This window comes from Roseimaritima sediminicola, from assembly GCF_009618275.1.
GTDB lineage: Bacteria > Planctomycetota > Planctomycetia > Pirellulales > Pirellulaceae > Roseimaritima > Roseimaritima sediminicola.
The window spans coordinates 115,343-171,011 of the sequence record NZ_WIAD01000007.1 but is presented as its reverse complement, the minus strand read 5'-3'; the positions used below and the strand labels follow the sequence as shown (position 1 = coordinate 171,011).

The following is a 55,669-nucleotide window of genomic DNA, read 5'->3' as shown; positions in this document are numbered from 1 at the left end:
ATCAGTGGTCTAGGCTTCCAGCCTGTGAAGGCCATCCATCCCAATCTCGCCCCTCCGGCACCGAGCGACGGCGAGGTTCCCTGTGGACGCGCGTAAGCACCGGCTGATCGGCGTCACGAGGAAGAAAACTTGCTAGCGCCAGCTTAAGCGGTGATAATCAATCCACAAATGAAACGACGCCGCGGTGAGAACAAGTCCCAAGCGGTGAGAAGCAAGTAACTCGAACGGGACTGGTTCTCACTGCACAAGCCGGAGAACACCCCGAAAACACGTGTTCTCACCCCGTCCGTAAGGTAAGAAACAGGTTCCCCGACTGAAACTCGCGATGCTCCACACACTTCCTGTCGGCTTCGACCATCACGCGCATGCGAATGGCAGAACGGCGTTTGCAGCATGGGCACACGCCGAAGGCAACACGGACATTTCCTGCGAACCGGTTTTTCGGTACGGCCGCGCATTCGCCGATGGGATCGAACAGTTGCGTGCTGTATTCGCCACCCAAGACTGTATTTTTCTCAACAATGTAGTCGGTCATTCTTCGGCTCTGAAGTGCTCACTCCCTTGTAGTTCCGATGATACGTTGGCGTTGACCTACAACGGTCTTGAATCGCTAATTGCCGATCCGAAGATCGTTGGCCACCTTGTCGATGACACGCTTGTCGCTGACGCTTTATGCCCGATTACAGGCTGGTTTGTGATCTGCGGCGAGGGATCGTTCGACGATTCGCCAGCGGAAGCGGGACTCACTCCTGAGGAATTGATTTACCCCTCCTTATCGCGCAATGACACTGAAGGCGTTTACATCTGCCGACTTACTGACGCCAAGGCCTATGCAACAAATCGGATTGGCATCGACTTTCTGGCATACTTCGTCAACCCGACGGTCAGCCTCGACTTCCCGCTTATCGCCGACCGATACCGACGCGACAGGCTCAAAGAGTATTTCTTGCGAACCGATGTGACATTCGGTACTCTTGGCGACTGCCATATGGATGACGACATTGCGGTTTCGTATCGCTCGGCTGTATTCCGCTTTCCTGACACGCAACGCTTTTTCATTCGGTAGGGCGAACACGGCGGGAAACCACCGGAAGCACCGAAGTCGTCGAAAGCGACTTTTGGCAACGGTGACTTTTCCGCTCCGACTCGGTGATCTCAACCGTTCTGGCACAGACAATCAATCATCGTGCTCGTGCTCAATGAAATGGTGCTCGTGCTCGTAATCGAAATGGGGCTGACTTGACCGAACCAATCTTTGGCCACGATCGACTCGACGTTTATCGTCTCTCAATCGAATACGTTTCGGCAGCGTTTGACGTATCGGAATCATTGAGCGGTTTGCATCGCCACCCTCGCGACCAATGGCTCCGTGCCGCTCAATCGATTCCACTGAACATCGCCGAAGGCAACGGCAAACGAAGCCTGAAGGATCGAGCCCGATTTTTCGACATCGCACGAGGTAGTGCGTTTGAATGTGCCGCGATCCAAGATGTGCTGGTAGCGTCAGGTGGATTGGATTACGCGTACAGCCGTTAGGTGAAGTTGAAGCTCAAACGAATCGTCTCGATGCTGACTCGTATGGCAATGAAGTTTGACGGCGTCGGCGAATCGTCGGTAGACTATGCCGTGGCGATCGATTACGAGCACGAGCACCGCGATGCTGAGCACGAGCACGAACGAGAGCCAGAACCAAGCCGTGCACGTGCGGACGGCTTGCGCGGTTTTGCCAATGGAAAATCAATCGTCCGTCACAGGTGACGGCAACCGTTCTGCCAATGAGTCTGTTTGCATGCGGTTCAGTATTGCTTCGCTCCTTGCACTCACCGCGTTTGCGGCGTTCGGATGCTATGCAGTTCTAAACCCCAGTTTTGTGTTTGCCGACGCGATTGAGTTCCTGCTCAATACCACCTGTGCGATTGGATTCGTGATCGCAGCACGTTCACGCGGCGTCCTGCGAAGCGGCGCACTGTCCTATTCCGTCTTCACGCTGATCGGATCTCATTTAGGGACAAGTCCCGAGTCCTTTGCAAACTGGATTGCCGAAGTGACGCTCTCCAAAGCTTCACCCCGGCAGCAGATGCATGTCTGGGTCGTGGGGAAGACTCTGAATAACTTTCTTGCAGTATTCGGTGGGGTAATCGCTGCTGCCGCGTCGCCAGCACTGACGCATCGCCGACCGTCAGCAGATGCGGCCAGAGGAGAGCGATCCGGCGGTGCTCGAACTGCACAGGTTTTTTTGGTTTCACTGGCGATGGCGGGTTATCTTGGAATTGCGTGCTATTCCGTGCTTTTTCCAAGCTTTCTTGTGGCAGACCTACTTGAACTGTTGCTGAATATCGGCTGCGCTTCGTCGATTCTCATCGCATTTCATTGCTCCGGCAGAACCCAGGCTGCCGCGATAGGATTTGCAGCGTTCACATTTGTTTTCTCCTGGATCGGCACCTGCCCAGATCTGATCGCAGAATGGATTGCGATAAATATTTCAAGGCACGACGGCATTCCATCGTACTCAACCCACAAATGGGTCATTATCAAAACGATTAACCATGTTTTCGCGATTTGCCTTGGGTGGACCGCTGCCGCGATGTCACTAGCTTTCTCCCAATCCATAGGGCCCGTTATTGAACGTGAGGCAGAACCATAATATGCATTGCAACGGCGTGGCAGCCACGGCAGTGGCGACATGTGGTAGCCCTGGGTGCCAACCCAGGGAACGGACAATCAATCGCTCTGCGATTCCGACCTAGGTCGTCTCGGCACTTGAAACCCGTCCGAGGCACAGCAATTCCGCGCCTAGCAGTCTAGAATTACCCGCGGCATGGCATCTAGCGACTTGGGCTACTCCGCTTACAACGAAGTTATTCCCGAACGGTTCCTTGATGCCCGGTTACGGCAGGCGTTCTTGCTGTCAGGCGAATCAAGGAATGACCACGCCTGAACCAATACCCGAAATGGTCGCCTTCTACGAGCAACGCACCGCGGAGCACATCGAACGGTTCTCTAACCTTTGTCTCTGCCGTTGGGCGACAGCTAGTCAAGAATGGCGTCCTCCACATCTCTTCCTAACTCCATCTTCCTACCTGTCCATGGCGAGCAGATGGTAGGATAATGGAGGTAGGCTTATTAACGTAGTGAATTTATGCTCTGCGAGCTCGTTGTTGCTCGGTTCCGTTCCGGCCGGTATCCTGGAGTCGAACCAGATCGGCAGGGTTGTCAAAACGCCCGCTAATCCGCTCATCTCACAAAAACCATGTATTGAACCAGAGTTGCGGAGCTGACGTTACAGCATGGTCAATCTTAAGCGGCAACCTGGTTCGCACCGACGCTATCCCGATCAAGCTTGAAAAGAGATATTAATGAGAACTGGTCCACTCGGCTCGCTGCTGCTGACCACAACGTTGTTATTGACGACTAGCGTCTGCTCCGGAAATGATGCTCAAAGTAACGGCCGGGCTGAGGCCGCCTTGCCCAAAGTGCTGATCATAGGCGACTCAGTTTCCAACGGATTCACTCCTCATGTTGCGGCTCAGTTGGAAGGCAAGGCAGTTGTTCAGCACAACAAAGGAAACGCCAAACACACGGGCGTAGGGTTGGAGCAGCTAGATGCATGGATTGGAAAAACCCAATGGGATGTTATCCACTTCAATTGGGGCCTATGGGATCTCTGTTATCGTCATCCGAAATCGAAAGTGCAAGGAAACCGAGATAAGGTAAATGGAACCCTCACTACAACGATAGAAGATTACGAGGAAAACCTCGAGCGGCTCGTCTCCCGCCTTAAGAGAACCGACGCTCAACTAATCTGGGCAACTACTACCGTTGTTCCGGATGGGGAAGCCGGGCGTATAAAGGGCGACGATGTCAAGTACAACGAGGCGGCTGCGAGAGTCATGGAACGGCACGGCATCGTTACCAACGATCTCCATGCGCTTACCAAATCCTTTGACGCCGACCTGTTTGCGAGACCAGGCGATGTTCACTATACCCAGGAGGGTTACAAAAGAATTGGGCAGCAGGTCACCGACAGTATTCTGAAGGCCCTTGGTGTCGCGGGTAAAGGTAGGAAGTGAAAAACACAGTCGTTGCACTTCAGATTGGAATTCACGACGCGGGATAATCATGGGTTGCACACGGAGCCGCGCGTCGCGCCTTTGTTGAAATCAATCCTGTTCGCCGCGGTCCGGTGAACTCGGCCGTCATTGCTGCTAAGCACGTCGGCATAAATCTTTCGGTGAAACCCCGCGACAACACCCTCCCGCGCAGCGGGAGGGTCGGGCTCTTAGGCCCGGGGAGGGCCTTACGGAAACCCTCTCCGGGCCTAAGAGCCCGACTCTCCCAGAGGGAGAGTAAAGCCGAATTAAATGTTGCGACGTGCTTAGCGATCGTGTGGTGCGATCGTTGCGGGTGGCCGGCTGTCGGTAGCGTCAAGCGGTTCCTATTCGCGAATGGTCGCGAATAGGCGATTACCGGTTCGGCTTTGGCGGGTTCTTTTGCTCGGACCTGTTTTTCGGTATCCGCTCCGGTTCGTTCGGCGCTGCCCTGTCGCGCCGGTACCTGCTTGGCCTCCGTGCCTTTGTGAACTTTGTGAGAACTCGTCATCCTGCAGACTTGCATGTTTATTCATCGTCGGCCGCGATAGAATGCAGCGTTCAGGGGCGTCCCGGACTGGAACCTCGGTGTGACAGTAGCCAACAATCGCATGTGAGTACAGGTGGTTCGTTTGTCGGTCTGCTGGTTTGTCTTGTGTTCGTGCCACGCTGCAAACGGCGGGTCACCGGTCAGTCAATTTATTAGAAAACGCATTGCTTATCTGAGCCGTTTGGGTGATAGCCCCGGTTCTGCGGTGAGGAAACCGAGGCTATCGCCTAAACGGCTCACTAAATCGACAGCCCATTCCGAGGCAGGGCTTCGCCGGGGGGAAGGGCTTGGGTTCGGTGTACAACGAAGGGCGAGACCACTACGTGCTCGGAAACGTCGTCGACGTCACGACGCGGACCGAGCCGGGCTTCTCCTCGAATCTGCCGCTAGTCTCGGTCTGAACACCGGGTTGGGTGAAATGGATATCTGATAAGCCGCTGCGAAAACCCTGCGGGAATGGGGCGGGTCGGCGATAGGGCCCGAGGCTAGCGCGAGCGGCTCAGGTTTTCAGACTGGGCCTAGTCACGGCGGATAAACTTCTGCGCACGCTTGCCGATAATGTCACCGACGTAGATATTGCCCTTGGAATCAAGCGCCAGAGCGTGCAGCCAGTTCACTTCGCCCGGCTGCTCCTTGCCGTCGGCTCCTTTGGGGATCGTCCACAACTGCAGCAACTTTCCCTTCGTGGTGAACTTCATCAGCACTTGGTCTTTGGGAGGGCAACTCAGAGGTGCGCCGGGATAGTCGGGATCCTCGCGCCACGGCATCGGCGAGGCACCGCAAACCCAGATGTGATCTTCCGGCGTGACCCAAAAACCCCAAGGGACGATGATGTTGTCCCAGCTATCGACCAGCTTGCCCGCTTGGTTGTAGATCATCACTCGGGCGTTGTTGCGGTCGGCGACGTAGAGCTGGCCGGCCGAGTCGATGGCGATGGCGTGCGGAAGCGAAAACTGCAGCGGGCCAGTGCCCAGGCTGCCCCAGGCCTTCACGAAGTTGCCGTCCTTGTCGCAGTGAACGATGCGATTGTTGCCGTAGCCGTCGGCGATGAAGATGTCGCCGTTGGCGGCGATCGCCATGTCGGTCGGTTTGTCGAAGTGCGTTTCGTCATCGCCGGGAACGCCCGGTGTGCCGATCGTCTGCAGTACTTTGCCCTCGGGGCTGAACTTGCGAACCACGTGCAAGCCGATGTCGGCCACCCAGATATTCCCGTCATCATCAATCTTTAAATGATGCGCCGTGGCGATGCTGTCCTCGCCCCAGGATCGGACCAGTTCGCCGGCGGGCGTGTAGACCTGGATCGGTGGCGTCGAACGCGTGAACACATAGATTTGATCCTTTGCGTCGACCGCGATTCCGGGCACGTCTCCCGACTGGAATTCATCCGGCTGTTGAGGCCAGTTCGGATCGACTTCATACCACGGCGCCATGTTCACACGCGGGTAGTCGGGGCTCTTGCCCGGGTCGAGTTCGTTCATGCTCTTTTGCGCCTGCGCGACAGGAGAGATGCCGCCCGTCAGGATGAGCAGCAGGATGGCTCGAAGCTTTTTCATGATGTAAGGCTCGTTGTTGATTGGCTGTTCCAGGATTACAAGGCGGACGAGCAAATTGGAAACCCTTCGTCCGGACCGCTTGCCACTAAAGTGTAGCGAATCCCAATGCGGCAATGGGCGGGCAAGGTGTCTGGTCTTCGCGACGCAAGAGAAGGACGCCAGAGCGTGAGTGATCCTGGACGTGACGACGGCGTTACCGGCCAGCGGTCCCGGCTAGCGAGGGAACGCTCGAAACCAAACATATTCCGCTGCGGTGGCGTCGAGCTCGATTTGAAGCTCCTTGATGACCGGTCCTCCGGGAATCGGCTTTCGTGCGGCGTTCGGCTCGCCGGAATGCTGCAGCACTCGAACGATCTTCAGTCGTGGTTCTTGCGAGGCCGCAATTTCGGCTTCGAACGCGACGGGCAGCCCCCGAAACAGACTCAGGCTTCGATAGGCGTTTGCGTTTTCCTTGTCTCGCTCGAGCATTTGCAACGGCTTGGCGATGTCTGTTCTCCAGCTGATCCGATACGATCCGTCGGACTGTGGGTCGAGTGGAAGTGGCAACGGATGGGATAGAGGCTGATCGCCCGTGTCTCGGAAACTTGTTCGCACATCGCGCGTCTGTTCTCCGGCGTCGAGCAAACGCCAAAGATGGCTCGTTCCGTCGATGATTCGCATTCGCCACTTGGTTAAATCTGCGTTCGGCGGAGTCTTGGGAAGTCGAATTCCCACGTCCTTGGGACGGCTCGCGTCCCAGCGAAGTTCGACGACGGGTTTCGCTGCGCTGGCGGATTCAACGTCCGCTTGCAGCAAGATGCTGTAGGCCGATTCCCCTGGATCTGCTTGCGTCGAACCCGCTTTCTGCTCGCGCGGTACGTCTATCCGCTTCCAACCCGCGAACTCTATCGTCTGATCCCCCAGCACCTTTTGGTTGCCAACGAAAAACTCGGGAACGATGGTCAGTACGGGCTTGCGGGATTCGGAGGCCGGCCGAATAAATGTCCATGCGTACTGTTGGCTTTGCCTGGTGCGGTAGCGAAGTCCGTCGCGCAGACCCATTCCGTCATAGCTTTGCAGATGCTCGAAGCCGACGAAGGGAGAAGGCGGGGGGTAGGTTTGGTCCGCTCGGTCGATCCAAAGTCGATAGCCCAGGTGGCTGACCCATTCGTCACTCTGACCGTTGAAGTAGCTGCCCGACTCAAATTTCGTTCGTGGGGTGTAAGATTTGCCGGACAGATGCAGCATGGATGTTGCACCGCCGCGCATGATGAACGGCGGGTTTAATCCGCTGGCCCTCTGCCAGCCATTGGGCATCCATTCTCGTCCCATCGACCGAGCGATAACGGTCTGACCATCGACGAACACCCTGAAACGAAACCCTTCATCGGGATGGTCAGCGGAATGCAGCGTGATGCGATGTCTGCCGGCCGTCAGCGGTATCTTCTCGAAGTCTTGTGGCATTCCCGCCTTGGACACGGTTGCCACGCAGAAGCGAAGTTCAAAGGCTTTGCGTTCCGGGACATGAACTTCCCATGATTTCAGATCCTTCGCCACCGGAGGATACGCGACGCACTGAAGGCGGTCGGGGTCGGCAATTTCTAAACGACTGGACAGCGCCAGCAGATCGTTTCGTCGCTGAGTGAGACGGGCGTTTGTCTCGAAGGCCAGCAGCACAGCCGTCCAAACGGCGATGATCGCCGTCAGCGCCAGGATGTGCCACAGCGAGAACCTGAAACGCGCTCTGCCGTTCGGTGAACCGGTGGTCATTGTCGCTGTCCCTCTGCAAGTGAAGAAGCTTGAAAGCCGTCGGGCGTGCGGCCTCGACGAAGCTGTTCAAATTCGGGATCGAGCTTCCTGGGACATACGACCACAATGCCACCCGCATACGTCGTGATGGATTGCCCGTTGATCTCTTTCACTTCCGCGGTGTTCGGATCGTACGCTTTCAAGATTGGCAGAATCGTGGATTGATCGAACGACTGGGCGGGGCCACCAGGGCTTGCCAATGTTTCGACCACCAGATTTTCACTGTCGAGGTCGACGTTCCACGTCCCTGAAACGCTCGATCCACCAAAGGAATAGAAGCACACCAGCCTGTCGTCTTGCCGCCGCAAACTGATCGTCAGCAGCTCGTGATAGGGTTCGGGACGCGGGGACGAACGGCTCGAACCGAAACCGCCTTGGAAGTACATGCCCGACTCGGAAACGCGTCCCCCGCCTCGCATGGTTTGGAAGTCATATCCTGGCGGTAGATAGCAGCGGAACTGCCAGAGCAGGTCGACGTGCGGAGCCACCTCGGGCGGAACGATCGGCTCCTCGATAGCCACGATGTAAATCGCATCCACGTCGTCGATCTCCATCCGTCCCAGTTCGGCTTCCAGCCGCAAGACGTCCTCCCGCAACTCGCGATTGTCGCGCGTCCAGATGATCAAGGTCACGATTCCGCAAAGAAGCAAAAGACCAACGAAGAGTCGCGGAAGTCGCTGCAGGAGGGTTGACGTTTTCAACGATATCGAGCTCGTCAGGAGAAGATTGACCGGAGGGAGCCGAGCAGGAACTCATGGTAACGCAAGGCACATGGTCATGCAGGGAAAGACGGGCGGCAACGCCACAGCGGATCCGGCCGAGCGTCCCGATTTCTGCGGGAAATTCCGTCGCTGGAACTGCGCCGGATTGCTTATTCTTTCTGGCTGGTTAGCCTTTGGGGGTGGCATCGGTGCCCAGTTGTAGTTATTTGCGTTGTTGCTTTCTTTGCATTTGTCGTTCCTCTCAAAAACCTCTGCGAACCATGATCTCTCGTATTCTTGTCACCGGCGGCGCCGGATTTCTGGGATCGCATCTGTGCGAACGGTTGGTCGATCAAGGCCATGACGTGATCTGTTTGGATAACTTTTTCACCAGTCAGAAACGCAATGTATCGCATCTGCTGGACCGGCCGAATTTCGAGCTGATCCGCCACGACATCACGCTGCCGATCTTCTTGGAAGTGGATCAGATCTACAATTTGGCCTGCCCGGCCGCACCGGGGCATTATCAGTTCAACCCCATCAAGACGATGAAGACGTCGGTGATGGGGATCATCAACATGCTGGGCATCGCCAAACGCTGTGGGGCACGGCTGGTGCAGGCCAGCACCAGCGAAGTCTACGGCGACCCCGACGTGCATCCCCAGCCGGAATCCTATCGCGGCAATGTTAATCCGATCGGACCACGGGCCTGCTACGACGAAGGCAAACGCGCCGCCGAAACGCTGTGCATGGACTACGTTCGCAGCAATAACGTCGATGTTCGCGTGGTGCGAATCTTCAACACCTACGGCCCTCGGATGCATCCCTACGACGGCCGCGTGGTTTCAAACTTCATTCGTCAGGCTTTGTGGAATGAACCGATCACGATCTTTGGCGACGGTTCGCAGACTCGCTCGTTCTGTTATCGCGACGATCTGGTCGAAGCGATCATCCGCATGATGAACGCTCCGCCCGGCTTCCACGGTCCGGTCAATATCGGCAATCAAAGCGAGTTCACGATTCGCGAGCTGGCCGAACTGGTGCTCGAACAGGTCGGAGGCGAATCCGAACTGATTCAAAAACCACTGCCCAAGGACGATCCTACGCGTCGCCAGCCCGATATCAGCTTGGCTATGAAAAACCTGGACTGGAAACCCACGACGCCGCTGGCCGAGGGGCTGGCCAAAACCATCGAATGGTTCCGCTCGATCGATCTGAGCGACTACAAACCGCCGACGCCGAATTACAGCTGAATCCACGGCTGAATCGTTTACCCGAACCAACCGTGCAGCCACCAGCGGTCGGTGCCCAGTTGTCGGTAGATCCACAACCAGGGACCGGTTTCGATTTCGATGCGATAATAATCGCGACGGATCGAAGGGCCCTGCCACCAGCCGGTTTCGATGCGTTCCGGTCCCCAAGCTCGCACGGTGCGCTGGGCGGCCGGCCAGCGCGGCAAGCGAATCTGTTGGGGCCAGCCCTCGACGTGCAGCTCGACCGCTTCGATGGGTTCGGGCTGGGACAGCAAGTCCAGCGGCCGGCGCAGCGGCACATCGAGTGCCGACCGGTAAACTCCATTGTCGCCGGCCCGTTTGCCGTCCCGCGGCGCTTTGCGGCGGCGTGACGTGTTGCTTTCGCCGCCCACCGCACGGCTGCCTCTGCGACGGTTCCGTGATTGCAGCCGGCCGGTCAACGGCACGGTTTTGTAAGCTCGTTCGGGCAAGGGGTCCTTGCTGGGCCGAAGCCCCAGGACGCGATCGGCGCCCAACCGGTTGCTGAGGTTGTCGATCAACTGGGCAAAGCGTTTCTGGTCGGCTGCGCCCGCGCCGGTTTCTCCCAACAGACTCTGCTGGATCGCTTGCAACGGGCCGGTCAACGGAGCGGCCAGGACGATCCGATGCACCGCAGACGGCAAGCGTTGTTGTTCAAACACGTTGTGCAACAACCCCGTCAGGTGGGCGGCGTCGGCGGTGGGAGCAAACAATCCGACCCGCAGGTGTCGCGAGGGAGCCTGTACCAAATCCAACCGACAGGCCAGCCGCAGGACGCCGTGTTGTCGGCGACTGAGTTGCTGAGCCAGGCGTTCTACCAAGCCCTGCAGACGATGCTTCAGCAGGTCTGTTGCGTTGGTGGGATATTCCAGATCGGTGGTTGCGACGTCTTCGGGGGCCGCGTGATGAACCGGTAGGGTTTGGTCCACAGTGCCCAGCGCCTGGTCGATCCGCGTCAAGACTTGCGGTCCCAACCGAGAGGTCAACCCGCTGCGCGGCAGTTGCAGCAGTTCGTCGACGGTGGCGATGCCCAGACGATGGAGCTTTTCGGCCGCCGGCACCGGCAACCGCAGGCAAGCGACCGGCAGCGTCGCGAGCGCCGCCTGCGTCTCTGCGGCGGGAACCTGCCAAACACGACAGGAACCGTGCCGCATGGCGGACGATTCCGGGCCGTAATGCGCAAACGCCCAAGCGGCGCCGACACTCGAACAGAGGGCCAACCGCGCGGACAAGCCGTGACGCCGGAGGACGGTTGTCGCTTGATGCAGCAGTTGGGCTTCGTCGCCAAACCAACGCCCCAGCCCCGTTACGTCCAACAACAGCGCGTCGGGTTGGTGCAGGTGTTGTCCCGCCCAACGAGCTTTCTCCAGCGGTTCCAGGGCGACCAGCGGGCTGATCTCCAGCGACAGCGTCTCGGCCAAGTCGCGCAGCGCCGTCAGGTCCGCCGCCGGGTCGTGCGCAGCGATCACCGGTCCTGTGTCTCCACGCCGCTCTGTGGCCCCGCGCATCGGCGTGGCCCCGGGCATCGGCGTGGCCCCGGGCATCGGCGTGGCCCCGCTGCTCTGCAACAACGTGCGGGCTTCGACCAGCGGCATGGCAGGTCGCACACCGCGCCGTACCGCGGCGGCCGAAGCCGCGACGACGGTGCGGCCACGACGCGGATCGGTATGCCACAGCACGACTTCGGTTTCAGGCGGATGCTCGGGTTTGCTGGGCGGCCGGTTGGCGGGCGGCCGGTTGGCGGACTGGCGCGAGTTTTCCCGAGCCGCGGCTTGCCACCGCTGGACGGGCCAATTGGGCAGCCAGATGCACAGCCGCCGCGGCGCTGGTGTTGTGGGCGGCGGGCCGGGGGACCGAGGTGTTGGAACGGTGGGCGGGCACATCGATGATTCCGTGTTCGGTAATGGCAAACGTGACCGAGCGGTCGATTCGGCCGCCGCGACAGCGCGTCAGGGTGGCGCGGAGCGTGCGGCCGCGAGAGGCTCGACCCGCCGGCGCTTCGCCCTGAACTCGCCAGCGGATCGCTGCGAAGCTGGGCTGGTTCATGACGCTGGCCGGCCGCACCAACATTGCCAACGTGTTGCCGGTTTCCGCAGCCAATTGAAAACGCCGCGCGTCGCGATCATCCAGCGACGCCCCCACCGGACTCCAAACGGCCGCCACGGCCGGACAACGCAACGCTTGGTCGATGGCCCACACCTGATCCTGGTGATCCGCCGGGCGAACCCACACGATGCGGTCCATCGGCACGCCCAGCCCCAGGGCCGCCGGCGGATAAAACGTGCCGCTGGCATCGACGACGACCAACCAGCCCGGGCAAGCACGAAGCGCTTGGGCCGCCGCCAACATCGACAACAATCTCGCGCCTCCGCCCGCGCAGGTGGCCACCCACTCGACCATCGAACCGGCCGGAAACCCGTCCCGCGGCAACAAACGGTCCATCGAACGAACGCCGCTGGAGACGGGCGCGAACGGTTCGTCGTGGTTCTCCCCTCGGCCGCTTTCCAGATTCCCCAGCTGCTTGCGCAAACGGTCCAGTACGCCGGCGCTAGACGACTCGGAGAGAGGCCGCTGCGTGTTCGGTCGCGCGGCGGGCGTCTCCGTAGTAGACGGGCTCGAACCGCACGCTTCCGAGGCCGGCGACGGCGAAGAAGCCGGCGCGGGGGAAGCCTTCGCCATGGGGCCCGATCGCGGCCCGGCCACCTGGTGCGGGTCGAGTACCGCCGCGGGAGCGGTATCCCAAAAGGCTAGTTGTGTCGTCATCGTTGCTCCTATCCATCGGCGAGCTAAAAGAGCGTCTGTGTACGTATGTATCGTACAAAGTCCATGCTAGCATTGCACTGCATTTCGTGCATCTGGAAAAGAAATTAGGCGCGGAGCCTGACACGTGCGGTCAAAACCGGAGCGGGGCGGCAAAGATCGACTCGATTTGCGGCCTTTTTAAAGATCGGGCGGGCAAGCGCAGACGATCGCCAGTTGCGAAGCGGGCCAGCGCAGACGATTGCCAGTTGCGAAGAAACGACCGTCGATAGCCTGAGATGCAAATCCCAGGTCGACGATACCCCACCCCATTGAAAGTCGCGAAGCGACGGCGGGTGGCTTGAAACCACCTGCCGTCGCTTCGCGACTTTAAACCTATTTTTGGGGCCTCCTACCTCGGATTGGCATCCGAGGCTATCGACTGCCATCGCTTCGCGATTCAGCCCCCGATCGCCCGGGCAGACGACGAATTGCTAGAAGCGCTCGATGGTCAATCCGAGCGTTCTTGATTCCAGCGCTGGACCGCTTCGACAATTCCCGCCGCCGAGATGCCTTCGTTGTCGAGCAGTTTTTCCGGAGCGCCACTCAGCGGGCGTTTGCGGACGGCCAGACAGCGGACCGGCGTCGGGTGGTCCGACAGGCTGGTCAGGACCGCTTCGCCGATGCCGCCTTCGGGATAGTGGTCTTCGACCGTGAAGACGACCTGCGTCTGGTCGGCAGCTTGGCGAACGGTGGCATGATCCAACGGTTTGATGCTGTACAGGTCGATCACGCGCGCGGCGATGCCTTGCTGGGCAAGACGCTCCTGGGCGTCCAAACATTCGTGCAGGGTGATGCCCGCACCGATCAGGGTGACCTGGTCGTCGTCGCTGCGCCGCAGGATCTTGCTGCCACCGATCGAAAAGGATTCGTCGCTTTCGTAGAGGACCGGCGTATCGCCGCGAGTGGTCCGCAGGTAGGCGATGCCTTCGTAGGCGGCCATTTCGTCGGCAAGTTTTTCGGTGGAAACCGCATCGCAGGGATACAGGACCGCCGCGTCCTGGAGCGTGCGAAACATGGCGATGTCTTCGAGTCCCATCTGAGACGGTCCGTCCTGGCCGATCGAGACGCCGCAGTGTGAGCCGACGAACTTGATCGCGGCTTCCGAGTGCGGAGCCATGCGAATTTGGTCGAAAGCTCGCGTCAAGAAAGCTGCGAAGGTGGAAACGAAGGGGATTTTGCCCCGCAGCGCCATCCCGGTTGCCGCGCCGACCATGTTCTGTTCGGCGATAAACATTTCGAAGAACCGTCCCGGGTGGGCTTCCTGGAAACGCTGGGCGCGCGTCGAATTGCTGACTTCGGCGTCCAAGGAAACCAGCTGAGGGTACTTGGCGGCCAAATGCAGCAGGGCGTTGCCGTAAGCGTCCCGCGTCGCGACCTCGTCGCCCAGCGAGTACCCGGGCGATTCAGCCTTCATCGATCGTGGTGGATCGGGCTGGTACACGATCGGGGCAGCAAACTGGCCGCGAATGTCTTCGTTGGCTTCGCCCCAGCGGTCCAGCGCACCTTCGACCAGTTCGTCCTCGACGGGTTTGCCGTGATGCCCGCCTTCGTCTTCCAGTTCGGGGATCCCCTTGCCCTTGATGGTGTGGGCAATCAGCATGATCGGCTGGCCGGGATACTGTTCCGACGCATTCATTTGTTCGTAGGCGTGCAGGACCTGATCGTGATCGTGACCGTCTTCGATGAGAATGCATCGCCATCCGAACGGTTCGATCCGGCGACGATAGGCTTCCAGGTCGTGCCCGTACATCGTCGGCCCCCGCTGGCCCAGTCGATTGACATCCAGGATGCCGACCAGGTTGTCCAGTTTGTAATGGGTGGCCAACTGGATCGCTTCCCACTGCGATCCTTCGGTCATCTCGCTATCGCCCAACAGCACAAAGCTTCGGCTGGGCGAATGGTCCAAATAGCGTGCGGTCATCGCCATGCCCAATCCGATCGATAGGCCTTGGCCGAGCGATCCGGTGGCGGCCTCGGTGTGCGAGAAACGCGATGTCGGATGTCCTTCCAGTCGGCTGCCGAACTCGCGGTAACTCTGCAAATCCCCTGGCGGGATCTCGCCGGCGGCAGCCCACAGGGCATAGAACAGCGGCGAAGCATGGCCCTTGGAAAAGATCAAACGATCGTTGGCAGGGTTTTGCGGTTGCTGGACATCAAAGCGAAAATGTCCGGCGAACAACAAGTCGACCATCAGTTCGACCGCCGACAACGACGACGTGGGGTGTCCGGAGGCTGCACCGGAGGTGGTGCGTACGATCCAGCGTCGAATTTGATTCGACAAGGCTTGCAGGTGAGAAGTATCGGTATGCGTTTCGGTCGACATGGAGAACTCCGAGTGTTGGATGGCCCGAGGATGACCTGAGGTTTAGGCGAGGTGTTTGCGAATCCGGTCGTCCAGCTTGCTCTGGTCCGCAGCGAAGGTCGCCAGTCCGGCCCGCGTCATCAGGCTGTCGATGGCCAGGTCACGGCGTTGGATACGCGATTGCCAGCGCTGGTGCTGGGGGATTTTGCCATCGTCGGCAATGGTTCGCAGTTCCGCCTCGGCCAACACCGGGAACAGGTCTTCGATTTCGTGGTCGTTCGCCAACTGCTGCAGTTCGGTCGCATTTGCCGGCGGCATCAGGATGGCTTTTTGCACGAACGTGCGTTCGGTTTTGCTGACCGCCCACAGTTTTTCAATCCGCACCGTGCTCGGATCGACACTGTCATGCAGGGTGACTTGTGGTTCTTCGTTCAACTGGGACTGCCAGGGCTGCTGCAATTGCCGCTCGGCTTGCTGGGCAACATCCGCGGGCATGGTGATCACGTCGACACCCGCCAGGGCTGGCAACTGGGAGGGATCGCGGAGACTGGCGGCGATCTGTTGGGTGTCGGTCGTCGGCAGTCCGCGGGTGAACGTCGCGACCTCGCTTTGGCTGGCCAACGTCGCCTTTTCGCCGACCATTTTGCCGTCGCCCAGTTCGTTGTCGGCGACGTACGAATTCAGCCTGCCGAGAAAGACATTGACGAAGGACGGCCGCGCCAGGGCGGTCACCACATAGTTCTGCCGGGCACTGAAACCCAGCGTGCAATTGACGCGGATGTTCTCGTCGCGCAGCTGTCGGATCGCAATGATGCCGGCGGGCGTGAATGGAACTTTGACGATGAAGTGTTCGGGACAGATCTGATGGCAGCGCCGGGCAAAGGCCAACGTGGCTTCTCCGTCATCGGCCACATCGGTGTGCAGTTCGACGCTGACATCACAGCCGAATCGCTCGACCAGCCGCAGGGCGTGCCGCACATTTAAGATAAATGCGATCTCGCGAACGCGCGCCTCTTCGGGCAGATCGGCGACCAATTCGGCGGCGCGGGGTACCAGGTCGTCGTAGGTGCCGTTTTGGACTTCCTTGTTCAGCAGCGAGTTGTTGGTGGTCAGGCCGCTGAACTGCTGGCACCACAGCGATTCGATGTCTTGGATGTCGCCGCTGTCGAGCCACAGGGCGGTGGGGGTGCGATTGAGCTTTTTCCAAACATCGCTGGATTTGGGTTCAGGCCGCGATGCCTCCAAATCGATCCCGTCGTGAACGAACGCGGCGATGCGATCGGACGGGGCAGACTGCGGCTCGATGACCGCGAGAGAGGAGTGGGACGTGGCGTGACTCATGGGAACGTTTGCCTCACTTGGGTTTTGAAGCTTTTAAAGCTTTTAAAGCTCTCGAAGCTTTCGAATAATCAGTGATTTTCAAAAGCAAAACGCTGCAAAGTTCACGCCAAGTTGGCCGGCAGGGGGCTTCCCAGATCGAAAGCCAGGGCTGGGGTAAGATTTTCCGGCGGGCGCAAGGTTTTGTGGCGGGCGATGGATCATCCGCGTCGCCAGCCTCGAGCTGGCGCCGCGTTGTCTTTGTGAGGCGGCACCCTGGAAACCGTGCCACGAGAGCAACGCTTGCATTGGCAGGCGGCGGTTGGTCGCTGATCAACCGCAACTGAGGTATTCTGGATGCAAATGCCCCAGCCGTCTGAAAAGTGCACCGCCGCCCCCGTCGCCTGCTAACCCCGTTTGGGCCCCGTTATGCTGCAGAAAATAAAACTCGTCCTCGTGCTTCTGATCCTGGTGCTGCTGGTATTGTTCGGGTTGCTGAACCGCGACCCGACCAGTGTCGATCTGGTTTTCGTCAGTTTTACGCTATCCACGACGTTGCTGGTGTTCGTTACCGCAGCTTGCGGGTTTCTGGCCGGTTCGCTGACGACCGGCTTGTGGCTGCACAAACGCGCTCGCCGCGCCAAGACCAAGGCGTAGCGAGCCCGCGGCGGCGACCGGCTCACTCGGCATCCGCCGCAGCCGTTTGATTCTCCGGCACGATCTCGAAACGGGTGTGCGGCGTGGAAGATTTGCGAACGAGCATCGCCGGTCGCTGGGCGAATGCCTGAAACTGCTGTTCGGCTTCCTGTGCGTCGTAGGCCCCCGCGTGCAGGAACAGCAAGTACCGCAGCTCCAGCGGTTGGTCTTCGCGGACCAGGATGTCTTCGTGGTAGCACGGCGACGCACACAGCCAGCCATCGGAGCGGACGTGCCACGCGTTGGGAAACCCGACGTTGTTCGGGTGGTCGAAGTAGGTGATCCCCTCCTGCACCCAGCGACGTTGCTCGGGCGGTCCGGCGGCACTGGCGCCGCTGTAGTCGACCCAGCGATGCGGTTTGCCGAAAATCGCCGGTTCGCCCTGGCTGCCGTCGTCGGCGGTCAGGGTACCGCGGCCGAAGGCGGCGGACAGCGATTTGCTGACGCGAACCGCCAACAGGCCGTAATTCGTTTTCTGCAAGGTCACCTGTTCGCGGCCCTCGGCCGGGCGGAACGTGGTTTGAATTTCCAGCAGCGCCTGGTCGTTCTCCAGCGGTGTCCAGCGAGTGATCAACTGCTGCTCCATCAGCCGTGTGCCCTCTGGGTCGAACCATCCCAAGCGAACGGCAAAGGCGGCGTGGTCGTCGCAGTCCTCCAGGGCCAGCCATTGGTCTTGGCGCACGGCCGTGCCTCCGTGTTCGGACCAAAAATTAAATCCGTCCACTTTGTTGTGCGCGAACCAGATCGAGCGATGGTGATCGTGGTCCGGTGCACCGGGGTGACCCATGCGCGTCAGCGATGTTCCGCTGGGTCCGATCACCGGATAGAAAAACGGCCGCGGAAAGCTCGGCGCGAAATGCCATTTCAATCGATTCACTCCATCCACGTCCAAAACGAAGTCGTGGGCGTCGCCGGGCCGGACTACGCAGCGCGGCGGCGAATCCGACTCTGGAGATGGTTCGGCGGCCGGGGCGGATGCCGGAAGGATCAGGCCGATCGCGAGCGCGACCAGCCAGCCAAATCGCAACCGGTCAGTGGGAAACGATCGCAACCGGTCGGCGGGAAACGCAGTCAAGAAACGAACGGGGAAGGCGGGGCGGTGAGTCATAGGTGAAGGCCGAGGTGCGAGGGAAACAGGTGGTAGCGGAAGCCGGCGAGCGGGATCCACAGGCGGGATCGCTCGCTGCCATGATATAATCCTCGCCCCCGTCCGGGGGAAATCTGGCCGGGGACAATCATGCGGAACGGGCAGTTTTATCGACCGATAGACTCCTGCCGCCCCGCCAATCGACCTGTTTTTCGGGATCCTGGATTCATGAAGTTGATTTCGGTTCGCTGCAACCACTGTGGAGCTCCCCTGGAGGTCCCGCCCACGGCACGTTTTGTGACCTGCGGGTTCTGTGATGCGCAATTGGTCGTCCACCACAGTGGCAGCGCCCATTCGACCGAGCTGTTGGAAGAGATTAAGGCGACGACCGACGGTTTGGTCGAGCAGGTCGAGCAGCTGAAGCACAGAGAGGAAGTGGAACAGTTGGACCGGCAGTGGGAGATCACGCAGCGGGAGTTGCAGGTTCATGGCAAGGACGGTCGCGTCTCGGTGCCGTCCAAAGGCGGCGCTATTTTCGGCACCGTCATCGCAACCGTCTTTGGATTTGTTTGGATGCTGTTTGCCGGCAGTATTGTCGCGCGAGGAATGCGGATGGGGCTGCCCTCGGCGGCGGCCCTGTTTCCCTTGTTTGGATTAGTGTTTATCGTCATCGGGATTGCCGGCGGGCTTTTGCACTACTCGAAAGCTCAGCGCTACGAGCAAGCCAAGGCTCAGTACCAACGACGTCGCCGAGCGGCCTTGGGACTGGAGGACCCGCGGCGTATTCCTACAAACGAAGTGCGATGAACGACATTCCCACGGCCGTCTTTCTTTCGGGCGGCGGCAGAACGCTGGCCAATTTGATTCAGGCTCGCCAACAGCAAGGCTTGCCCGTCGATTTTCGCTTGGTGATCAGCAGCAAAGCGTCGGCCGGTGGCATCCAGATCGCTCGCGATGCCGGGATCGAAACGCGCGTCGTCCGGCGGGCGGACTCGCCGGATGATCAGGCGTATCAAGAAGCGATGTTCGGACCCTGTCGCGAGGTCGGTGCGAAGCTGGTCCTGATGGCCGGCTACCTCAAGCACGTCTTGATTCCCGACGACTACCACGGCCGCGTACTGAATATCCATCCCTCGCTGATCCCCGCATTCTGCGGCGCGGGAATGTACGGGGCTCGCGTGCATCAAGCGGCGATCGACAAGGGCGTGAAAGTCAGCGGATGCACGGTACATCTGGTGGATAATCACTACGACAATGGTCCGATCATCGTGCAGCGGACCTGTGCGGTGTTGCCCGACGATACGGCCGAGACGCTGGCCGCTCGGGTTTTCGAACAGGAATGCCTCGCCTTTCCCGAAGCCATCCGCGAGCTGGTCGGCCGCTGGCCAAAGTAGCTCGGCTGGCCAAAGTAGCTCGGCTGGCCAAAGTAGCTCGGCTGGCCAAAGTAGCTCGGCTGTCCCAGCCGAGAAAACCCTGCTCGCGAAAACCCTGCTCGCGAAAACCCTCTTCGCTCGATCGCGAAGCGAGCGTACGGAAAGCCGCCGGCTGGTGCTCGAGGCTGTGAAGCAAAACAAAGGCCAGAGCTCTTGAGCGGCGAGCGCGATGGTTGCTTCTGTCTCGGCGGGGACAGCCGAGCTACTATGGTGCTTAGGCTCGGGCGGCTTGGCGGGGGCCGCGGGCCAGCAGGATCGCTCGCCGCCGAGCGACGATCTCATAGCGGCTGATCACACGCTGGGCCAAGTCGCCGATGTGCTGGAGCTCGCCACGCTGGGGATCGTACAGCGGCAAGCTGCCGCCCAGCTGCGGCAGGGGCGTCGACGCGGTGACTGCGGACGGATCGCACGCAGCGGACGATTCCGCAGCCGGCTCGGCAATTCGCTCAGGCCGCCGAGCACGTTCTGCAGCGACGCGGCGACAGGCTGCCGGAGCTCGACGGGCCGTGGGAGCTCGACGGGCCGTGGGCGAACCGCCGGAGGAGAGCCGCGGAGCACGATCGGCGGTGGCGGCGTAGGGGACAGACGAGCTGGGTGCTTCGAACAGCATTAACTGAGTCATCGTCGATCTTCTCGGCTGCATCGTCGGCCAGGAGTCGTTCCGGCCAGCGATCGGATGTGGATGGGGTGGTTCCATGTAAGACGCTCGCGTCTCACTGCCGGTAATCATCGCGACGGGCCGGACACGTTAGGTCACAGCCGAAAGGAAAAGTTCTGGGGGGCCCGGAAGCGGCGGGATTGATGGGCTCCAGCGGTCCAAAGTCTGGCGACTTCGGTTACGTGGCGGTCCAAAGTCTGGCGACTTCGGATACGGGGGCGACCGGTGGGGCGGATAACTGGCACAACCGTTACGGAACCCCTGTTGCTTTTATTTTTGGGCATCAGAGCTTGCCCAACCGATTCTTATTTGTGTGATCAACGGGTCTGAAAGGCGTCCAGACCGGTCCTCCCCGTATAAGTGAATCGAGGTTGTCAATGTCGGAATCGATCCTTGCGAACGAAGCTCCTGATCTGCCGGATCTGGAAGCCGCAGAGCTGGCCGAAGCGCGTCGTCAGTTGCGAGCCTCGCGGACTCGCAGTGGAGCCCAGTCGCCACTGGAGACCTACCTTCGCGAGATCAACGAGACGGCATTGCTGACGGCCGACGAGGAGCTGGAGCTGGCCGGAGCGATCGCCCAGGGCGACGTCGAGGCTCGGGACCGGATGGTTCGCGCCAACCTCCGCTTGGTGGTCAACATCGCTCGGGGCTACACCGGCAAGGGGCTGGGGCTGCAGGATTTGATCGAAGAGGGCAACCTGGGACTGTTGCGGGCGGTCGAAGGTTTCGACCCCACGATGGGCACCCGCTTCAGCACCTATGCCAGTTACTGGATCAAGCAGTCGATCAAACGGGCGTTGATCAACAGTGCCAAGACGATCCGTATCCCGGCCTACATGGTCGAACTGCTGAGCAAATGGCGGCGGGCGACGGCTCGCCTGACCGAGGAGCTGGGGCGGACGCCGACGCACGAGGAGACGGCGCGGATGCTGGGACTGCCCAAGAAGAAGCTGCCGATCATCAAGAAAGCCATCCGCATCAATAACAGCACGCCGCAGAGCGACCAAACCGATTCCGGCTGGTCGCTGGGCGAGATGGTGATGGATGAACGGCTGAAGAGTCCCGACGAGGAGCTGTTGGATCACGACATCCTCCGCCACGCCATGGACCTGCTGGATGACCTGGAGGAACGCGAGGCGACCGTGCTGAAGCTGCGGTTCGGCTTGGACGGGGACGAGCCGCATACGCTGAAGGAGATCGGGGCCAAGCTGGGCTTGACCCGCGAACGCGTGCGTCAGATCGAAACCGAAGCCCTCCGCCGCTTGGCCGACGGTCTGATGGACCCCCGCGAACGCCTGTTCGGGTAGGCTTTTTTTGCGGCCGCCGAGAGCACCTGCCGGCGCCGATAGACTCGTTTGCCACCCACCCTCCCTGTTGGACTTGTCTCTGGGCCACTCCCTCCCTGGCCCGTTGAGCGATTGCCGCCCGAAGCTGCGTCGCCCCGTCGAGCCTGCTGCTGCGACCGCCGATCGGGGCGGCCGCTGCATGCTCGACCGGCGCGTCGGCCGCAGCCACCGGCGTCGGTGATTGCCGACAAGTCCTCCGAGGCAGACGAGTCTATCGGCCGGCTAAAACGCGTGCCCGGCGAAGGTTTCGCCAGCGAGGGGCCAGCCGAACCGCCACCGGGCAGGCTGCAGCGCAACCGGGGGAAGCTGCCGCAATAAATCCGGTTGTGTGGGGTTTTCCCTGCCATAACTTGTCGTCTTCCGCGGCCTGGCCGTGTGCCGTTACTTGAACTGCGGTCCTATTCCGCCTAAAACTTGCACCTGGAAATGCGCCGCCGGGCGGTTCCACCAAACGTCCTCCCTCCCCTCCTTTCCACCCCTTTGCTTACTCTGCGGGAATTGCCACATGGATATTGCTCTTGATGAAGGGCTGGTCAAAGGTGACAGCGTTGCCTCCTTGCTCGATTCGGCGCTGGACGCCGGGGGCGGTCTGCTCCGACTGACCCCGACTTGGGTCCCCCGGTCGTTCCTGCATCCGGGACGGCGTATCAAGTTGCATCCGGGCGACTACTACCGTTTTGGAGCGGACCGAGGCGGGATCGACGAGCGTTGGTTCGGCAGCACGACCGAAGCGGCCAACGAGGGACGCGTCTGGCACGAAGGCCTCAGCTTCTGCTTGTTCGAGGGCAAGAAGTTCCTCTTGAAGGACGCCGTCGAAGAAGCCGGTGAGCGGTTGATCGGCTCGGCCATCTTCAACAAGTACAACCGCTGGCCGGTGTATTCCAAGTTCTTCGATAACATGGGGCCGATCCCCCATCACATGCACCAGTCCTTCGAAGACGCGGAACTGGTCGGTCAAGAAGGCAAGCCGGAGAGCTACTACTTTCCGCCCCAGCTGAACAACGTCGACAACAACTTTGCGTACACGTTCATGGGACTGGAACCGGGAACGAGCAAAGAGGACGTGCGTCGTTGCCTGGAAAACTGGAACGCCGGCGATAACGGGATTCTGGATCTTTCGCGTGCCTATCGGCTCAAACGCGGGACCGGATGGTTGATCCCGCCGGGCGTCCTGCACGCTCCGGGCAGCCTCTGCACCTACGAACCGCAGTGGGGCAGCGACGTGTTCGGCATGTACCAGTCGATCGTCGAAGGCCGTTACGTGCCCTGGTCGCTGTTGGTCAAAGATATGCCCGAAGAGAAACACGACGACCTGGACTTCATCGTCGGCCAGCTGGACTGGGAGCGCAACGTCGACACGCACTTCAAACAGTCCAACTACCTCGAGCCGGTGCGGGACGACGCGGCCAGCGGCGACGATTATGAAGATCTCTGGATCGTGTACGGCACGGTCGACGGCAGTCAGCTGTTCAGCGCTAAAGAGTTGACGATCCAGCCGGGGGCCAGTTGCACGCTGAACGATCCCGGCGCCAGCAGCTGGATCACCGTGCAGGGCAAAGGTCGCATGGGATCGTTGGACCTGCAGACCCCCGCGATGATCCGCTTTGGCGAAAACACCGAAGACGAGGTATTCATCAGTCACGAAGCGGCGACCGCCGGCGTGAAAATCGTGAACACCGGCTCCGAGCCGTTGGTGGGTCTGCGATACTTCGGGCCCGAAGTCCACGGCAACAACATCCCCAAAGCCGGAAGTTAAGCGTCCCGCGAGGCCGCCTCTTCCTGCCGTGTGGTTGAGCCTGCCAGCGTTGCTTGCTCAGCCGCCGACTTTTTTTTCGCCGACCTTTTTTTCGCCGAGTAGTCATGAACAACTATCCCAAACTTCACAACGCAGCCTGGCCCGGCGTCGTCGGCAAGGGCGGCGAAGGCAACGACCCGGTCATCGATCTGGATACCATGCTGGACCTGACCGCAGCGGCCGAAGTCAATGGTCGCCGGTTCGATGGCGTGGACATCTTTTTGTCCGAGCCGCACATTTCGATCGACGCCACCGATCACGAACTGGAACAGGTTGCCGAGCGGATCAAGAGCCGCAACCTGGTCGTCGGCAGCGTCGTTGCCCCGGTTTGGGAACCGACCGGTGGCGGGCCGGCCATGGGATCGCCCGATGAGGTCAGCGCCTTTCTGACCCAGGTCCGCAAGGCTTGCCAGATCGGCCAGAAACTGCGGCAGTTGGGCGTGCGTCCCTACGGCGTCGTCCGGCTGGACAGCGCGTCGTCGGTCGAGCAGTGGGTCAAGGACCCCGACAACAACCAGTCGAAGATCGCCGACACGTTCAAAGCCGCCGCGGACATCGCCGAAGAGTACGACGAGCGTCTCGCCGCCGAAGGTGAGATCTGCTGGGGCGGAATGCACTCCTGGCGAAAGATGGTCGACCTGCTCGAGCGCGTCGGACACCCCGAACGCTTTGGTTTCCAGGCCGACATGGCGCACACGCTGTTGTACCTGATGGGTTACAACGCGCCCGAGGACGCTCTCTTGCCGCAGGATTTTGACTGGCAGGACACCGAGCGGAAGAACAAGGCGCTGAAAGAGCTGACCCATGCCCTGCGGCCCTGGACGATCGATTTCCACGTGGCTCAGAACGACGCCAGCGTGCACGGCACCGGCAGCCACGACAAGACCGGCCGCCACTGCTTGCCCGACGACCCGGGCGGCAAACTGGACATCGTCCACGACGCCGGTTACTGGTTGCGTGACGAGCACGGGGATGTGCTGAAAACGATCCAGCACATCTGCTGGGATGGATGCATGTTCCCCAACGACGTGATGATGAAACAGGACACCTGGAACAAGATCCTTTCGGCCATGTTGGACGTTCAAGCGGCCCATGGTTGGCAAGCCTGATCCCGCGTTCGACAGCCCCCCTACTCCCGCGAGGAAGACAACCAATGAAACCACTGAATATCGGCATGATCGGCTACGGGTTCATGGGCAAGGCCCACACCAACGCCTATTCCCAAGCCAACCACTTTTTCGATTGCCAGTACCAGCCGGTGCTGAAAGCCCTGTGCGCACGCAACAAGGACAAAGCCCAACAGTTTGCGGACACCTGGGGGTACGAGTCGATCGAGACGGATTGGCGCGAACTGCTCAAGCGTGACGATATCGATGCGGTCGATATCTGTGTGCCCAATAACCTGCACAAAGAGATCGCGATCGCCGCTGCCAAGGCTGGCAAGATGATCCTGTGCGAAAAACCGCTGGCCATGGACACCGCCGAAGGCGAGGAAATGTGCAAGGCGGTCGAAGACGCCGGCGTGGCCAACATGGTCTGGTACAACTACCGCCGCGTGCCCGCGGTGACGCTGGCCAAGAAGTTGATCGACGAAGGCCGCCTGGGCCAGATCTTCCATTACCGGGCGAACTTCTTGCAGGACTGGACGATCAACGCCGACGTGCCCCAGGGCGGCGCGGCCACCTGGCGTCTGGATGCCGAAGCGGCCGGCAGCGGCGTGACCGGCGACTTGCTGGCGCACTGCATCGATACCGCTCTGTGGCTCAATGGTGGCATCACCGACGTTTCGGCCGTGACCGAAACCTTCGTCAAAGAGCGGACGCATGCCGAGACCGGCGAAAAGCAACCGGTCAAGATCGACGACGCCTGCAGTTTCCTGTGTCACTTCGAAAACGGCTCGCTGGGGCTGTTCGAATCGACCCGCTACGCTCGCGGTCACAAGGCCCTGTACACGCTGGAAGTCAACGGCGAACACGCTTCGCTGCGTTGGGACCTGCACGACCTGCACCGCCTGGAGTACTTTGATCACGCCGACGACAGCGTGGTCCGCGGCTGGCGCAGCATCCACGTTTCTGACGGCGACCAGCCCTACATGGGCAACTGGTGGGTGCCGGGACTGCAGATCGGCTACGAGCACAGCTTCATCCACCAGGTGGCGGACTTTTTGAAGTCGCTGGAAGGCGGCGAGCCGGCGCGGCCGAATTTCCGGGACGCCCTGGAAACCCAGAAGGTTTGCGACGCCGTGTTGGCCAGTGCCGCGGAGCGTTCCTGGAAGAACGTATGAGAACGCTTGCGCTGAATCACGTGGCGCTGCACGTCGCCGATGTGCCGCGCAGCGAGGCGTTCTATCGCGATGTGTTGCAGTTGACCGCGATGCCGCGTCCGGACTTTGACTTTCCGGGCGCGTGGTTTCGGCTGGGCGTCGACCAGGAACTGCACCTGATCGGCGACCGCACGGCCGAAACCCAGTCCCATCCCCGGGGGACGCACTTCGCGCTCTGCGTCGACGATATGGACGCTTGGGAGGAGCATCTGGCGAAGCTGGAGGTGGAACGGATGCCGCGCAAGCGGCGTCCGGACGGCGCGGAGCAGATCTTCGTCGTCGATCCCGACGGGCACTGGGTCGAGCTGTGTTGTTTACCGGTCACGCAGTGAGCGGACGGCTTCGCGGGCGCGACGCAAAAACTCCACCTTGGGCTCGCCGGCTTCGAGAAAGATCGGCGGCCCGATCGTGATACAGCTCAGCAGCGGCACCGGCAGGACTTCGCCTCGCGGCAGGATACGGTTGACGTTGTCGATGCACACCGGCACCAGTTCCAGGTCCGGGCGTTTCTTGCCCAGGTAGTACAGCCCGCTCTTGAACTCGCCCATCTCCTCGCCGCTGGCCCGGCTGCCCTCGGGGAACACGATCAACGAGTACACGTCGCCCATCTGGCGAATCATCATGTCGACCGGGCTCTTGTGCACCTTGATCTCTTTGCGATCGATCAGCAGGGCATTGAAGGATTCGGCGATGTGCGGCCGCAAAAAACCCTTGGACCAGTAATCCTTGGCAGCGACCGGACGCGTCACCGCGCGCAGCGGTTTCGGCAGCGCACTCCACAGCACCACCGCGTCCAGGTGGCTGGTGTGGTTGGCGAAATAGATTCGCTGGCACGTATCCGGCTGGCAATCCACCCAGCGCACGGTACAGCCGCTGAACAACTTGGCCAGTAAAACGATCGCATGTCCGGTCAATTTCATGCGGGCATTCTACGAACCCACCGCCCCGTCTCCCAGACCACATCGCGGCGAGTGACGAGTGACGAGTTAAGGTCCTGCTCGTGCTCGTGCTCGATTTGAGATTTGCTGACTCCGGCGGAATCTATGTATGAGAAGAATCGCTTTCTCCCCTCTCCCCCGAAGCCTGGCGAGCCTAAGCGAGTCAGGCTTCGGGGGAGAGGGGTTGGGGGTGAGGGGGACCAGCAGAGCAGCACCACCTCCGACTTTCGCTGTGATGCGGGAATCGGAAAGGCGTACGCAAACAGTCATTCCGTTGCACCCGAGCCCCCTCACCCCCGACCCCTCTCCCACCACTGCTTCACTCGCTGACGCTCGCGGCGCAGCGGGGGAGAGGGGAGAAAACATTGGCTTGTACCGCTCTGAGCCATACATAGAATCCGTTAGAGTCAGGAGATTTGAGATTTGCTGACTCCGGCGGAATATATGGTTGGCGTGCGAAGCTCGGTCGCAGCAGCCACGCCCGGGGCTACCACAATCAATCGCTCCGCGATTCGAGGATGTTCGTTTCCGTACATAAGTTCCGCCGGAACCACCAACCCTACCGTCCTGGGTTTCTCGCCAATTTGCCTCGCACGGCGTCTTGACTCCGCCGTCCCAGGTTTTCGAGCACGCGTTGGTCGTACAGGTTTTCGACCAGCCGCTGGTAACCGTCGACCATGGCCTGCAACGAACCGCTCTGCAGAACGCGCTGGCGTCCGGCTGCGCCCAAGCGATGATTTAGATCGTCATCGTCCAGCAAACGACAAACTTTGTCGGCCGCCGCGGCGGCATCGCTGCGGGCCACCAGGTATCCGGTTTCGTCCTCGATGACCGACTCGCTGACCGAACCCACGTTTGTGCTGACGACCGGCACGTGGGCCGCGAGCGCTTCCAGAATCGAAACCGGACTGGCTTCGTTGTGCGAGCACAGCAGGAACACGTCCAGGGCGGCTACCAGTCGTGGTGTGTCGTGACGCGTGCCCAGCAGGTGTACGCGGTCGGCGATCCCGCGCTGTTTGCAGTACTGCGCGATGGTTTCCCGGCAGGGACCATCGCCGACGATCAGGAAGTGGGCATCGCCGTGTTTTCGCAGCACCGCCGCGGCGACGTCGACGAACATCTCGTGATTCTTTTCCGGTCGCAATGCCGCCACGATCCCCACCAGGGGCGTCTCGTCGTCCAGGCCCAGTTCTTCGCGAACTTTCAAACCCTCGCGCAGACCCTGGTCGGCCAGAGCGGGGCGGAATCGATCGGTATCCACGCCGTTGCGAATGACGTGAACGCGATCCTTCGGAAAGCCCAGGTGTTGCTGCATGAATTCGCCGTGCGAATCGGCTACGGCGATAAAGCCGTCGGTCAGGAACGTCAACATCCGGTTCAAACGTCCGACGCCATCGGGCCATCCGGTCGAATGCAGGGCGCTGATGATGACCGGCACGCCAGAGCCCCAAGCGGCCAAGCGGCCCCAGAACATTTTGTCGCCCGCACCCACGGTGATCACCGCATCGGCGCGACGTCGCCGCAACAGACGAGCCAAACGCCACAACACGGTCACGTCCCACTTGTTTCTCAGCAAGCCCGTGTGGACGCGCAGTCGGTCCTGGATTTGTTCGCCTAGGGGACCGGCTTGTTTCAAACAGATGACTTCGCCGATCGCCCGCTGGTTGTCCAAGCGGTCCAGCAGGTTCACCAGCAACGTCTCGGCACCCCCGACCGGCATGCTGGTGATGACGAACATGACGCGCAGCGGACCGCGGCGAGCTCGGGGTTGAGGCTTGCGAATCGAGCACAGACGGCGAAGCAAGGAGGTCATACGGCGTTGGTCACAGCGGTGGGGTGAGGTGCTTCGGATGCTTGGCCTTCTTCGGTTCCGTTGTCGCCGGCGGCGGCGGACGAACCGGCGACGGACGGTTCGATGCGCAGCTTTCGCGCGTCGAACTGCAACCAGTTCAGCAATCGGCTGAACTCCGGATCACCGTGGAAACGGCGGATGTGGAAGGCGTCGCGGCCGGGTAGGTTGTACGCGCCAAAGGCGCTGCAGAATCCGTCCATCCCGGCCTGCCGAACCGCATCGACCGCCTGAGCGGTGATCTGCGGCGGCATTCCAAAGGGGAAGGCAAAGTAGCGGATGCGGCGGCCGACGATGTCGGCCAGGGCGTCTGCGGCATCGATGATTTCATGTCGGAGGATGGCCGGATCGGTCACGCCGGCCAGGTCCAGATGGCTGCGCGTGTGCAATCCGATCTCGATTCCGCCAGCGGCCAATGCGCGGATCTCGTCCGGGGTGTGCGGGTCCAGCGGTTGACCGGCTTGGACGTCGTGCGGGAACGGACGACCCGACAAAAGACTGTCGACCGTGACAAAGTACGTGCAGGGGACCCCCAATCGCATCAGCAGCGGCAGCGCAAAGCGGCAGTTGTCGGCGTAGCCGTCGTCGAAGGTGATCGCCACGGCGGGCCGGCGGCTGTCAAGCTGGTTTACGCGACGTTGCAGTTCGCTCAGATCGATCATGTCGAAGTGCGAACGCATGTAGCGGACGTGGCGTTCAAACGGGGCACAGCCGATCGTCCAGTCGTTGGGATGGGTGTCGGCGACGCGGTGGTAGAACACACAGTGCAGCGGCGCGAGACCCTGAGCTCCGAGCCCTCGGAGCTGGTGGCGGCGCAGCGGCAGGGATGCCAAGCGGCGGGCGTTTAAGAGGGCGGAGCGAAGCGACATGAGGATTCCGGAGGGGCCGAACGCAAACGAGACACTTAATGCATAGGCTGCTTCTGAAGGGCGGCAACCAAGCCCCGTTCTTCGCAGCGCAAACCCGGCTCGAGGGCGGTGGGGTCGCAGCGAATGTGCCGGTTGTCGGCAGACGCCGGGTTCCCGGGGGCTCGCCGATCGATCGTTCGCTGTTTACGATGACCGGTTGCCAGTCTGTCCCGATTACCTGCCCGCCTTACGGAGTTTTTCGCATGTCGACGCGTCCCGCCAGCACTCCCCTGCCCGAGCCTTCGGTGGTGCCCTCACAAGGCTGGCACTGTTCGCATTACTGCTACCGCTTCGATCGGGCGCGACTGGCTCAGCTGACCGCAGCCCAATTGCAAGCCGGCCGCGAGGCGTTCGTTGCGGCCCTGGAAAACGACGGCGAGACACGCTGCGAGCGGTTGCAGGGGTACATCACCAGCGGTCACCGGGCGGACTGGATCCTGATGATGATGGATCCCGATCCGCTGAAGATCGACGCCATCCATCAACGCATCCTTTCAGGACCACTGGGCGCGGCCATCGAACCGACTTGGTCGTTCGTGTCGATGAGCGAGATCAGCGAGTATGTCCCCAGTGTCGAAGATTACCGCAAACGCTTGATCGCCGAGGGCGAAGCGGAAGGCACGCCGACGTTTGACGCCAAGATGAATGCGTACGAGCGGCGGTTGCCGATGATGAACCAACAGCGACTGTCGCCCGAGTTTCCGGACTGGCCGGCGGCGTGTTTCTATCCGATGAACAAGAGCCGCGACGTCGGCAGAAACTGGTTCACCGAACCGTTCTCGCGGCGCAACCAGTTGATGGCCGAACACGCCCGCAGCGGTATCGCTTTCGCCGGTCGGGTCAGCCAGTTGATTACGGTCGGCGTCGGCTTGGATGACTGGGAATGGATGGTCACGCTGTGGGGACGCAATCCGGAATACCTCCGCGAGATCGTCTACAAAATGCGCTTCGACCAGGCCAGCGCGGTGTATGCGGAGTTCGGTCCGTTCTACGTCGGATACCGCGCCGGCGCCGCGGAGATTCTCCAGCACTGCCGCATTTCGTAGCTAATGTCGCCAGACTTTGGAGAAACGAAATCCGAAATCCGCCGGCTCTCACGGATATTTATCCACGGGAACGAACGTTCCCAAGTCGCGGAGCGACGGCATGTGGTAGCCCCAGACGCGAGCCTGGGGAAATCGGAATGAATGCCAGCGAAAGCCCTGGAAGGGCGATAGGATCGTCCCCGTCCCGTCCAAGCTCTGGCGAGATCTGCTACCTCTGGCGAGTTCAGCTACCGAACCAGTAGGCACCGCCCCTAGCCCACGCGGGGCGCGGCTTCGTCCACCGACAACAGTTTGCGAATCGCGCCGCTCAGCATCGGATCAACCTGCGGGGCACAGTGAGCGACGCTGACCGCGTAACCGCCTTGCGGGTATGCTTCGGCGGTCGGAATGTACCAGGGACCGCCATCGGAATACGCCGCGCAGGCCACAAAACGATCCGGTGCCGCCTGCTGAGCTCGCAGCTGATACTCGACGAAACATTCCGAGGGTAGGTGCAACAGCGAGATGTCGTTGATGTGCATGCTGCTGAGTGCGATCGGCAACCTGGCGTTCATCCGGCGAATCCAGGCGACGGTGTACGAAGGCCGATTGCGGTTAACGACGCGTTGATCACGGTCGTGGATCTGCCGCAGCAGTGCCTCTGCATCGAACCGCGGATTGACCGGCGGCAGGATGTCGTGGGTGTCCCAGCGAAGCGACTCGATCGGCTGGCGTTCCAACGTTTCTTCCGAGGCCACGATGCCGGCCAGCATTCGTTCGGTCAGCACGGGACGCATCGCTTTGCTGCCGTCGTTGTACTTGCCGGCGCCGATGTTTCCGCCGCAGCCGTTGAAGTACAAATGCGTGCAGTCCGGCTCTTGACGCTGGCGCTCGCGACGGGCCAGACCACAGAAATCGGCGCTCACCCGCCCGTCGCCGTAATAGCTCATCGGGTGGCAGGCGTAATAATGACAGGCCGCCAGCTTTCGGTCCCCGTTATAGAACGCCACGGTTTTCAACATCGGATCGATCAAGCCTTCGGGCAGGGCGTGATGCTCGGGGTTCTTGGAACTGCTGCCGCGTTGGGATACCAGTTTGCCGTCGGGGCCGATGATCCGCCGATTGCTGGCCACTTTGTCGACTTTGGCTTCGCCATGGGCAACGTGGGTCACCGGAGTGGTTTGCTGGACGGCTTGACGGACCGCACCGCGAGCGGCATCCAAACAGCGCAGAAAGAAATCACGCTCGATGATATGCGGCAGGTCGCCCTGGGCCTCCACGATCTCTTCGGCATCCAGGCAAGCGAACGGAGCGTTGTGCTGGTGCACGCAGTGAACGGTTACGCGGTCGACCGTCGTGCCGGCCGCCTCGGCCAATGCCTGTCGCCAGCGAAGGTGAGCGGAATTGAGCAGCCCCGTCCAATCGACGACGCAGACCACGACGGGTTTTCCGGAACCGAGCAGCACATAGCCGATCGCTTCGAGCGGATCGTCGACCGCGGTCGCAGGAGTGATCCAGCCGCCGCACAGCGAGTGTCCCATCGGGGGCGTCACATCAAACCGAAACGTGCCCAGGTGAAGGTTGCCCGAAGACGGCTCCGCCAGCGCCGAGGACGGGCGGAGGCCGCCGGCGATCGTCGCGGCCGTGGCGGTGGAAGCAGCAAGGAACTGACGGCGATCGAGCTGCAGAGCTTTGGCAGGGTTCATGGCGGGAATCGGGGAGAGAGAGGGTGGTGGGAAACGCATCTATATTAACCGATTCCGCGCTTCGTAGCTGAAGTCGCCAGACTTTGGAACGCTGGAGTCCAGGCTTCCGCCGCCCGGTGCGCAGCGACAAATCGCCTAAAGGCTAGACTCCAGCGCCCGTAGCTGAAGTCGTCAGACTTTGGAGAAACGAAATCCGATATCCGCCGGCGCTCACGGATATTTATGCGCGGGAACGCACGTTCCCGAGTCGCGGAGCGACGGCATGTGGTAGCCCCAGGCGCGAGCCTGGGGAAATCGGAATCCATGCAAGCGAAAGCCCTGGAAGGGCGATAGGAAGGCCCCCGTCCCATCGAAACTCTGGCGAGTCCAGCTACGGTTCCATCCAGCCGAATTAATTTCTGGAACCCGGTGTCACGGTCAAGGTCATTTCCTTGTCGTCGCGGACGATGACGACTTTAACCGGTTCCCCGATCTTCAGGGCTTCGATCGCGTAGGTGTAGTCGTAGATGTCTTCGATCTTGCGGCCGGCCAGTTCGATGATCCGGTCACCGGCTCGCAAGCCCGCTTGTTCGGCTGGTCCGCGGCGGGACACACCCGACAGGACTTGACCCTTGACGTCGCCGGACGCGTAATCGGGGATCGTCCCCAAAAACGCCGTCAGACGCACGCGCGGCGCATCCTCGGCGGCTTCGCCCTCGGCCAATTCGAACACCGGTGCCGCTTCGGCGGTCAGCAGACCACGAGAGATCAAGGCGGTCAGATGCGCAACCTTGGCCGCACCTTCATAGTTCAGTTTTTCGGCCGTGTCGCGGGGCGTGTGATAGTCCTCGTGAGCGCCGGTAAAGAACGCCAGCACGGGCACACCGCGGGAGACAAACGAGGCGGCGTCGGTGGGCAGCCGGGTGCTGGTTTTATCCAGTTCCAGCTTCAAACCGACCGGAACGTTGCGGCGCTGAACCTCGCCGGCCCACTGGGGCGAAGAGCCGATGCCCTGCACCACCAGCTTCTCGCGCAGCCGTCCCACCATGTCCAGGTTCAGGTAAGCCGCCACGGTCGGCGCGAGCGACTCGGGCGCCGACGGCGCGCCGTGATGCGAGGGCGCTGGCGTCGCGGTCCCGGCGTCCCCGTCTTGCGCGGCAGGCTTGTGCTTTGCAGAGCCGGGCGGGGTTGGTTGCCCAGCGGCTGCCGCGTGCGGGTGCACCGCGTCCCGAGCACCGGCTGGTGAAACCATGGCGGCATGCGGGAACAACTGGGAAAAATCTTCGACGAAGGCCTGCGAACCGAACAACCCCAGTTCCTCGCCGGACCATCCGGCGACGACCAGATCACGGCGCGGTTTCAGCCGTCCACTGCGAACCTCTGCGGCCAGGTTCTGAGCGATTTCCAACATCGCCGCAACGCCACTGGCATTGTCGTCGGCCCCGTAATGGATCTGACCCTGCTCGTCTTCACTGGCCAGCGAATTGCTGCCGGCGCCGCGACCCAGGTGATCGATATGGGCGCCGACGATAACCATTTCTTCGGTGGGCTGGTCGGCGGCGGGCAACCGTCCCAGCACGTTGCGGCCGGTGCCGCGTTTGCGCAGGATGTCAATCGTCGCCGAGACCTTGAGCGGCGGTTGGTCTGGGGCGGCCGGCGTGAGCGGAAAACCCATCTGCATCTCGCCGGAGTCGAGCGATTTCTGCAGCTGGCCCAGGTCCTTGCCGGCGGCCTCGAACCATTTCCGAGCCACCGCATCGGTCACGCTGAGGACCGCGATGCTGATACTGCCGGCCGACGCGTTGCGATCGAACCGCAACAATTGATTGCGCACCTTGCTGGTCGGCCCGGTGACGAAAATTAATCCGCGGGCGCCCAGATCACGAGCGACCTGGGCCTTGCGGCGGGGATCGCTGTAGCGGGCCATCTGTTGGCGACGTTCGGGCGTGATGTCCTGCGGCAAATCCCGCAGCACGACCACCCACTTGCCGGCGACGTCCAGATGGACATAGCTGTCGTATTGTTCGTACTGGTCCGAAGCCGGGACCTGCATGCCGTAGCCGGCGAAGACCAGTTCGGCCGGGTCAAAGTCTCCGGTTCCCGAAAACGCCAACGGCCGCCACTGTTGATCCTGCTCGTGAACCGTCGTGCCGGTCGCAAAGTGATTGTTGTCGGTCCGTTCGGACCCGGCGGGAAACTCAAACGTCTGATACCACGAACCATTTTCGCCAGCGGGTTCGAATCCCAGGCTCTCCAGGTAGGCTGCAACGTACGCGGTCGCCCGCCGTTCGCCTTCGGTACCCGTCAATCGCCCGGCCAGCTCGGGGCGCGTCAAGTAATCGACGTGTCGTCCGATATCGGCAGGCGTAAAACCGGCGCTGGTGGCTTGGGCGGACGCCAGGGCGGCGCTGCGGTCCGGCGAATCCAAGCCCAGTAGTTCTCGGGCGGCGGCATCGTTCCAATCCGCCAGAAAGATCTGCGAGCGGCCGCTGTCGGTACGCGTCGACGTCCAGGACAATTGTTTTCCGTCGGGCAGGAAGACCGGCAGCAAATCGGCTCCCTCGGTTTCCGTCACCCGGACCGGTTTGCCTTGGCCGTCGGCGCGAACCAGATACAGTTCGAAGTTTCCGAAGCCGTGAAGATTGGTCGTAAAGACCAGGTAATCACCCGAGGGGTGATAGAACGGCGCCCAGCTCATCGCGTCCAACCGGGTCAGCCGCTGTTGGTCACTGCCGTCGATCCGCATCGTGTAGATTTCGGCCGTGGCGCCGTCTTCGGAAAACCGTCGCCAACAAATCCGCTGGCCATCGGGCGAGAAGAACGGGCCGCCGTCGTAACCGAGGGAGTCGGTCAACCGCTGCACGTTCGAACCATCGGCGTCCATGATGTAAATCTCCATCATCGACGCGGGATCGTGTTCAAACAGAGCCGCTTCACGCTGGGTCAACTCACGCTCGTACGCCTGGCGGTTGGACGCGAAGGCGATCTTCGTTCCGTCCGGGCTGTACGAGCCTTCCGCGTCGTAGCCGCGCTCGTGGGTCAAGCGTGTCAGACGGCCATCATCGAGGTCCTTGGCATACAGTTCGTATTCCGGATCGTAGCTCCACGAATACCGCGGTTCGTTGCCGGACTGTCGCAGTTCCAACCGCTGCTTTTGTTTCGCTTCCGCCTGCGGATCTTCGTGCGTGCTGGCGAACAGCACGCGCCCATCGACCGGATGCAGCCAGGCACACGTGGTCCGTCCCGTCCCGGGAGAGACGCGGGTGATGTCGGCGGTGGCCATGTCCATCAAGTAGATCTGATAGAACGGATTGCCCGGCTGCCGTTCGCTTTGGAACACCATCTGCGAGGCGTCGGGATTGAAATACCCTTCCCCCGAGCGTCGGCCCTCGAAGGTCAATTGGCGCGTGTTCTCGAGCAACAGCGTTTCACGATCTTTGCTCGGCGGAGTCGATTCCTCGTCGCCATGCGCCGCTGCGGCTGGCGTGGTGGGGGCAGCGGGTTGCTGGGCCAATGCAGAGCACACTGCCGACGCGGCAAAACCCAGCGAAGCGAGGACCAGCGGCAGGCGAAACAACAGGGTACGTAGCAAAACCATTGCGAATATCAGGCCTGTGGAGCGGGCACGCCGGAACGCTGCTTTCGCGCAGGATCGACGGCGAGAAGGTGGGAAACGATGCACTTGGATCAGCCCAGTTTACCATGCTTGACAAGACTCGCACGGGGAGGTGGCGTTCGCACCGCTGTGCGGAACTTGTCTTGGCTCTGGTGGGGGCTTCTGGTATTTTCCGACGCATCAGCCGCTGTGGTTGTTCGGTCGCAAGGGCGAGCATGGCGGGGCGATAAATAACAATGATTTGGACCAAACCTCAGTTGCCGATGGAAGGGAGTTCCAGGATGGGCCACACTGAACAGGACACCTGCGTTCATATTCGCTGGATGATCCGCCGCGACATGCAGGCTGTACTAGAAATCGAGTCGACGAATTTCGAATTCGCATGGTCCGAAGAGGACTTCATTCGCTGTCTGCGGCAGCGGAACTGCATCGGCATGGTCGCCGAGCGCGACGAGCGCGTGGTCGGCTTTATGATCTACGAATTGCACAAGAACCGCTTGCACATCCTGAACTTCGCGGTGGCCCCCGAGGTCAAGCGTCAGGGAATCGGGCGTTCGATGATCAACAAGCTGATGGGCAAACTGTCGCACGAGCGTCGCAACCGCATCATGCTGGAAGTCCGCGAGACGAACCTGGACGCCCAGTTGTTCTTCCGCGGCCTGGGCTTTCGAGCCGTGTCCGTGCTGCGGGACTTCTACGACGACAGCACCGAGGATGCTTACCTGATGCAGTATCGGTATCAGCCCACCGCCGACGAACTGGCGCACCCGACGGGCCGCATCTCGCGAATGGCCGGCTGAACGGCGGCTAGCCCGCAGCCCGAAAGATAACACTCACACCACTACCCTTCGGTGTGTGCGAGCCCCGGCCAACGGGCAGGCAGACGCTCGACACACTCCACACTCGAATTCAATGGCTGATGGCCAGAAAGGCGTCAAGGATGATGCGTTCAATGATTGTCACCGCGGCCGCGGTGTTCATCGCCAGCAATGGGCTGGCTCAAACCGGTACACCCAGTGGCCAGGGGACCTATCGAGCACAGGCCGGTGGCAATCAGCCGCTCGCCCCCGCCCAACAGCATCAGATGGCCCAGCAGCGGGCCGCCCAACAACGTCAGGCGTCCGCAGCCACGCAGGGTAACGCCCAGCAAAACCAAGCCACCGCAGGCAACGCTCAGTCCACCACGCGAACGGCTCCGGCCGCCACGGCACCCGCCGCACCCTTCCCGCCGCTGTCGGCCGCTCAGGAGCAGGAGCTGACCCGCCTGCTGCAGGCCTGGGAAACGCAGAGCAAAACCGTCCAGCGACTCGAGGCCGACTTCACACGTTGGCACTACGACCTGACCCAAGCTCCCGCCGGCGTGCACGCTACATGGGCCAAGGGCGAAATCCGTTACGCCTCGCCCGACAAAGGCATGTTCCGCGTCAATGAGCTGAAGTTCTACAAAGGCATGCAGGAAGGCAAGCCGCAGTATGCGGCCGTCGAAGGAATGTTTGGCGAGTACTGGGCCTGCAACGGCCAGCAACTGTTCGACTTCGATCGCGGCGAAAAGAAGTGCACGGTCCAGGATCTGCCGCCGGAACTGCAGGGCACGCAAATCTTCGAAAGCCCCCTGCCCTTCGTGTTCAATTTGGATGCCGAGAAAATTCGTCAGCGCTACTGGGTGCGCACCGTCGCTTCGCCCAAACCCGATACCGTGGTCATCGAAGCTTGGCCGAAACGCCAGGAAGATCGCGCTCAGTACCGCTTGGTGCAGATCGTGATCGATCCGCAAACCTTTCTGCCGCAGGCGCTGCTGATGTACGCCCCCAATTTCAACGCCAAAACCGCTCCCGCCTGGGATCACTACGAGTTCAGCGGCGTGAAGAAGAACTCGATCATCGGCGGTCTGCAGCAGTTCGTCGACAAGTTCATCGAGAAACCGGACAGCAACTGGAAGGTCGTTCGCGAACGCTACCAACCGCCCGCCAGCGAATCGGCCGACCTCCAGCAGGCTCAAGCCCCGGCAATACGGCGATAGTAGCACGGCTGTCCCAGCCGTGACCCGGTAACAGCAGCACGGCTGTCCCAGCCGTGACTAAGGAACCGTCTCGGTTGAGACAACCGAGCGACTTTGGCGACTTAGGCGACTCTCCGCCCGGCGGACCTATGCTTCCAGGCGGAACACCGTCACGCCCAGCGGCGGCATGGTGACGAGCACGCTGTCCGGGCGACCATGGTGAGCCACACCGGTGGTTTCCAGGCCCGGATAGTTGCCCATGTTCGACCCGCCATAGATCCCGGCATCGCTGTTGAGGATCTCTCGCCAGAACCCTCGTGTCGGAACGCCCACGCGATAGTTCTCTCGCGGCACGGGCGTGAAGTTACAGCACACGAGCAGTGGCGTCGCATCGGCTGCTTTGCGGAGGTACACCAGCGTGCTGGCCTCGCTGTTCATGCAGTCGACCCACTCGAATCCTTCGCCGGTGTGGTCTTCGGCATGCAGGGCCGGGTTTTCGATGACCAATTGGTTCAGGTCGGCCACCAGGTTCTGTACACCGCGGTGGGTTTTGAAATCCAGCAGTTCCCACTGCGGGCCGTGGTCATGATGCCACTCGGTCCACTGAGCCAGTTCACCGCCCATGAACAGCAGGTTCTTGCCGGGATGCGTCCACATATAGGAATACAACAGCCGCAGGTTGGCGAACTTTTGCCACATATCGCCGGGCATCTGCGAGATCAGCGATCCCTTGCCGTGGACCACCTCGTCGTGCGACAGCGGCAGGACAAAGTTTTCGGTGAAGGCGTAGATCAGGCTGAACGTCAATTCGTCCTGATGGTGTTTACGGTGAATCGGTTCGTTGCGCATATAACGCAGCGTGTCGTTCATCCAGCCCATGTTCCACTTGAAGGTGAAGCCCAAGCCGCCGTCGTAGGTGGGACGGGAGACACCGGGCCACGCGGTGGATTCCTCGGCCACGGTAACCGCGCCGGGGTGTTTTTCGTGGACCGCGACGTTGAATTCCTTGATGAATTCGATCGCTTCCAGGTTCTCTCGGCCGCCGTATTGGTTGGGAATCCACTGGTCGCCTTCGCGGCTGTAGTCCAGGTACAGCATCGAAGCGACCGCGTCGACACGGAGTCCATCGATGTGGTACTTGTCCAACCAGAACAGGGCGTTGGCGACCAGGAAGTTACGGACTTCGTTGCGTCCGTAATTGAAGATCATGGTGCCCCAGTCGGGATGTTCGCCCTGTCGCGGGTCGGCGTGTTCGTACAGCGGCGTACCGTCAAAGCGGTACAGGCCGTGCCCGTCTTTGGGGAAGTGAGCCGGCACCCAGTCGATCAGCACGCCGATGTTGTTCTGGTGCAGGAAGTTCACGAAGTACATGAAGTCATCGGGCGAGCCGTGCCGGCTGGTCGGGGCGAAATAGCCGACCGTCTGGTAGCCCCACGATCCGGTAAAGGGATGCTCGCTGACGGGCATCAGTTCCACGTGCGTGAAATTCATGCGGTGGCAGTAATCGGTCAACCGATGGGCCAGGTCCTTGTAATCCAGCCAACCATGTGCGCGGCCCGGACCTTGTTGCCAGCTGCCCAGGTGCACTTCGTAGACGTTGAACGGTTTCCGCAGCGCGTCGTGCTCGGCCCGCTGTTGCATCCACTGGTCATCGCTCCACTCGAACTGGTTCAAGTCGGCGACCACCGAGGCGGTCAGCGGCGGCAGTTCGGCGGCAAAGCCCACCGGGTCGGCCTTGTCGACCCACTCGCCCCACTGGGTCTGTAGGCGGTACTTGTAGCGATCCCCCGGTTTGGCACCGGGCACGAACAATTCCCAGATCCCTAGATGCGGCTGCACCCGCATCACGGTTTCCCGGCCGTCCCAGCCGTTGAAGTCCCCGACGACCTGGACGGTGCGGGCATTGGGGGCCCAGACGGCAAAGTTGACGCCGGTTCCCTCCTGGCCGTCGCCCTGGCCGACAGTGCGAACCTGGGCACCCAGCCGGTTGTACAGTTCGTGATGATTCCCTTCGCCAATCAAGTAACGATCGAAATCGGTCAGGATGGAAGGAACAGCATAGGGGTCTTGCATAGCGACTATCTCACCGGACGGGCGGGCGACTTGGAGAGTGTATCCAGAGTGGTCCGTGGTCTTGGAATGGGAGGCATCCGTACGAAAAACTTCGGGGGCGAACGCCGCGGGGCAGATCGCTTCGAAAAACCCGGCGGGGTGGATCTTCTGCATCGGCCGGCGCGACTTGCCCGCCGGGTCGACGACCCAAGCCGCACTCGAATCGGGAAAGAACCCCCGCACGGCCACCGCCGGAGTTCCTTGATAGTCAACACGATGCGGGCCGAGGATCGCTCCGGGGTCGCCGCAGGTGCCTTCAATCAAACTACCAATTTGGGAGAGCGTCAGTTGGGTATGCATGGCAATCCGTAGCCATCGGGCTAAGCCCGAGTTTGAGGGTTGGAAAGGGGATCAATCAAGGGGGCAGCCGGCGGAACGCGCGGGAGGGTGGCGCAGTGCCGCCGGCTGGCCCAACGGTCAGACAGGTCGGTTACGGTCGGGCGGGGCGGTTTACGCCAGAGCCAGATCCGCGGGGCCGTACTTGCGTTTCGGGCCCGCCGAGCCGCCCTGCGACAGCAGCCAACGCCGCAGCCGATCCGCCGGCGGCGTGGGCGAAGGAAACGACCGTGGGGCGGCACCGGTGCTCGCGGCCGCGCCGCCGATGGTCTTGGCCGCGGCCTGGTTGCCCGAGGCCGCCGCCGGGGCCGCCTCGCCGTGGCCGCGAACCTTCGTCGCCGAGACCAGGCAGGCATGCACCGAGTGGAAACGCAGGGCGTGGTCGACGCGTCGCCACAGGTCGGCGTTTTCGACCGGCACGGTGCGCCCGAAGTGCTCCCACATAAAACCGTTCTCTCGCCAACGATGCAGCGAATCGCGAAGTCCGCGGATGACGTAGCGGCTGGTCGAGATCAGCGTCACGCTGGCGGCTCCTTCGATGGCTTCGAGTCCGCGTACGATCGCCCACAGGGCCAGCCGATTGGGGTTGCCAAACTCTTTCTCACGAACGTCCAAAAGCGTGGCACCGGCAGCGGTTTCCAGTGAAAACCGCCAGCTGCCCACCGTGTCCGAGGCGGCAATGGCCTCGCACACCAGGAGGTATTCGGAAAGCGTTTCGGGTTCTACGGGGTCTTCGGCGCCGCTCCGGGCGGGCAAGCGATTCAAAGCGTCGTCTTTCGGGGTGGTTTCGAGCAAATCGGGCAATGCGACCACGGTAAGGGCTCCTTATCGGTGACTGACTCGGATCCATCCGCAACAACACGGTCGTGTTTCCTTAGTGAGTTCCATCGGACGACCACCGCGAACGTCGCACCGTAAAGGCCCGAAAAGTTTTCCCTGACCGCCAAGGTCCCCCTACCGCTCATCCTTTCCGCAAAACCCGCAGAAGGACGCAAGCGCCCAGCTGGCCGCAGACCCCCAGCCGGACTCAAAGCCCCAGCCGGACGCAAAGTCCCAGCCGGACGCAAAGCCCCAGCCGGACGCAAAGCCCGCAGCCGGACGCAAAGCCCCAGCCGGACTCAAAGCCCCAGCCGGCTGCAAAACTCCGAGCCGTTGCAAAACCCGTGCCCCGCCCGAGCGAAACGCACTACAATACGGTCTGGCTTGAAAAACCGTTTACCCATCCTCCTGACATCCACCTGAGAGCTTTCCATGGATCGACGTCGATTTCTGCAACTGACCGCCGCCACCACCGCCGCCGCCGCCAGCCCCGCCCTGCTGGGCGGTTCCCTGACGAACCGGGCCTTTGCCGACCAGCCGCGCGGCGACGCCCCGCCCTATAAAATCTCTTTGGCCCAGTGGTCGCTGCACCGCACGCTGCGCAGGGGCGACATCGACAACCTGGACTTCGCCAAGCACACCAAAGAAGAGTTTGGCATCGAGGCCGTCGAATACGTCAACCAGTTCTTCAAAGATAAAGCCGACGACGAGAAGTACTTGGCGGAACTGAAACAGCGAGCCGACGACGCCGGTGTGCGGTCGCTGCTGATCATGTGTGACGGCGAAGGACGGCTGGGTGACGCCGACAAAGCGAAACGTCGTCAAGCGGTCGAGAACCACCACAAGTGGGTTCGCGCGGCCAAGTTCCTCGGTTGCCATTCGATCCGCGTCAACGCCGGCTCCAGCGGCAGCTACGAAGAACAACAGCAGCGGGCTGCCGACGGCCTGCGTTCGCTCAGCGAGTTCGCTCGTCCGATGGACATCAACGTGATCGTCGAAAACCACGGCGGGCTGAGCAGCAACGGTGACTGGCTGGCCGGGGTGATCAAAAGCGTCGACATGGACAACTGCGGCACCCTGCCCGACTTCGGCAACTTTACGATCCGCCGTGGCGAGAACCCCGAAGTCTACGACCGCTACAAGGGTGTCGAGCAACTGATGCCCTACGCCAAAGCCGTCAGCGCCAAAACCTATGACTTTGACGACAGCGGAAACGAAACCACGATCGACTATCCGCGGATGATGGACATCGTGCTCTCACACGGCTACCACGGTTACGTGGGAATCGAGTACGAAGGCGGCCGGCTGAGCGAAGCCGAAGGCATCAAGCACAGCAAAGCATTGCTGGAACGAATCGCTGCAAACGTGGCTGCCAAGTAAGCGGCCTCGTCCACTACCGCGTCGCGCTGCTGTCTTTGGGACGATGGGCGGGGTCGTTCCGCAGGGCGGCGTGCGGTGCATGGGGGTGTCCGTTGCGGGCACCCTCGGCAGTGGGCACCGCCTCGGAATCATTCGTCAAACCGCCGGCCGGTTGGTCGTTCGCCGCCGCAGCGGCTTTGGCCGCCGGTTTGGCCCGCCGCGGCTTGAAGACCCGGCCCAAGGGGCTGGCCAACAAGGCCGGCAGGAAGATCAGGTCGCCGACCAGGGCCGCACTGAGCATCACCAGCATCAACATCCCGAATCGCTGCGTGGGCGTGAACGAGCTGAGCGCAAAGACGAACAATCCCAATCCGCCCACGATGGTGGTTTGCGTCATGGCTGGGCCGACGCGGCGATAGGTCGCGGTGATGGCCTGTAGGCGGCCGATTCCGCTGTCGAGGTTATGGCGGAACCAAGCCAAAAAGTGAATCGTATCGTCGACCGCCACGCCCATCGCCACCGACGCGACCATCATCGTGCCGATGTCGATTTTGATTCCCATGTGGCACATCAATCCGAACACCGTTGCGACGGGGAAGATGTTGGGAATCATGGCTACCATTCCGGCCGCCACGCCGTAGACCAGATTACCGGGGTAGATCCACTGCAAAGGATTGCGGCCGGGATTCAGCAAGATAATCATCACGATCGCGATCAGGACAAAAGCCCAAGCGATCGATTCGACCAAGCTGTACAGCAGCGTCCGCTGGGCTTTGTAGACCACGGGAATCACGCCGGTGTAGACGACTTCCAGCGGACCGGCGTTCTCAGCGACCGGAATGCCGTCGACGATCGTCGGTGAGACGCGGTCAAAGGGCACGTCGCGCAGGTCCAGGACCGTCGAAGCGTGTTGTTTGATGAATTCGACGTCGTAGTCGGGGTGGTCGCGCAGCAGCACCACCATGTCGGCTCGGGCCAGGTTCTTGCCCCATCCCTCGGCTCGCGATTTGCCTTGAAGCGCACCGCTGGTGGGATCGTGCCAAAGGATACGGGTGCGACGATGGTTGCGGAGCAGATCCGCCAGGGCCGTCTCATAGATCGCTCGCTGGTCGATCTGTTGGTGTGTTTGTTCGTCGGCCTGTTCGGTGTCGGCCTCCTGCAGAATCGGCTCTCTGCCCAGCGGCTGCGGTTGGCTGCGCCCGAGAACGGCCACCAAACGCTTGCTGTGAGAACCGTCTTCCAATTGCCGACTGACCGCCTGGTCGCTGCGATACGCCTCGAGCACCGGTTCGACGGCTTTTCGCAGCTGGAAAATGAAACGGCCGTAGTCGACGTCGGCCAGTGCGCTGACCCGCAGACTGATCCGAAACAGATCGCTGCCTTCGAATGCACCGCTGTTTTCGACCCGGTAGTAATCGCTCTGCTGCAGCTCTTTCTGAGCCGCCGTCAATTCTTGGTTGTACCGGTAACGCGTGGGGCTGTGGTCACTGTTCGATGGTGGCGGAAGATCGGGCAAGAACGTCGCCGTGCTCATCGCTCGGCCGACGACTCCCATGCCCCGTTCGCCAAACGCCTGTTCGACGACCGTCTGAATGTGCGAGACCGCTTCGACGCGTTCCAGCATGTTCAGCGGAACCGTACGTTGGGAAGCGTCTTGGTCGGCGGTGCCGTCTTTTGCGGCGGTGCCGTCTTGGGCGACGAGGTCCGTTTGAGCCGCGGCGCCGGCATTCGCTGCTGGCCGGTCGTCGCCGGCCTCGGGCGGTACCCGGACGACCAATTCCATCGGCACCAGTTTGCCGAAGTGATCTTCCAGCCAGGCGTAATCGCTGATGATGCGCGAATCACTGCTGAACATCTTCAGCAGTTGTACGGTGGTTTGGATCTTCAGCAGTCCGGCCGTGCTGGCGATCAGCCCGATGAAACAGGTGATCGCGACGAAGCGGTGACGGCGAACGATCCACTGGCCAATGGCGTGCCACAGGCGACCCAGGAAGCCACCATCGTCACTATCGGCTCGCGAATCCTTTTCGCGGCTTGCCAGTTTGGGAACGAATGTCTCCAAGGCCGCCGGCAGGTAGACGAACAGAATACCGATCGTCCCGAGGACACCGATGGCCGAGAACAGGCCGAACTTTCGGATCGGCGTGATGTTGCTGGTGTACAGCGAAATTAATCCGATCGCGGTGGTGACCGCGGCCAACGTACAGGGCACCACGGCATGCCGCAGGGCGCGTCCGGGCGCCCCGGCTACGCCGCCCGCTTTGACCTCGTCGCGGTAGTAGTTAACGACGTGGATGGCGCTGGAGAGCCCCAGAACATAGACCAACGACGGCATGCTGAGCAGGATCGCATCGACGGCCGTGCCGGTCCAGCCGACCATCGCCAAACCAAAGACCGCGGACATGCCACCCACGGCGAAGACCATGATGGTGATCTTCAAGCTGCGAAAGCAGAGGTAGGACAGGCCGAAGCCCAGCAGCACGCTGTAGCCGATCAGCCGCGACAGCGTAATGGTGCCCTCTTCATCGATCGTGACGTTGTCGACCGGCGGGCCCCCCAGGCGCAGCGGCGGCCGGCCGGAGCTGCCGATGGCTTCGATCTGGTTGAACGGTGGCGGAGCCATCGACGGCACCTGGGCCGCCTCCAGTCCGGACTGTTCGGCCAGGGCCAGCAGACGACCTCGCGGGGCTCCCATCACGCCACGACCGACGACGTGGGGCAGGTTGCGTTGGCCCAGTTGCGTCAGGGTCACCATCACGGCGGTCTGCCGGGGTGGCGGTTCGACCTCCGTCCTGTCAAAGACGGCGTACCAGGCATCGGCTTGCCGGCGCGAGTCCGCCTCGCGGAGAGCCTGTCGCCGGCCGTCGAATCGATCCTGGACAACCGCCGCGACGGCCGCCTCGAAGCGTTCGATCATTTCGTCACGCGAACGATCCGCAACGTGCGACTCGGCCGCTTCGTAAAACGCTTCGCCGGTCCAGGAAAAATCGTGTGGCACGGCCGGGGCAAACAGCGTCCCGGTCAACCGCTCGACGGCCCGTCGCCGGGCGACGATGGGTTTCAGTTCCGGATCGGTCAGGTCGACAGGCCACAGCGGACCGCCCTCGACCGCCAGCATCTCGGCCACGTCGGGCCCGGTCTGCACGGTACGAAACAGCGACGCGGTCAGCAGCGTGGGGTTGTTGTAGTAGGGGTTGGCCGATCCGTCTTCGGATTGTCCGCCAAAGGCGGCGACGAACGTGCCTTCGACCTGTGGGCCACGGAACAGCCGTTTGGCACCGGAGACCAGGAATTGCACCACATTGGCTTCACCTTCCCAGCGGAACAGCTTGCCGTCCGGGGTGACAAAGTACCAACGCCCATCCTCGCTGGTCAGCCATTTCTCATTGCGGCCGCCCCAGTTCTTGTGGTGGTCGGCCGGCAGCATCAGCGCCAGTTCCTCGGCCGTCTCGCGGGCGGCTTCCCAGTGGGGTGGGATCTTCGCCGGCACCGCCCCGGCGGATTCGGCTCGCAGCTTGCTGGCAAACAGGCTCAGCCGTTGGTCTTCGGCCGTGGCTCCCGGCCAAGTGGCCAGGACGAACCGTTCGCCGGCAAAGTACTCCCCGAACCAAGCCAGTTCCGCGGTCTCGCGGAATTCGTCCGGCAGCCAGTCTTTGACGTTGTTTTCGGTATTCTGCAGGCTCAGCCGAGCCGAGCGGGTGGCCCAGGGCAGGAAAAAGAAAATAACGACCAGCAACAACAGCGCGTTGGGGAGCCCAAAGAAGCTGCGTCGAGCGAGGAACGAATCGGGGGAGGGGGGCGGCGCAGTAATGGTTGGATACCTTCAAAGCCCACAGGAATGGGTTGATTCGGACATTAAGCCTCTCGTTACAGGATAATCAGCGTACTGCTAGCAGTGGGCTTGGTCCACGGCGATTGGCCAGCGGGGGAGGGCGTCGGGAAAGGATCGAGGATGGTCCTAGCGGTTGCGAAGACTGGTCTATCAGTGGTGATGCTCGGTTTCGAAGCCGTACTGCTTCAGCCACTCTTCCCATTTATGGGCTTCTTCGTGGGTTTTGAGCGTCATTTTTCGCCACTCGGGACAGCGGTATTTCAGGTCGATGTGGCCGTCGTGCTCGGCGCGTTCGACTTCGCATTTCAAATCCGCCAGCGTCTTGGCGATCTTGCCGGCTTTGTCGTTGTCGTGAATGTGCTTGGTCTGCCACTCGACACATCGATAGCGGACTTCTTCTTTGGGGCCTTCGGCGACGCTGTGAGGACTGAGGAACGTCAGCCCAGCGGTTGCTGCCAGGAGAAGAGCAAGGGGCAAGCGGCAGGAGATCATTTCGGGGTTCCTTGGGTGGGGGACCGAGGGAGCAAAGGGGGATGAAAGGTTAAGCCGGACGCTAAAGAAATCCTCCGCGTCATGCAAGCTCAGTCAGGACTTGGCGAGAGGGCTGGGGACTGCGGTGACCTGCCACAGGTTGCTCTGGCCGCCAAGACGATCTGCCAGTACATAACATGATCATGGACGGACAATCATCCTGCCGACTGCCGGGTCAGACGCGCCCCGATCTGACCGCGGACTCGAATTACCCCGCGCGACCAGAGCACTCTGGACGCTTGGCGGCAGGGGGGCTGGTCCTGTGCGCGGTGGTGCTTGGCGGGGCGGTCGTCCTGTGCAGCGGGTCTGCGTGGGCGCAAGGCGAAATCGGCTTCGATCCCTACCAGAGCTCGCACAGCTCTCCGCTGCAACCGTTAACACTGTACGATGCCAGCCAGGACACGGTCCAGTGGTTGGGTGGCAACCCCCACTGGCCGTCATCGCCGACTGAATCGCCAGGGATGCATCGCTGGCAGGCGCTGCCCACCGACACGATCTATCCCTTCTATCTGGGGGATGTCAAAGCGTCGCGGCTTTCGGCGATTTACAGCGGCGGCGAGGATCAGATGTTGGATGCGACGCTGGGCGGGCGTTTTGGACTGCTGCGATACAACCGCGGCCGGACGGGGCCGTTTCTGCACGGTGCCCAGTTGGATGTCGAAGGCTCGGCCCAGTTGCGCTTGTCGCCTTCGGACAACATGGATTTCCAGTCCGTCGACTTCCGTGCGGGCGTGCCGCTGTCCTTTGGCTTCGGACGCCTGCACACGCGTTTGGGCTACTACCACCTCAGCTCCCACGTGGGCGACGAGTTCCTGCTGAAACGGCCGCGTTTCAACCGGCTGAACTTCAGCCGCGATGTGCTGTATGCCGGTGCCGGTTACTGGCTGACCCCGCAGACCCGGGTCTACGGCGAGAGTGGCTGGGCGTTCTACAACGACATCAGCGAAGAGTGGGAGTTCATGTTCGGGCTGGAACGCGCACCGCGTTTCGGTACCGGAGTCTGGGGCGGCCTGTTCTATGCCGTCCACGCCCACCTGCGGGAAGAGCTGGATTACAGCGGCCACTTCACCGGCCAGATCGGTTGGGCTTGGCGACGTGACGAGCGATCCGGCGTGCTGCGGATCGGCCTGAATTATTTCAACGGCAAGAGCCCCCAGTACTCGTTTTTCCGCGAGCACGAACAGCAATTAGGCCTCGGCCTGTGGTACGACTTCTAAAGGCTGCGGCACCGGTGTCTCCAGTGACGGCAATTGCGGTTCGAGCACGCCGCGAGCCGAACGCCACAAGACGATGCCCTCGATCATCATCCAAAGCTGCAGGCCCAGGATGCCGACGCCAAAACCGACCAACAACCAGTTGCCCTGACGGTACCAGTCCATGCCCAGGTTGTACGACATGGCCCAGGCGGGCATCAGCATCATCGCGATCATCGGCACGCCGATCACGGCCAGGGGTTTTCCGCGGCGCGTCAGATAGAAGAATGCCACCATCAACGCCAACCCGGCCAGCAATTGGTTGGTCGCCCCAAACAGGGGCCACAACATCAGGCCGCCTGCGCCAGGGGTACTGCCGGCCGTAAATGCGATCACCGCGGCGATGCCCACCGCGGTGGTGGTCGCCACGAATTTGTTGGTCAGCGGGGTGATCCGCAGCGTAGCACCCAGTTCCTGCAGCACGTAGCGCTGCAGTCGTGTAGCCGTATCCAGGGTGGTTGCCGCGAAACTGGCAACCAAGACCGCCATGATTGCCACGGCCATTTGCAAAGGCACACCGACGGTGGCGATAAAGTTGGCACCACCGTCGACAAAGGCCGCCAGTTTGTCGCCCAGATTGTGATCCTGCCAGCGACCGCCGGTGCGGTAGTACTGGTGCCAGGCATCGCGGCCGGTGATCGCCACGCCCTCGGCCGTTACCGCATGCTCGTACTGAATCGTGCCACCGACCTCGTTGCGGGCGATCGGGCCCATGCCTACCCCCGCACAACACGCCAGAATCACCAGCACCGCCAAGGCTCCCTCCAGCAGCATCGCGCCATAGCCCACGGCTTGGGCGTCGGTCTCGCGGTCGATCTGTTTGCTGGTCGTGCCGCTGCTGACCAAGCAGTGAAAGCCGCTGCAAGCGCCGCAGGCGATGGTGATGAACAAAAAGGGCAGGATCGGCGGAGCTCCCGCCGGAACGGTTTCGGCGATGGCCGGCGTGGTGGCGAACAAATCGGCTTTGCCACTGACCGAAGCGATTGCCAGTCCGACAACCAGTAGCCCCAGGGCCACGTACAGCTGTTGGCTGTTGATATAGTCGCGCGGCTGCAGCAACAGCCACACCGGCAGGACCGAAGCCGCAAAGGCATACACCAGCAGGGCGATGGTCCAGACCACTTTGGGATTCCAGAAATGGTTGTCCGGTGAAAACGTTCGCGACAAATCGATCGGCAGGTAGTACGCACCCAGCCAAACCGCGGCGTACAGGATGGCTAGGCCCAGCAGGCTGGGCGCCAACAGTCCGCCGCCGCTGCGATAGACCCACATGCCGATTACCACGGCCACGGGCATCGCTACCCACACGCTGAGCACCGATTCGGGATAGATCGCAAACACGGTGGCGATCACCAGCCCGAACACGGCCAGCACGATCGTCAAGGCCGCCGCCAGGACGATCAGGAACAGCAGCTTGGCCCGCGGCGAGATCAACCGCCCGGCGACTTCGCCAATCGTTTGCCCACGGTTGCGAACCGAGATCACCAGAGCCGCCAGGTCGTGGACGCCGCCGATCAGGATCGAGCCGAAAATCACCCACAGCAGGGCCGGCAGCCAGCCCCAGAACACGGCCAGAGCCGGGCCCACGATCGGTCCCGTGCCGGCGATGCTGGTGAAGTGATGGCCAAAGATGACCGAACGGCGGGTGGGCACGAAATCCACGTCGTCACGCAGCTGATGGCTGGGGGTCGGATTGTCGCGTGATAGACCAAATAGTTTGCGGGCCAACCACCGTCCGTAGGTGTGGTAGGCGATCACGAAACCGACCAACGAAGCGATGGCCACAAGCAGCGTTGTCATGGGCGAATTTAGAAAAGCGGAAGGTGGGGGCGGTACTCGAAGGCATCGACTCCTGCCTATAATACCCGCCCTTCAGCCACTCGCCCACTGTGCCCCTTGCCCTGTGACATTCGGAGTCGAATCAGACGTGTCGGACAAAATCGAAAAAACCATCATCGTCGGCAGCGGACCTGCCGCTTGGTCGGCCGCCATCTACGCCGCCCGCGCCAACCTCGAACCCTTGGTCTTCGAAGGGGCCAACACCGAAGAGAACCGCCTGCAAGGAACGTTGCCGCTGGGCCAGCTGGCGCAGACCACCGAAGTGGAAAACTACGCCGGCTTTCCTTCGGGGAAATTGGCCGAGTTCCTGAATTCGGCGATCGATGATTCGCAGAAGTACATGATGCCCCCGCCCAGCGAAGAAGCCCACGCCGTTACGGGCCCGGAACTGATGAACCTGATGCGGCAACAGGCCCGCAATTTCGGCACCCGGGTGATCACCGACGACGTGACGGCCACCGAACTGGGCTCCCGACCCTTCACGGTCGATACGCTGGAAAACGGCAAGCATCAGTGTCACACCCTGATCATTGCGACCGGTGCCCGAGCCAATTACCTGGGTCTGGACTCCGAAGAAGCCTACAAGAATCGCGGCGTCAGCGCCTGTGCGGTTTGCGACGGTGCCCTGCCCCGCTTCCGCAATCAACCGCTGGCCGTCGTGGGCGGTGGCGACAGTGCGATCGAGGAAGCCACCTACCTGAGCAAGTTCGCCTCCAAGGTCTATCTGGTCGTCCGCCGCGATGTGCTGCGGGCCTCGAAGATCATGCAGGAGCGGCTGACCAGCAACGAGAAAATCGATATCCTCTGGAACCATGAAGTGCTCGAGGTCCTGGGCGATGACGACAACGGGGTCAGCTCGCTGCGTTTGATCCAGAACAAAGAACAAACGGAAACCAGCTTGGATATCGGCGGGCTGTTCCTGGCCATCGGCCACACGCCCAACACGAAATTCCTGGGCGACCAGGTCGAGCTGACCGACAAGGGCTACATCCGCTGGACCAAGTCGTTCCGTACCGCGACCAGTGTCGAAGGCGTTTTTGCCGCCGGCGACGTCGCCGACGACTACTACCGTCAAGCGATCACCTCGGCCGGTACCGGCTGTATGGCCGCCCTGGACGCCGAACGCCTGCTGGCCGAGCAGAACCTGTTGTAGCTCGCCGCCGCGGTGACAAATAGTAGCTCGGCTATCCCATAGTAGCTCGGCTGTCCCAGCCGAGAGCAGGGACGTTTCCACAGCCCGACGGCCTCTGCCCTATGGGGTGTTCGCGTCGGTGGGTAGGGTGGTGTAGAATGCATCTATACTGGGTGCGCCCACCGTGGCCGCCTAAGGTCCCCGCCGTTCCCGCCCCCGCCATGTTCGAGTTTTCTGGACAGGGCACCGCTGGACGCGACAAGCCCATGGGTCGTTGGCCCTCCGGGACGTGTCTCCGTTCGTCTTGTGTTTCGAAGGTATTCTGTGATGGTTGTATCGATGCGTTCGCTGCTGGCCGCAGCACTTTGTGTTTTCGCCTGGGGTTGTGGTGCCGAGGCTCAGACGCCTGTGCCGGCTTCGGTTGGCACGGGAACCGCACCGCCCGCAGAGGAAAAAGTCGCCACGTTTGCCGGCGGTTGTTTTTGGTGCACCGAAGCCGTCTTCGAGCAGATGAAAGGCGTCAATGACGTCGTGTCCGGCTATACCGGTGATGAGAGCAAACCCAATCCGACCTACGAACAGGTCTGCGCCAAACTGACCAATCACGCCGAAGCCATTCAGATCTACTACGATCCTTCGGTCGTCAGCTACGACGATCTCTTGGAGGTGTTCTTCAGCACCCACGATCCGACGACGCCGAACCGTCAGGGCAACGATGTGGGCCCGCAGTATCGCAGTGCGGTGTTCTACAAGACCCCGCAGGAGAAGCAGGCGGTCGAGGCGATGATCGAAAAACTGGACAAGGCCAAGAAGTTCCGCCGGCCCATCGTCACCGAGGTCAGCCAGCTGGGAACCTGGTGGGATGCCGAGGAGTACCATCAGGACTTCTACCGCCGCAATCCGTTCAACGCCTACTGCCGAGCGACCGCCGCGGTGAAGGTCAAGAAGTTCAAGAACCTGTTCGAGGACAAAGTCCGCGAAGAGGGCGTGGGCAGCCGCCGCGAACAGTAGCGGCCGCCCGCAGCCGAAGTCGCCAGACTTTGGGGAGGGGGAGGAAAGGTTCGAAGGGCCTGGTTACCTCGGATTGCATCCGAGGCTGTCGACTGCCATCGCTTCGCGATTCTCGCAATCGACAACTGCAACCATCACCGAACCGGACTCGAACGGATGCTATGTTTAGATAAGGAAGTTTTCTCCCCTCTCCCCCGCGGCGCCGCGAGCGTCAGCGAGTGAAGCGGTGGTGGGAGAGGGGCCGGGGGTGAGGGGGCTCAGGTGCAACTGGCTGACTCCGGGCATCTACTCTGTCTGCCGGGTACCGCATTGAGACGCAGCACCGACGAACCCACGCTGCAATCCCCCTCACCCCCGACCCCTCTCCCCCAAATCCTGGCTCGCCTAGGCTCGCCAGGATTTGGGGGAGAGGGGAGAAAACGTTTTTGTCCGTACGTAGAACCCGTTCGCGTCAGCAACGGTCAACCAACAACTAAACTCACTCGGCCGGCCCCTGCTCTTCTGCACCGGCTACGTCCTCGGCCGGTTCGGGTAGAGCGGGCGTTTCGGCGGCATCCGCCGCCGCATCGATGGTGTTCTCTTCGGCCGGCACGCGAACCACGGCGATCAACTGGTCGTCGCTGTCCAGGTTCATCACGCGAACGCCTTGGGTGTTGCGTCCGATGACATTAATTTCTCTCGCGGCGATTCGCTGGATCTTGCCTTTGGCGGTCATCATCAGGATCTCGTCCTCGTCGGTGACCCGGACGATGTCCACGACGTTTCCGTTCCGTTCGCTGGTGCGGATGTCCCGCAGACCTTTGCCGCCTCGCTTCTGCGTGCGGTAGCGTGCGCCGCTGGATCCGCTGTCCTCATCGCCCTCGGCCGCATCGTCGCCATTGGCCGCGTTGGGTCCGAAGGGCGTTCGTTTTCCGTAGCCTTTCTCGCAGACGGTCAGTAGCGTGGCGTCGGGATCGGCGACCACCATGCCGACGATGCTGTCGCCGTCGGCCAGGTTGATACCTTTGACGCCGGAGGTGTTGCGGCCCATCGATCGAGCATCGGATTCGGGGAAGCGGATGGCCATCCCGAACGCGGTGACAAGAACGACCTCGGTGCCTGGGCCCACGACCGCCGCGTCGACCAGGTGGTCCTGTTCACGCAGTTTGATCGCGATGATCCCGCCGCGTTTGGGACGGCTGTAGCTTTCCAGCGATGTTTTCTTCACCAGGCCCTCTTTGGTGGCCATCATGATGAAGTGTCCTGGTTGGTCGAAGTCGCGGATCGCCAAACATTCGGCAATCTGTTCGTCTTCGGCCAACTGCAACAGATTCACCACGGCTCGACCGCGGCTGTCCCGCGACAGCTGTGGCAGGTCATAGACTTTTTGCCAGTAGACCTTGCCGGCGGTCGTAAAGAACAGCAGGTACGCATGCGTGCTGGCCACGAACAGGTGTTCGATGGGATCCTCGTCTTCGACTTTGGCTCCCTTCAAACCCTTGCCTCCGCGACGCTGGGCGCGATAGGTCGTCGCCGGGGTGCGTTTGATATACCCCCGGTGGCTGATCGACACGACCATGGTCTCTTCGGCGATCAGGTCTTCCAGGTCGATGTTGCCCAGTTCTTCGGTGCTGATCTCAGTTCGTCGCCGATCGCCAAAGCGGCGCTGCACCTCTTGCAGGTCCGCTTTGATGATGTCGTAGATCTTCTGCTGGTCGGCCAGGATCGACACGTACTCGCCGATCTCGCTCAGCAGTTGAGCGTGTTCACCAGCCAGCTTTTCCTGTTCCAAGTTCACCAATTGTCCGAGCGTCATCCGCAGGATGGCATCGGTCTGGACGCTGGTCAGGGTGTAGGATTCCGCTTCGCCCCGCTCGGACACGAATTCGCCGAAGCCTTCGTCGCCGAGGGCTCGCTGCATCAACGCGGCAGGACATTCGATCTGCATCAACCGCTGCTTGGCTTCGCTCTGCGTGCGGCTGGTGCGAATGGTTTTGATAATCTCGTCGATGTTCGCCAGGGCCAACAGCAGACCTTCGACGGTGTGCTTGCGGCGGCGGGCCCGAGCCAACAGGAACTGGGTCCGGCGGCGGATCACGGTGACCCGGTGGCGGACGAACTCCTGCAGCATCTCCTTGATGGTCAACTCACGCGGCTTGCCATCGACCAGGGCCAGTAGGATGACCGAGAAAGAATCCTGCAGGGGCGAGAATTGATACAGTTGATTGAGGACGACATCGGGATCGGCATCGCGTTTCAGTTCGATGACCAGTCGAACCGGTTCTTTCAGATCGCTCTCGTCGCGGATCGCCGAAATGCCTTTGATGCGATCGCCGTTGACCAACGCCGCGATCTTTTCGACCACGCGGTCACGGTACTGTTGGTAGGGGATCTCGCTGACGATGATCCGCGACCGACCGCCCTTCATTTCCTCGATCGTACAGCGTGCGCGCACCTGGATCGTGCTGCGTCCGGTCTTGTAGCCGCGGATGATGCCCGAGCGGCCGCAGATGATGCCGCCGGTGGGAAAGTCCGGGCCCGGCATCACTTCCATGATCTCCGCGATCGTCAGATCGGGGTTGTCGATCAAGCGAATCACGGCCTCGCACACCTCGGTCGGGTTGTGCGGTGGGATGCTGGTGGCCATACCGACGGCGATCCCGCCACTGCCATTGACCAACAGGTTGGGGAATTTGCAAGGCAGCACCGTCGGCTCGGTACGCACCTCGTCGTAGGTGGGGATGTAGTCGACCGTATCGAGTTTCAGGTCTTCCAGCATCGCCGCGGCCACGGCCGACAGTCGCGCTTCGGTGTATCGCATGGCCGCCGGCGGCAAACCGGCGATCGACCCGAAGTTCCCCTGTTTGTCGATCAGCAGGGAACGCAGGTTCCATTCCTGGGCCATGCGGACCAGTGTCGGATAGATGACGCTTTCCCCGTGCGGGTGGTAATTACCCGAGGTATCGCCGGAGATCTTGGCGCACTTGACACGTTTGGAACCCGGACCGAGGTTCAGGTCGTTCATGGCGACCAAGATCCGTCGTTGGCTGGGTTTCAGCCCGTCGCGAACATCGGGCAGCGCACGGCTGACGATCACGCTCATCGCGTACGTCAGGTAGCTGTCGCGGAGTTCGTCCTCGATCGGCAGATCGATCATCCGCAGGGCGCCGGCGCCACCGCGTCCGCTCTCGCCAAAGCCGTGTTGTTCGCCCTCGAATCGCGGGACGATGTCGCCCTCACCTTCGCCGTTTCCACCGCCACTACCGGGATCATTTCCGTCGGTTGACAATTCGAAATCCTTGGAAAAAAGGGTGCCGGCTTCTAACCCAGCAAGGTCAACATTGCCGTGCGTGAGGACGGCGCAGACGGGCCGCCGAAGGGCACGGACCGGAGCCCGGAACGGGCTCGGCTATCGTCGCCGGACGCCGCCTGCGGATGGGGCTCGGCGGGCCGCAACAGAGCGGATCCGAAGCCCAATTAACAGACCCGGATTCTAGCCGATTTAGGGCTCAGACACAACGCCCCCGAGCCGCGAACAGTGGGCGGCAAGCCGTTGCCAGGACTGGACTTGCGGCGACCGTCGCCGAGCCCATTCAGGCGTTCGAACCCGAACCCGTCGAGGACGCCCCCGAAGCGACCGCGGCTCCCTCGCTGACGCGCGCCGCGGCAAAGCCCAACGGGTCCTCCTTCCCCCGACAGTACTCCAAGACCGGGGCGTAATCCCCCGCTCGCCCGG

Annotated in this window: 42 protein-coding genes (1 of these 42 only partly in view); 21 read left to right on the top strand and 21 right to left on the bottom strand. The window is 61.5% G+C overall.

What is annotated here, in order from left to right; all coding sequences use genetic code 11:
• Window positions 1-325 precede the first annotated feature (325 nt).
• The 5 genes from GE027_RS06410 (at window position 326) to GE027_RS06395 (ending at window position 4,070) form a co-directional block, all read left to right on the top strand.
• Window positions 326-1,066 carry a hypothetical protein gene (locus GE027_RS06410; protein WP_153556354.1) on the top strand — a complete coding sequence of 247 codons (741 nt, stop codon included), beginning with the start codon at window positions 326-328 and terminating at the stop codon, window positions 1,064-1,066.
• A gap of 173 nt (window positions 1,067-1,239) precedes the next feature.
• Window positions 1,240-1,536, top strand: coding sequence for a four helix bundle protein (locus tag GE027_RS06405; protein ID WP_153556353.1), 297 nt, complete (start codon window positions 1,240-1,242; stop codon window positions 1,534-1,536).
• Window positions 1,537-1,758 carry a hypothetical protein gene (locus GE027_RS22805; RefSeq protein ID WP_162006601.1) on the top strand — a complete coding sequence of 74 codons (222 nt, stop codon included), beginning with the start codon at window positions 1,537-1,539 and terminating at the stop codon, window positions 1,756-1,758. It abuts the gene before it with no gap.
• On the top strand, window positions 1,730-2,644 hold the full coding sequence (locus GE027_RS06400; RefSeq protein WP_162006600.1) for a hypothetical protein: 915 nt from the start codon (window positions 1,730-1,732) through the stop codon (window positions 2,642-2,644). The genes GE027_RS22805 and GE027_RS06400 overlap by 29 nt, the downstream gene beginning before the upstream one ends.
• 712 nt (window positions 2,645-3,356) lie before the next feature.
• Window positions 3,357-4,070, top strand: coding sequence for an SGNH/GDSL hydrolase family protein (locus GE027_RS06395; protein ID WP_153556351.1), 714 nt, complete (start codon window positions 3,357-3,359; stop codon window positions 4,068-4,070).
• Between the two features lie 1,086 nt (window positions 4,071-5,156).
• Here GE027_RS06395 and GE027_RS06390 read toward each other — a convergent pair.
• The 3 genes from GE027_RS06390 to GE027_RS06380 all read right to left on the bottom strand — a co-directional run bounded on the left by GE027_RS06390 (window position 5,157) and on the right by GE027_RS06380 (window position 8,605).
• On the bottom strand, window positions 5,157-6,191 hold the full coding sequence (locus GE027_RS06390) for a peptidyl-alpha-hydroxyglycine alpha-amidating lyase family protein (protein ID WP_153556350.1): 1,035 nt from the start codon (window positions 6,189-6,191) through the stop codon (window positions 5,157-5,159).
• A gap of 213 nt (window positions 6,192-6,404) precedes the next feature.
• Window positions 6,405-7,940, bottom strand: coding sequence for a hypothetical protein (locus tag GE027_RS06385; RefSeq protein WP_153556349.1), 1,536 nt, complete (start codon window positions 7,938-7,940; stop codon window positions 6,405-6,407).
• The gene (locus GE027_RS06380; protein WP_162006599.1) at window positions 7,937-8,605 is read right to left on the bottom strand and encodes a hypothetical protein; all 669 of its coding nucleotides are present in this window, start codon (window positions 8,603-8,605) and stop codon (window positions 7,937-7,939) included. Before GE027_RS06380 ends, GE027_RS06385 begins: the two co-directional genes overlap by 4 nt.
• A 356-nt stretch (window positions 8,606-8,961) precedes the next feature.
• On the opposite strand from GE027_RS06380, the gene GE027_RS06375 reads away from it, so the two are divergent.
• Window positions 8,962-9,933, top strand: coding sequence for a UDP-glucuronic acid decarboxylase family protein (locus GE027_RS06375; RefSeq protein WP_153556347.1), 972 nt, complete (start codon window positions 8,962-8,964; stop codon window positions 9,931-9,933).
• Window positions 9,934-9,950: 17 nt separating this feature from the next.
• On the opposite strand, the gene GE027_RS06370 is transcribed toward GE027_RS06375, so the two are convergent.
• The 4 genes from GE027_RS06370 to GE027_RS06355 all read right to left on the bottom strand — a co-directional run bounded on the left by GE027_RS06370 (window position 9,951) and on the right by GE027_RS06355 (window position 16,396).
• Complete coding sequence (locus GE027_RS06370) at window positions 9,951-11,630, bottom strand: Y-family DNA polymerase (RefSeq protein ID WP_153556346.1); 1,680 nt, start codon at window positions 11,628-11,630, stop codon at window positions 9,951-9,953.
• Window positions 11,631-11,640: 10 nt separating this feature from the next.
• Entirely contained in the window at window positions 11,641-12,714 is a 1,074-nt protein-coding gene (locus GE027_RS06365) for an ImuA family protein (protein ID WP_153556345.1), read from the bottom strand.
• Between the two features lie 487 nt (window positions 12,715-13,201).
• Window positions 13,202-15,076, bottom strand: a complete 1,875-nt coding sequence (locus GE027_RS06360) for a transketolase (RefSeq protein WP_153556344.1) — start codon at window positions 15,074-15,076, stop codon at window positions 13,202-13,204.
• A gap of 42 nt (window positions 15,077-15,118) precedes the next feature.
• On the bottom strand, window positions 15,119-16,396 hold the full coding sequence (locus GE027_RS06355) for a transaldolase family protein (protein ID WP_153556343.1): 1,278 nt from the start codon (window positions 16,394-16,396) through the stop codon (window positions 15,119-15,121).
• 405 nt (window positions 16,397-16,801) lie between these two features.
• On the opposite strand from GE027_RS06355, the gene GE027_RS06350 reads away from it, so the two are divergent.
• On the top strand, window positions 16,802-17,029 hold the full coding sequence (locus tag GE027_RS06350; protein WP_153556342.1) for a lipopolysaccharide assembly protein LapA domain-containing protein: 228 nt from the start codon (window positions 16,802-16,804) through the stop codon (window positions 17,027-17,029).
• Between the two features lie 22 nt (window positions 17,030-17,051).
• Here the strand turns inward: GE027_RS06350 and GE027_RS06345 are convergent, their stop codons facing one another.
• Window positions 17,052-18,176, bottom strand: coding sequence for a DUF6807 domain-containing protein (locus tag GE027_RS06345; protein WP_153556341.1), 1,125 nt, complete (start codon window positions 18,174-18,176; stop codon window positions 17,052-17,054).
• A gap of 207 nt (window positions 18,177-18,383) precedes the next feature.
• Between GE027_RS06345 and GE027_RS06340 the strand changes: the two genes are divergently transcribed.
• Both GE027_RS06340 and purN read left to right on the top strand, forming a co-directional pair.
• Entirely contained in the window at window positions 18,384-18,962 is a 579-nt protein-coding gene (locus GE027_RS06340; protein WP_153556340.1) for a hypothetical protein, read from the top strand.
• Window positions 18,959-19,549, top strand: a complete 591-nt coding sequence (gene purN, locus GE027_RS06335; protein ID WP_153556339.1) for a phosphoribosylglycinamide formyltransferase — start codon at window positions 18,959-18,961, stop codon at window positions 19,547-19,549. Before GE027_RS06340 ends, purN begins: the two co-directional genes overlap by 4 nt.
• A 253-nt stretch (window positions 19,550-19,802) precedes the next feature.
• Here purN and GE027_RS06330 read toward each other — a convergent pair whose 3' ends face one another.
• The gene (locus GE027_RS06330) at window positions 19,803-20,210 is read right to left on the bottom strand and encodes a hypothetical protein (RefSeq protein ID WP_153556338.1); all 408 of its coding nucleotides are present in this window, start codon (window positions 20,208-20,210) and stop codon (window positions 19,803-19,805) included.
• A 413-nt stretch (window positions 20,211-20,623) separates the two neighbouring features.
• On the opposite strand from GE027_RS06330, the gene GE027_RS06325 reads away from it, so the two are divergent.
• The 5 genes from GE027_RS06325 (at window position 20,624) to GE027_RS06305 (ending at window position 26,042) form a co-directional block, all read left to right on the top strand.
• On the top strand, window positions 20,624-21,553 hold the full coding sequence (locus tag GE027_RS06325; protein WP_237607334.1) for a sigma-70 family RNA polymerase sigma factor: 930 nt from the start codon (window positions 20,624-20,626) through the stop codon (window positions 21,551-21,553).
• Window positions 21,554-22,097: 544 nt separating this feature from the next.
• Window positions 22,098-23,348 carry a hypothetical protein gene (locus GE027_RS06320; protein WP_153556337.1) on the top strand — a complete coding sequence of 417 codons (1,251 nt, stop codon included), beginning with the start codon at window positions 22,098-22,100 and terminating at the stop codon, window positions 23,346-23,348.
• A gap of 104 nt (window positions 23,349-23,452) precedes the next feature.
• Entirely contained in the window at window positions 23,453-24,496 is a 1,044-nt protein-coding gene (locus GE027_RS06315) for a sugar phosphate isomerase/epimerase family protein (RefSeq protein ID WP_153556336.1), read from the top strand.
• A 44-nt stretch (window positions 24,497-24,540) separates the two neighbouring features.
• Window positions 24,541-25,671 (top strand): Gfo/Idh/MocA family protein, encoded by a 1,131-nt coding sequence (locus tag GE027_RS06310; RefSeq protein ID WP_153556335.1) that lies wholly within the window; start codon window positions 24,541-24,543, stop codon window positions 25,669-25,671.
• The gene (locus GE027_RS06305; protein WP_153556334.1) at window positions 25,668-26,042 is read left to right on the top strand and encodes a VOC family protein; all 375 of its coding nucleotides are present in this window, start codon (window positions 25,668-25,670) and stop codon (window positions 26,040-26,042) included. The genes GE027_RS06310 and GE027_RS06305 overlap by 4 nt, the downstream gene beginning before the upstream one ends.
• Here the strand turns inward: GE027_RS06305 and GE027_RS06300 are convergent.
• The 3 genes from GE027_RS06300 to GE027_RS06290 form a co-directional block, all read right to left on the bottom strand.
• On the bottom strand, window positions 26,025-26,630 hold the full coding sequence (locus GE027_RS06300) for a lysophospholipid acyltransferase family protein (protein WP_153556333.1): 606 nt from the start codon (window positions 26,628-26,630) through the stop codon (window positions 26,025-26,027). The two genes, GE027_RS06305 and GE027_RS06300, sit on opposite strands and share 18 nt — an antisense overlap.
• 577 nt (window positions 26,631-27,207) lie before the next feature.
• On the bottom strand, window positions 27,208-28,461 hold the full coding sequence (locus GE027_RS06295) for a glycosyltransferase (protein ID WP_237607332.1): 1,254 nt from the start codon (window positions 28,459-28,461) through the stop codon (window positions 27,208-27,210).
• Complete coding sequence (locus GE027_RS06290) at window positions 28,458-29,366, bottom strand: polysaccharide deacetylase family protein (protein WP_153556332.1); 909 nt, start codon at window positions 29,364-29,366, stop codon at window positions 28,458-28,460. Before GE027_RS06290 ends, GE027_RS06295 begins: the two co-directional genes overlap by 4 nt.
• Window positions 29,367-29,608: 242 nt before the next feature.
• Between GE027_RS06290 and hemQ the strand changes: the two genes are divergently transcribed.
• Entirely contained in the window at window positions 29,609-30,451 is an 843-nt protein-coding gene (gene hemQ, locus GE027_RS06285) for a hydrogen peroxide-dependent heme synthase (RefSeq protein ID WP_202617339.1), read from the top strand.
• A gap of 251 nt (window positions 30,452-30,702) precedes the next feature.
• On the opposite strand, the gene GE027_RS06280 is transcribed toward hemQ, so the two are convergent.
• Together GE027_RS06280 and GE027_RS06275 are read right to left on the bottom strand one after the other, a co-directional pair.
• Window positions 30,703-32,136, bottom strand: coding sequence for a twin-arginine translocation signal domain-containing protein (locus GE027_RS06280; protein ID WP_162006598.1), 1,434 nt, complete (start codon window positions 32,134-32,136; stop codon window positions 30,703-30,705).
• A 391-nt stretch (window positions 32,137-32,527) separates the two neighbouring features.
• Complete coding sequence (locus GE027_RS06275) at window positions 32,528-35,713, bottom strand: M20/M25/M40 family metallo-hydrolase (RefSeq protein WP_153556330.1); 3,186 nt, start codon at window positions 35,711-35,713, stop codon at window positions 32,528-32,530.
• A gap of 299 nt (window positions 35,714-36,012) precedes the next feature.
• Here GE027_RS06275 and rimI point away from each other — a divergent pair, with 299 nt between their 5' ends.
• Both rimI and GE027_RS06265 read left to right on the top strand, forming a co-directional pair.
• The gene (gene rimI / locus GE027_RS06270) at window positions 36,013-36,531 is read left to right on the top strand and encodes a ribosomal protein S18-alanine N-acetyltransferase (RefSeq protein WP_153556329.1); all 519 of its coding nucleotides are present in this window, start codon (window positions 36,013-36,015) and stop codon (window positions 36,529-36,531) included.
• Between the two features lie 152 nt (window positions 36,532-36,683).
• Window positions 36,684-37,751: a TIGR03009 domain-containing protein gene (locus GE027_RS06265; RefSeq protein ID WP_237607331.1), complete on the top strand. Its 1,068-nt coding sequence runs from the start codon at window positions 36,684-36,686 to the stop codon at window positions 37,749-37,751.
• A gap of 126 nt (window positions 37,752-37,877) precedes the next feature.
• Here the strand turns inward: GE027_RS06265 and glgB are convergent, their stop codons facing one another.
• Both glgB and GE027_RS06255 read right to left on the bottom strand, forming a co-directional pair.
• Window positions 37,878-40,142, bottom strand: coding sequence for a 1,4-alpha-glucan branching protein GlgB (gene glgB / locus GE027_RS06260; RefSeq protein ID WP_153556327.1), 2,265 nt, complete (start codon window positions 40,140-40,142; stop codon window positions 37,878-37,880).
• Window positions 40,143-40,292: 150 nt separating this feature from the next.
• Complete coding sequence (locus GE027_RS06255; RefSeq protein WP_153556326.1) at window positions 40,293-40,991, bottom strand: RNase H family protein; 699 nt, start codon at window positions 40,989-40,991, stop codon at window positions 40,293-40,295.
• Between the two features lie 438 nt (window positions 40,992-41,429).
• Here GE027_RS06255 and GE027_RS06250 point away from each other — a divergent pair, with 438 nt between their 5' ends.
• Complete coding sequence (locus tag GE027_RS06250) at window positions 41,430-42,377, top strand: sugar phosphate isomerase/epimerase family protein (RefSeq protein ID WP_153556325.1); 948 nt, start codon at window positions 41,430-41,432, stop codon at window positions 42,375-42,377.
• A 13-nt stretch (window positions 42,378-42,390) separates the two neighbouring features.
• Here GE027_RS06250 and GE027_RS06245 read toward each other — a convergent pair whose 3' ends face one another.
• Window positions 42,391-46,092: an efflux RND transporter permease subunit gene (locus GE027_RS06245; protein ID WP_153556324.1), complete on the bottom strand. Its 3,702-nt coding sequence runs from the start codon at window positions 46,090-46,092 to the stop codon at window positions 42,391-42,393.
• Window positions 46,093-46,338: 246 nt separating this feature from the next.
• A complete protein-coding gene (locus tag GE027_RS06240; RefSeq protein WP_237607330.1) occupies window positions 46,339-46,680 on the bottom strand; it encodes a hypothetical protein in 342 nt (113 codons plus the stop codon).
• A gap of 182 nt (window positions 46,681-46,862) precedes the next feature.
• Here GE027_RS06240 and GE027_RS06235 point away from each other — a divergent pair, with 182 nt between their 5' ends.
• Window positions 46,863-47,936: a DUF1207 domain-containing protein gene (locus tag GE027_RS06235; protein ID WP_162006597.1), complete on the top strand. Its 1,074-nt coding sequence runs from the start codon at window positions 46,863-46,865 to the stop codon at window positions 47,934-47,936.
• Here GE027_RS06235 and GE027_RS06230 read toward each other — a convergent pair.
• Window positions 47,907-49,772, bottom strand: a complete 1,866-nt coding sequence (locus tag GE027_RS06230; protein ID WP_153556322.1) for a carbon starvation CstA family protein — start codon at window positions 49,770-49,772, stop codon at window positions 47,907-47,909. The two genes, GE027_RS06235 and GE027_RS06230, sit on opposite strands and share 30 nt — an antisense overlap.
• Before the next feature lie 127 nt (window positions 49,773-49,899).
• Between GE027_RS06230 and GE027_RS06225 the strand changes: the two genes are divergently transcribed.
• Entirely contained in the window at window positions 49,900-50,964 is a 1,065-nt protein-coding gene (locus GE027_RS06225) for an FAD-dependent oxidoreductase (RefSeq protein WP_237607329.1), read from the top strand.
• A 306-nt stretch (window positions 50,965-51,270) separates the two neighbouring features.
• Window positions 51,271-51,954 (top strand): peptide-methionine (S)-S-oxide reductase MsrA, encoded by a 684-nt coding sequence (gene msrA, locus GE027_RS06220; protein ID WP_237607328.1) that lies wholly within the window; start codon window positions 51,271-51,273, stop codon window positions 51,952-51,954.
• Window positions 51,955-52,432: 478 nt separating this feature from the next.
• Here the strand turns inward: msrA and gyrA are convergent, their stop codons facing one another.
• Both gyrA and GE027_RS06210 read right to left on the bottom strand, forming a co-directional pair.
• Window positions 52,433-55,090, bottom strand: a complete 2,658-nt coding sequence (gene gyrA / locus GE027_RS06215) for a DNA gyrase subunit A (RefSeq protein ID WP_153556360.1) — start codon at window positions 55,088-55,090, stop codon at window positions 52,433-52,435.
• 436 nt (window positions 55,091-55,526) lie between these two features.
• A protein-coding gene (locus GE027_RS06210) for a hypothetical protein (protein WP_153556320.1) crosses the window boundary here: on the bottom strand, window positions 55,527-55,669 show its 3' end. The gene runs 1,057 nt beyond the window's last position; only the last 143 of its 1,200 coding nucleotides appear in the window; the start codon falls outside the window, past its right edge; the stop codon is at window positions 55,527-55,529.

Excerpts from the sequence above, each read along its gene's own strand:
- GE027_RS06410 (WP_153556354.1), top strand. The coding sequence starts at position 326 with ATGCTCCACACACTTCCTGTCGGCTTCGACCATCACGCGCATGCGAAT.
- GE027_RS06400 (WP_162006600.1), top strand. The coding sequence starts at position 1,730 with ATGGAAAATCAATCGTCCGTCACAGGTGACGGCAACCGTTCTGCCAAT.
- GE027_RS06395 (WP_153556351.1), top strand. The coding sequence starts at position 3,357 with ATGAGAACTGGTCCACTCGGCTCGCTGCTGCTGACCACAACGTTGTTA.
- GE027_RS06390 (WP_153556350.1), bottom strand. The coding sequence starts at position 6,191 with ATGAAAAAGCTTCGAGCCATCCTGCTGCTCATCCTGACGGGCGGCATC.
- GE027_RS06385 (WP_153556349.1), bottom strand. The coding sequence starts at position 7,940 with ATGACCACCGGTTCACCGAACGGCAGAGCGCGTTTCAGGTTCTCGCTG.
- GE027_RS06375 (WP_153556347.1), top strand. The coding sequence starts at position 8,962 with ATGATCTCTCGTATTCTTGTCACCGGCGGCGCCGGATTTCTGGGATCG.
- GE027_RS06365 (WP_153556345.1), bottom strand. The coding sequence starts at position 12,714 with ATGACGACACAACTAGCCTTTTGGGATACCGCTCCCGCGGCGGTACTC.
- GE027_RS06360 (WP_153556344.1), bottom strand. The coding sequence starts at position 15,076 with ATGTCGACCGAAACGCATACCGATACTTCTCACCTGCAAGCCTTGTCG.
- GE027_RS06355 (WP_153556343.1), bottom strand. The coding sequence starts at position 16,396 with ATGAGTCACGCCACGTCCCACTCCTCTCTCGCGGTCATCGAGCCGCAG.
- GE027_RS06350 (WP_153556342.1), top strand. The coding sequence starts at position 16,802 with ATGCTGCAGAAAATAAAACTCGTCCTCGTGCTTCTGATCCTGGTGCTG.
- GE027_RS06345 (WP_153556341.1), bottom strand. The coding sequence starts at position 18,176 with ATGACTCACCGCCCCGCCTTCCCCGTTCGTTTCTTGACTGCGTTTCCC.
- GE027_RS06340 (WP_153556340.1), top strand. The coding sequence starts at position 18,384 with ATGAAGTTGATTTCGGTTCGCTGCAACCACTGTGGAGCTCCCCTGGAG.
- purN (WP_153556339.1), top strand. The coding sequence starts at position 18,959 with ATGAACGACATTCCCACGGCCGTCTTTCTTTCGGGCGGCGGCAGAACG.
- GE027_RS06330 (WP_153556338.1), bottom strand. The coding sequence starts at position 20,210 with ATGACTCAGTTAATGCTGTTCGAAGCACCCAGCTCGTCTGTCCCCTAC.
- GE027_RS06325 (WP_237607334.1), top strand. The coding sequence starts at position 20,624 with ATGTCGGAATCGATCCTTGCGAACGAAGCTCCTGATCTGCCGGATCTG.
- GE027_RS06320 (WP_153556337.1), top strand. The coding sequence starts at position 22,098 with ATGGATATTGCTCTTGATGAAGGGCTGGTCAAAGGTGACAGCGTTGCC.
- GE027_RS06315 (WP_153556336.1), top strand. The coding sequence starts at position 23,453 with ATGAACAACTATCCCAAACTTCACAACGCAGCCTGGCCCGGCGTCGTC.
- GE027_RS06310 (WP_153556335.1), top strand. The coding sequence starts at position 24,541 with ATGAAACCACTGAATATCGGCATGATCGGCTACGGGTTCATGGGCAAG.
- GE027_RS06305 (WP_153556334.1), top strand. The coding sequence starts at position 25,668 with ATGAGAACGCTTGCGCTGAATCACGTGGCGCTGCACGTCGCCGATGTG.
- GE027_RS06300 (WP_153556333.1), bottom strand. The coding sequence starts at position 26,630 with ATGAAATTGACCGGACATGCGATCGTTTTACTGGCCAAGTTGTTCAGC.
- GE027_RS06295 (WP_237607332.1), bottom strand. The coding sequence starts at position 28,461 with ATGACCTCCTTGCTTCGCCGTCTGTGCTCGATTCGCAAGCCTCAACCC.
- GE027_RS06290 (WP_153556332.1), bottom strand. The coding sequence starts at position 29,366 with ATGTCGCTTCGCTCCGCCCTCTTAAACGCCCGCCGCTTGGCATCCCTG.
- hemQ (WP_202617339.1), top strand. The coding sequence starts at position 29,609 with ATGTCGACGCGTCCCGCCAGCACTCCCCTGCCCGAGCCTTCGGTGGTG.
- GE027_RS06280 (WP_162006598.1), bottom strand. The coding sequence starts at position 32,136 with ATGAACCCTGCCAAAGCTCTGCAGCTCGATCGCCGTCAGTTCCTTGCT.
- GE027_RS06275 (WP_153556330.1), bottom strand. The coding sequence starts at position 35,713 with ATGGTTTTGCTACGTACCCTGTTGTTTCGCCTGCCGCTGGTCCTCGCT.
- rimI (WP_153556329.1), top strand. The coding sequence starts at position 36,013 with ATGGGCCACACTGAACAGGACACCTGCGTTCATATTCGCTGGATGATC.
- GE027_RS06265 (WP_237607331.1), top strand. The coding sequence starts at position 36,684 with ATGATTGTCACCGCGGCCGCGGTGTTCATCGCCAGCAATGGGCTGGCT.
- glgB (WP_153556327.1), bottom strand. The coding sequence starts at position 40,142 with ATGCATACCCAACTGACGCTCTCCCAAATTGGTAGTTTGATTGAAGGC.
- GE027_RS06250 (WP_153556325.1), top strand. The coding sequence starts at position 41,430 with ATGGATCGACGTCGATTTCTGCAACTGACCGCCGCCACCACCGCCGCC.
- GE027_RS06240 (WP_237607330.1), bottom strand. The coding sequence starts at position 46,680 with ATGATCTCCTGCCGCTTGCCCCTTGCTCTTCTCCTGGCAGCAACCGCT.
- GE027_RS06235 (WP_162006597.1), top strand. The coding sequence starts at position 46,863 with ATGGACGGACAATCATCCTGCCGACTGCCGGGTCAGACGCGCCCCGAT.
- GE027_RS06230 (WP_153556322.1), bottom strand. The coding sequence starts at position 49,772 with ATGACAACGCTGCTTGTGGCCATCGCTTCGTTGGTCGGTTTCGTGATC.
- msrA (WP_237607328.1), top strand. The coding sequence starts at position 51,271 with ATGGTTGTATCGATGCGTTCGCTGCTGGCCGCAGCACTTTGTGTTTTC.
- gyrA (WP_153556360.1), bottom strand. The coding sequence starts at position 55,090 with ATGATCGATCTGCCGATCGAGGACGAACTCCGCGACAGCTACCTGACG.